Origin of the sequence: Thalassococcus halodurans (assembly GCF_900108225.1) — a bacterium.
GTDB classification, from domain to species: Bacteria; Pseudomonadota; Alphaproteobacteria; order Rhodobacterales; family Rhodobacteraceae; genus Thalassococcus; species Thalassococcus halodurans.
The window spans coordinates 56,113-112,537 of sequence record NZ_FNUZ01000003.1; the positions used below are offsets into that span (position 1 = coordinate 56,113).

Below are 56,425 nucleotides of genomic sequence, written 5' to 3' on the forward strand. Positions count from 1 at the left end.
TGATCGTTCACCACAGGATCGATCGGCATCAATTCGGCTGCGCGTTCAAGATGTTCGACGGCCTCTTCATACCGGCCAAGTTTGAAAAGAACCCAGCCAAGGCTGTCGACGATATAACCGCTGCCCGGCTCAGCCGCGACCGCCCGTTCAATCATATCCAAGGCTTCATCCAGCTTGGTCTGCTTTTCGACCAGCGAATACCCCAGATAGTTCAGAACCTGCGGCTGATCGGGGTTCAGGTCCAGCGCGGTGCGGAAGTCGGCCTCGGCCGCCTCCCAGTTGCCGGACCGTTCGTTGGAAATACCGCGCGCGTAGAACAAGAACCATTGCGACCGCTCTGGTTCGTCGAACAGGTCGATTGCTTTGGTGTAGGCCTCAATGGCGTCGTCGTATTCGTTCAGCGATCGCTTCAGATCGGCCAAGGTCGATTGGACAACGGGCAAATCGCCGTGGGTTTCCGCAAGGCTTTCCAACACCTCAACCGCCGCATCGGTGCGTCCAGCAGCGCGCAAGGCACCTGCCCGTCCCAGTTCCGCCGCATGGAACGCCGGATCATCGCGCTCAACATCACGGTAGGCATCGACGGCCAGTTCGTACTGGCCAAGACGTTCAAGCAATTCGGCCGTCATCAGCGCCGCCTCGAAATGGTCGCTGCGCAGGTGTTCGGCGATGCGTGCATAAAGAAGCGTGAAATCGTCAGACGCATCCTGTGCCAGTGCCTCGGCCAATGAGAAGAAGGATTCAGCCAACCCGTCCTTGGCAGAACGAACCACGTTGAACGGCAGGGTTTCGCCCGCCTCAAGCGCGGCTTTTACGCTGCGCAGCTCCGGGTCCATCTGGGCGTTAAAGGACTGATCCAGAAAATCGAGCGCTTCCTGATTACGCTCAAGCTGGCTCAGGATCGACAAACGCGCAATGACGGCGCGACGGGTGAATTGCAGACCGCCAGCCATGTCGGTCGCAAAGATCTTTTCAGCGCCCTCATAATCACCTACAGATGCCAGCGCCAAAGCCTTGTGATACACGGCAAATGGTTCAAGCCCTTGGGTTTCGCCGACCTTTTCAAAGGCGACCAGCGCGGCGCTCATGTCGCCTTGGCCCAACTGGGACCACGCGGTGATCAATCCGTCAACCAAGGGGCCAACGCCACGGTTCTGCGCAATCATATCGATTGCACCGGCGTAATCATCCTTGCCAAGGCGTTCGGCCATAACAGCCATCTGCGCGACCTGGCTGGATTGACCGCTTTCCAGAATGCGATTGCCCAGGACTGCCGCCCGTTCGACATTGCCCAGTGACAGGTACGACAGCGCGCCGCGATCCATAAATTCAAGGTTTTCGGGATCGAACATCAGGGCACGGTCAAAATAGCGGGCCGCCTGCTCAAAATCGCCGGTCATTCCCGCCTGACGCGCTGCCAGATAATCACCGGCAACCCCCTGCGCCGCCGACATCGACGGAAGGAAGAGTGCAATTGCCGTTGCCGCGGCTTTAAGCCAGCCTGATTGAGTCATTGTCGCCCTTTCGGCCTCTGTGAGGTGCTTTGCCTTAAACCTAGTCCTCTGCACAGCCACGCGCAATGAGGGGCCCACAATAATGGGCCCCTCATCATAAATCTTACGTTATCACGAAAAGACTTTCACAGCCTTCCAGCGACCAGCCAAAGTCGCTTTGTCCGCTGCATCACTCACGCAGCAGAGGAAAATCTACTTAAGAGGTAGTAATAAACCTTACATGCGCAAAATCGCTGTGTTATTCGTGTAATGGTAGAGTTTGCAGATTGACGATGCGTGAAATAGACACATCAGTAAACCTGCCAAGGAAGTTCGTTTTTTACCTTACCTTGGTGGCTATTGTTACGGTGATTGGCCCATTTGGCACGTACCACGCCCTTTCCCTCTGGGACAGGTTCGCGTTCTGGCTGGTGGACTTTTCCGCTGTGGCCGTCTTCGCCCATATCGGTGTTTATACTGCGTTTTCCGTAAATCTTTTCAATAAGCTATCGGGCACGACACGATTGTGCATCGGAGGCGTTTTGGGCGCAATCCCGTCTACTGCGGCTGTCATGTTCATCTACAAGGTTTTCGCACCCGAAGCAGCCGCGACGCTGATTTACCCCAAGGTGTATCTAGAGATCGCAGTGATTTCCGCACCCATGTTGTTAACTGAATTTGTCGTCATTCCCGCTGTCGTTCAAAAAACAAAAGGCGCCGAGGAAGAGGTTGCCGAACCAGTCGATGAAACGCCGCCAATGGAACCGGCAGCGCCCCTCGCCAAGCAACCAGAGCTGCCATCCGCGCTGAAAGACCGCTTGCCGCCAGAGATGCACAGCGCGCGCATTTGCTCAATTTCCATGCAGGATCACTATGCCCACATCACAACAGATCGCGGAAATGCGATGCTCCTCATGCGGATGGGGGATCTTGTCGATCTGCTGAATGGGGTAGACGGCATTCAAATCCACCGCTCACACTGGGTGGCGACTGCAGAAATCGAAAAGATTGAGAAGAACGGGCGCAAGCATCATGTGCATTTGCGGGATGGACGGGTTTTGCCGGTCTCGTCCAACCGGTTGGATCAAGCGCGCGCCCAAATCGAGCGCGCGCAAGAAACTGTCTGATTACATGTTCGGATAGTTCGGACCTTCGCCACCCTGCGGTGTCGTCCAGTTGATGTTCTGGCTGGGGTCTTTGATGTCACATGTTTTGCAGTGCACGCAGTTCTGGAAGTTGACGACAAAGCGTGTCTCTTTGCCTTCCTCTTCGACGAACTCGTACACACCAGCGGGGCAATAGCGCGCCGACGGGCCTGCGTATTTCGGCAGGTTAACCTTCACCGGAATGGTCGGGTCTTTCAGCTGCAGGTGCGGAGGCTGCTGTTCTTCGTGGTTCGTGAACGAGAAGCTGACGTTGGTCAGGCGGTCAAAGCTCAGCTTGCCATCGGGCTTGGGATAATCGATGGGCGCGAAATCCTTGGCCTCGCCTGTGGCGTCCGCATCGGTTTTGCCGTGGCCGATTGTGCCCAGCAGCGAGAAGCCGAATGTGTTGGTCCACATGTCCAGACCGCCCACCATCAGCGATGCGACCAGACCGTACTTGGACCACAGCGGTTTCACGTTGCGGACCTTCTTCAGGTCTTTACCAATCGCGCCTTCGCGGACTTCAACCTCATAGTCGTTCAGCTCATCGCCGGAACGATCCGCCTTGATCGCGGCAAAGGCAGCTTCTGCTGCGGCCTTACCGGACAGCATCGCATTGTGGTTGCCCTTAATGCGTGGGACGTTGACCATGCCGACGGAACAACCCAGCAGCGCCACACCAGGCGCCACCATCTTCGGCATGGACTGATAACCACCCTCAGAGATCGCACGCGCGCCATAAGCCACGCGCTTACCGCCCTCAAGCAGCTCGGCGACCATCGGATGGTGCTTGAAGCGCTGGAATTCCATGTAGGGGAAGAGGTGCGGGTTTTCGTAGTTCAGGTGAACCACGAAACCGACGTAAACCTGATTGTTTTCCAGATGGTAGATGAAGGAGCCACCACCTGCGTTCGAACCCAGCGGCCACCCCATCGTGTGGGTGACAGTGCCCTGCTTGTGCTTGGCGGGATCGACTTCCCAAATCTCTTTCATGCCGATGCCGAATTTCTGCGGCTCTTTACCAGCGGAAAGCTTGTACTTCTCGATCACTTCCTTGGCGAGCGACCCACGAACGCCTTCGGACAGGAACACGTACTTGCCGTGCAACTCCATGCCCGGCTCATAGCCGTCGCCCGGTGTGCCATCGGGGTTCTTGCCGAATTCGCCGGCAACCACGCCTTTGACTTCACCGTTGTCGCCGTAAACCAGCTCGGAACAGGCCATGCCCGGGAAAATCTCGACGCCCAGTTCTTCGGCTTGTTCGGCCATCCAGCGGCAGACGTTGCCCATCGAAACGATGTAGTTGCCGTGGTTGTTCATCAGCGGCGGCATGGGGAAGTTCGGCACGCGGATCTGGCCTGCTTCACCCAGCATATAGAAGTTGTCTTCTTTGACCGGCGTATTCAGCGGTGCGCCTTTGTCTTTCCAATCAGGGATCAGCGCATCCAGACCGCAGGGGTCAAGAACGGCACCCGACAGGATGTGTGCGCCAACTTCGGAGCCTTTTTCAAGGACAACGACATTCAGCTCAGCATCCAACTGTTTCAACCGGATCGCAGCAGACAGGCCCGCCGGGCCCGCACCTACGATTACAACGTCATATTCCATCGCTTCGCGCTGAATATCGGTCATGACACTCCCTCTGCCCACAGAAACGGGCACTCTTGTGAAATATTCTTGCGCCACGAGGTAACGACCGACACCGCCAAGGTCAATTGTGACACGGCGTCTCGGGACCAAATGATGTGATGATAGCGCGAACGCCCGCCAATTTTTCTAGCAGCACTTGCCAAGTGCTTTGCACTGCAACACTGTTGCATCGCCCGACACCCCGTGATTAGGACACGGCATAACCAGTGACAGCGTTGCGATCCGTCGTGATGCAACCTCCGGGAAAGAAAATGGAAAAACTACCGATGACCCGCGCGGGGGCCACCGCGCTAGAAGTTGAATTGAAAAAGCTCAAGTCCGAAGAGCGTCCCGCCATTATTCAGGCGATCGCAGAGGCACGCGAATTGGGCGACCTGAAAGAAAACGCCGAATACCATTCCGCGCGTGAAAAGCAGGGTTTTATTGAAGGCCGCATCAAGGAGATCGAGGGCGTTCTGGGCTTGGCCGAGGTCATCGACCCGACCAAACTGAGCGGTTCGATCAAATTCGGCGCGACCGTCACGTTGGTTGACGAAGACACCGACGAAGAAAAAACTTGGCAGATCGTTGGCGAACACGAAGCCAACATCGAAAAAGGCCTTTTGAACATCAAATCCCCCATCGCCCGTGCCCTGATCGGCAAGGAAGAGGGCGATAGCGTCGAAGTGCGCACACCGGGTGGTGAGAAAAGCTACGAAGTGCTCAAGATTGAATACATCTGATCAAAGGTGCAGCTGATATGGCTGACAGTAGTCAGAAAAAATCCGGTTTGGGCCTAAGCGACCATCAATCCGCCGAAGCAACGCGCGCGGTTGATCGGGCGGCTTTGGGCATTGGCATTGTGTGGCTTTTGCTGTCCGCAGGCTATTTCCTGTTCTTCAGTCAGGACGGGCTGGATGGCGTGCGCTTTCTGCTGATCCTGATGGTAGTATTTATGCCGGTCGCCATGATCTGGGTTGCCGCCATGGCCATGCGCGCTGCCCGCATCATGGAGGCCGAAAGCGCCCGTTTGCAGGCCGCTGTGGATGCGCTGCGCAAGGCTTATGTGACCCAGTCCAAAGCATCGTCGCCGAACGAACAGCTGCCCGCTGTGTCGATCGCGAAAAAGCTGGATGAAATCGCTGCGGCCCAACGCAAAACTGAAACGGCCTTAGCGACCTTCACCACGGTGCGCCATCAGAACCCAGCGCCGCTGGCATCTGATCCGTCTGATCCGAACGGTGGCGATCAGCCTGCGCTGGCGCTTGGCACACCGGCCGAGGCGATTGGCCAGCCACTAAGCACCGCTCAGTTGATACGCGCGCTAAACTTCCCCGAGACGGCGGATGATTCCGAAGGGTTCGCCGCCCTGCGCCGCGCGTTGAAGGATCGCCCGACAGCCCAGCTGGTTCAGGCCAGCCAGGATGTGCTCACGCTGCTCAGCCAAGACGGCATCTATATGGACGATCTGCGCCCCGATCTGGCCCGCCCCGAACTGTGGCGTCGTTTTGCCCAAGGTGAACGGGGACGCGTGATTGCAGCGCTTGGCGGTGTGCGCGACCGGTCTTCGCTGGCACTGACCAACGCACGTATGAAGAAAGACCCGATCTTCCGCGATGCGACACACCACTTCTTGCGCCTCTACGACAAGGCGCTGGCGCAGTTCGAAAAGACTGCAACCGACGAAGAACTGGCCGATTACACCATGACCCGCACATCGCGCGCGTTCATGTTGTTGGGCCGCGTTGCGGGCACCTTCGATTAAAGCCCGAAACTTCCATAGGGGATGAAGCGGACCAGATCGCCCTCGGCGATGTCCGCCGCTTCGTCCCCGAGCTCTACCAGCCCTTCCGCCCAGCTAAGCCCCGACACACGCCCCGATCCCTCAGAGGCAAAGACTTCGGCCTTGCCGTTGCGCAGGCGGGCCCGCAGGTATTCACGCCGCCCGGGTTTCTTGCGCTTGGTGAAGGCCGCAGGCACGTCGAACCCTTCGGGCGTCACCCAACCTGCCCCTGACAACGCCGACATCGCCGGACGCGCAAAGATCAGCGAACAGACAAAGGCCGCCACAGGATTGCCCGGCAGGCCAAAGACGGGAACACCGTTCCACATGCCCAGCGCCAAGGGACGACCGGGTTTCAACGCGATCCGCCATTCCTGCATCGCACCTGCTTCACGTAGCAGAGCCGACATGTGGTCCTCGTCCCCAGCCGAGGCACCGCCGGACGTCAGGATCACGTCTGCCTTGGTCGCAGCATCGTCCAGAATTGCGCGCAAGGCGTCGCGGTCATCGGGCGCGCGGCCCATGTCGACGGCTTCGTACCCCCAAGCCTCGGCCAAGGAACACAGCATCGGGCGGTTGGCGTCGTAAATCTGCCCTGCGCCCGCCTGTGCCCCTGCCTCGACCAGTTCATCACCGGTGGACAAGACAGCCACCCGAAGCCGTTCAAAGACAGGAACCGTGCCATGCCCCACGGACGCAGCCAGCGCTAATTCGGGCGGACGCAATTTTGTGCCTGCGGGGATCGCCACTTGGCCAACAGCCATATCCTCGCCTGCCTTCCGCGTGTTGGCCCCGCGTCGCAAACCACCCCGAAACGCGACCTGCGCGCCGTCGGCGGTGCAGTCCTCATCCAGCACGACAGTGTCCACACCGTCAGGCAGATCAGCCCCCGTCAGAACGCGGATCGCATGGCCTTCAGGGACCTTACCATCGTAGGGCACCCCTGCTGCAGAACGGCCTTGAACCAGGGGCAGAACGTTGTCGCCATCGGCCATCGCGGCGTGGGCAAAGCCGTAACCATCCACCGCCGTATTCGGATGCGGCGGATTTGCGCGTTTGGCCAGTAGATCAGCGGCCAGAACACGGCCACGCGCATCAGTCAGCGCGACATCCTGCTGCCCCACCACCGTATGCAACCGATCACGCAGCATCGCCAAGGCGTCGTCTACAGGCGTCCAGTCGACACCCGCGGGCAAGGCGAAACAATCGTTCCGCAGGGGCGGTGGCCGCAGACCTGCGGCGGCGTTCAATTCGTCTTCAAAGCCCAAGCCCAGTATCCAACCTTCTTCCGGTGCGTTGACGTCCAACATCTCAGCCAAGCGCGCGGGGGGCAACGCAGAAAGCGCACGCGCCAGTAACCTGACCTGATGCGCATCGCGAATACCGCCCAAAGCTTCGGCAGATTTCACAGAAGAATTAATCAGCCCCGGCCAGATTTCGACAAATGCCACAGGCGCGTCCAGTTTTTGAAACGGCCAGACAGCGACCTGCATTTCGCTCCGCAACCGGTTGAGCACTGCCAGACCCGTGAACACCTGACCGCCAACGGCCCCAGCGCCGCCCATTTGCCAACAGGTAAAGGCTCCTTTTGCCATGGCATCACAGGCACGATGTTCGGACATTCCGTGACCTGTGCGCGTGTCTTTGCGTGGCAGATGGGTAAAGTCCTGCTTCAACGCATTGAACCAGAATGGCCCAACGCCGGAAAACTGGGCATTGATCCGGTCGGCCAACGCAAAACGGTTGTTACCCTTAGGCGTATCATCAAGGTTCCGTTCGACCCAATCCCATACGGCAAAAGGATCGTCCTGCCCTGTCAAAGCCCGCGCAAAGCCAGCGGGATAGCCGAAGGGAAAATCAAAGCCGATCAACAGGCGCTGGCCAAGCGCCTGAGCGTCGTCAATCAACGCCCGCAGACGATCCTCTGCCACAACACGATTGCGTAAGTATTCTGGCTCGGCCCCGTGTTCGCACAGCCAGATCGCGTCCTTGCGCGGCTTGGGCCCTGTGTCATTGCCGCCCGACCAATCGACCACCACAAAGCGGTCGAAGCGGATCACAGGCCGACTTCCCCGAGGATAAAGTCCGCGATGGCCTTTGTGTCGTTTAGATCAAACACCGGTCTGTCCAGTTCCAGCGGCGTGTCCGAGGCGACCGCGCGGATGGTCGGATCATCGGGCGCAATCAGCGGATTGCCCGGTTCCTGACGATGCGCTTCGACCTTAGGGTGACGATCGCGTTTATACCCTTCGATCAGCACAAGATCGACGGGCGACAGGCGTTTCAGCAGATCATCAAGGCTCGGCTCATCCTGATCGCGCAGTTCCTGCATCAGGGCGACGCGGTTGCGCGATGACAAAAGCACCTCACGTGCGCCCGCTTCGCGGTGGCGATAGCTGTCGCGACCTGGATGATCGACGTCAAAGCTGTGATGGGCGTGCTTTACCGTGCTGACGGAAAATCCGCGCGCTGTGATTTCGGTCACCAGCCGTTCCATCAGCCCTGTTTTGCCCGCGTTCTTCCAGCCCGTGACCCCGTAGATTTTCATGAAACAAGCGCCTCGGCTTTGGCCAGATCCTCTGGCGTATTTACGTTGAAAAACGGATCGCCCGCGTCTGTCGGAAACAGCGCCTCGCATCCGTCGTGTTGTTCGGTCCAGATCACCACCTTGGCCCCGCCCCCTTCCAGAAACTTGCGCAGGTTATCGCGCAGGGCAACCGGCCAAAGGCCGAAGGTGGGGTGCCGGATTAGGCCGGACTTGGATTTCGATTTTGTCTTCGCTTCACCCTTAGTAGCGGCCAGCGCCAAGGGGTGCGCCATTCCGTCGGCGGCCAGCAACAATTGCGGCACCAGATCACAAGGAAAAAACGGCGTGTCGGCGGCAACGGTGACAATGGTTTCCGCGCCCTGCTCTGCCGCCCAATCCAGACCGGCCAGAACGCCCGCTAAGGGGCCTGCGTAGCCGTCAATGCTATCGGCAATCACGGGCAGGCCGTAGTCCGCAAACCGCGCGGCATCGCCGTTGGCGTTCAGCACGCAACCGGCGACCTGCGGTTCCAGCCGGTCGATCACATGGGACAGCAGGGTTTTGCCCCCGACAGTCAGCAGTCCCTTATCGCCACCGCCCATGCGCGTGGCCTGACCACCCGCCAGAATAACGCCCAAAGGTTGCTTCATGCCGCGCCTTTCCGACCGGATTTCTTGGCCTCGTCCGGCACCGCGTCAGGATCGATGTCCCATTCCAGCCGATCCGCGCCGCTTAGACAGACAAAGCGTTTGCCGCGCATCCGTCCGATACAGGTTAAACCAACCTGACGGGCGATATCGACACCCCAAGCCGTGAACCCTGAGCGTGACGCCAGCACAGGAATGCCCATCAACGCGGTCTTGATCACCATTTCCGAGGTCAGTCGCCCCGTGGTGTAAAGGATTTTGTCGTCCGCCGAGATACCGTTCAGGAACATCCAACCGGCGATCTTATCCACCGCGTTATGACGCCCCACATCCTCCATATAAACCAGAGGCTGATCCCCTTGGCACAGAACCGTGCCGTGGATTGCACCAGCCTCTAGATACAGCGACGGGGTCGTGTTGATCTTGTGCGCAAGACCGTAAAGCCACGAGGTATTAACAGACGTCTGCGGCAGTTGGACCTGATCCAACCCTTCCATCATGTCACCAAAGACGGTGCCTACAGCGCAGCCCGAAGTGCGGGTCTTTTTCTTGACCTTTTCTTCATAGGTCGTGGCCGACGCCGTGCGCACAACGACTGTCTCAAGCTCTTCGTCGTAGTCGATGCCAGTAATCTCTTCGTCGTCTTTCAGCATCCCCTGATTGCGCAGGAAACCGACCGCCAGAAAGTCGGGATAATCCCCGATGGTCATGGCGGTCACAACCTCTTGGCTATTCAGATAGATTGTCAGCGGACGCTCCTCGACCACGGAAATCTGCGTCTCAGCGCCTGTGTGGTCAATGCCGGTGACTGCGCGGGTCAACCCGTTTCCTGAGGGATCCGGTGCAATCACGTAGTTGGCTTTTTCGTGAAGCTCTGCCAATTGCATCTTCCTTTTCACGGGTCTACGGCTGTTTTGATCAGATTAGGACAGAGTGATGGTGGCCACGAGCACAAAGTCAAGTTTCTGGCGCGGTTTTCGAACTGGCGTGCCGTTTCTTATGGTGATTATCCCCTTCGGTCTGCTGTTCGGGATCGTCGCCACAGACGCAGGCATGAGCAGTTTTGAAGCGCTTGCATTTTCCGTCGTTGTTATCGCTGGCGCCGCCCAGTTCACCGCTGTTCAGTTGTTGCAGGATCAGGCCCCGATGGTTGTTGTTCTGGCTTCGGCCATTGCGGTGAACCTGCGGATGGCGATGTACTCTGCGTCGATGACCCCGCACCTTGGCCGCCTGCCGCTTTGGAAACGTGCGATGACGGCGTATTTCCTTGTGGATCAGGTCTATGCCAGCGCAATCCTTGAATACGAGGAACGCCCGCAGCTAACACTGGCCGAAAAATTCGCCTTCTTCATGGGGGTCGTGACACCGATTTGCCTGCCTTGGTATGTGGCGACAGTGGCGGGCACGATTGTCGGCAACGCGATCCCGCCTGAATTGGGTCTGGATTTTGCTGTGCCCATCACCTTCCTTGCGATGATCGGTCCGATGCTGCGCACCCGTGCACACGTCTGGGCCGCCATCGCCGCCGTGGCAGGGGCACTGGCCTTTGTTTGGTTGCCCTTCAATCTGGGCCTGATGGTTGGCGCCATTGCAGGCATGATTACAGGCGCCTACGCCGAAACCCGCGCAGAGGAGGCCAAAGCATGATCCCTGAATGGAAAATCTGGCTGACGATCATCGGTCTCGGCGCAGCAAGCTTTGGCCTGCGCTTTGTGTTCCTTGGTCTGATCGGCGACCGCGCCATGCCTGAATGGGTGCTGCGCCATCTGCGCTATACGGCGGTTGCTGTGTTGCCAGCCCTGATCGCGCCACTGGTGCTATGGCCCAGCGCCACGGGCGGCACGTTTGATCCGCTGCGCTTTACTGCGGCGATGGCGACACTGGTGGTGGGCTACAAGACGCGCAACGTCGTCGCCTCGATCCTTGCCGGTGCCGCAATCCTGATTTCGGGGAATTACTTGTTGCCCTGATGCGCTTCGCCGCTTGGGCTGGTGGCGCGCGCGTCTTCGGGTTTGAAGGCGGCGATCGCCTCGGCCTTATCATCCGAATCGTTTTCGAACAGTTTGCGTTCGGTCACGCCGGGAACCTGAGACATCTGTTTCTGCAGATTGCCCGGGAAGAACGTCGGTTTGATCTGTTCGAATCCGGGAAGCTTGCTGAGCAGGCTGGACGTCGCATTGGTGCAGAACGCACTGGCAACGGTGCCGCGATCCTGCGCCAGTCGCAGCGCCATTTCCGCGACCTCGGGCGATACCTCGATCCGCTGGATCACCACGTGATAGGTTTCCCGCGCATGCGCCCGTTCGTAGAAATCGGCGACCTGCGGAGTGATGCCGTAAAGAACGTCACCACGTTCCGCGATAGCGGGATGTTTGACCGACCCAGCCGGGTCGAACACCACGCGCTGGGACGCGTTGATCATAATGCTGCTGTGTGCGCCGCTGCCCGAGCGGTTTGACACCATTGTGTACAGCGTCAGCGCGGGCGGCCCATCATGGCGATAGGCGAATTGCTGTGTCGTCTCGATAGACACATCGTCCGGACTGTGCGCTGCACAGCCAGACAGTCCAAGGGCCACAACAAGACAAATCGATGCTTTCGAAAGCGTCATGAGGCCCTCGGATATTCCGTAAAGTCAGGGGTGCTTATGCGCCGACAAGCGCCAGAATGACCACAGCCACCAGAATCGCAATACACGTTTTGATCGTGAAGCTGACGAAACCAGCAAATGTTTCTTCCTGAACAGTGATGTCCATTTCGCCGTGCTTGTGCTCTGCCATCGTTTCATTCCCTTCCAGAGTCGCGTTTCCCGTCTGCTACCGCATTTAAAACGGGCTGTCACGATGTCCATTAGGCGCATTCTGCCGCAAGGTGGCCGAAATGCGCAATTATCGGGCTTTAAATACCCAAGCGCCGTCATCCCGATCACTGCGAGTCGCGCGATCTTCGTGCCAGAGGTGAAGGCAGTGGGACATCGCCTCAACCAGCGCGAGACCGTATTCACCACTGCCGATGTTACGTTTGAACAGCGGCATAAAGCATTCGCCCGCTGCCTTGGGCGTGTCCAGATGGGCCTCAAGACGGTTCAGCGCGCTGTGATGGTTGTCGATCAACTGGCGCATGCGCATCGGCAGGCCCGTAAACGGTAGCTTATGACCGCCCAGAACCAGATGATCGGCGCGAGCATATGTCGCCAGACGTTCGCAGGCTTCGATCCAGTCGCTAACGGGGTCGGCCTCGGGTTCTGTCGCGTAGACACCGATGTTGGAACTGATCGACGGCAGCATCTGGTCGCCTGCCAGAATCAGATTGTCATCACGGCTCCAGAAGGTGGCATGTTCGGGCGCATGTCCATTGCCGATCCGCACGTCCCAGTCGCGCCCACCGATGCGAATGACATCGCCTTCTTGCACCCGCTTGAACCCCAAGGGCATCGGGTGAACCACATCGGCAAAGTTAAAAGGTCGTTCCGCAGCACGCTGGTCATAGACCTCTTGCGACATGCCGCAGCGGCGCCAGAATTCCAGCGTTTCGGGCGTTGGCGTGGATTGCGCGTCCAGCGTCAGCATACGCGCAAACAACCAACTGGTGCGCGTTGCCCAAACCTTGGCCCCACGTGTCTGGAACCAACCGGCCATACCCACGTGGTCAGGGTGGTGATGCGTCAGGATCACCCGCGAAACCGGCTTGCCCGCCAAGGGACCCGCCAACAGCTTTTCCCAAATCGCGATGGAGCGTTTGGAGTAGATACCTGCGTCAATCAGTGTCCAGCTATCGCCATCATCCAGCGCATAGATGTTGACGTGATCCAGCTTCATCGGCAGCGGCAGGCGAAGCCACAAGACCCCTTCTGCGATCTCCGTTGCCTCGCCCTCGGCGGGCGGTTCCGCCCAGGGGTAACGTATGCCCTCTGCCGCGCCGTCCATTACGCGGCCAGATCGTCGGGCGACAACGCGTAGAGGTCTTCGGCCCCACACCGCGCGTGCGCCAGAACACCTGTGTGCTCGGGCAACAGACGGGTGATGTAGAACCGCGCCAGACGCGCACGGGCGCTGTCGGGTTCCTGCATCGCCGCCTGAAGGTGATAGTAGCCACCCAGCACACGGGCAAACCCGCGCAAGAAGGGAACAGAGCCTGCAAAGCGTTCGTTCAGGTTGCCCTGCGCGACCATCCATTCGACCGTTTCACGCAGCGTTTCGCTGGCCTGCCAGACCGGTTCGGCCAGTTCGGGCATCTTTTCCCGCGCCTGTTCGGCAAAGCCTTCAATTTCGTCCAGCAGCGCAAAGATCGCGTCGCCACCGTCCATCATCTTCCGCGCCACAAGGTCCATCGCCTGAATGCCGTTGGTGCCCTCGTAGATCGGGGTCACGCGCACATCGCGCAGGAACTGCGCCGCGCCGGTTTCTTCGACGAATCCCATGCCACCGTGAATTTGAACGCCCGTATTGGCCACTTCACAGCCCACGTCAGTACCAAAGGCCTTAGCCACCGGTGTCAGCAGCGCCGCGCGGGCCGACCATTCCGGCTTGCCCGTGGCTGACGCCATGTCGATGGCAACGGCACAGGCCAAAGCAATGGCGCGGGCTGCAAAGATATCTGCCTTCATCGATGCCAGCATACGGCGCACATCCGCGTGGTCGATAATAGCGCCTGTGCCGTTTTCAATCGGGCTGGCACCCTGTGTCCGGTCCATCGCATAGGCCAGCGCGTGCTGATAGGACGCCTCGGCGATACCGATGCCCTGTGCACCCACACCCAGACGGGCGTTGTTCATCATGGTGAACATCGCTTTCATACCGCCGTTTTCCGACCCGACCAGCCAGCCGGTCGCCTCGTCATACTGCATCACAGCGGTGGGCGAACCATGCAGGCCCATCTTGTGCTCAAGGCTTACACAGCGCAGCGAGTTCGCGACGCCGGGCTTGCCGTTTTCATCAGGGATAAACTTGGGCACCATGAACAGGCTGATGCCTTTGGTTCCGGGCGCACCGTCGGGCAGACGGGCCAGCACCAGATGGCAGATGTTTTCCGCCACATCATGATCACCCCACGTGATGTAAATCTTCTGGCCGCTGATCTTATAGGTGCCGTCACCGTTCGGTTCGGCCTTGGAGCGCAGCGCACCAACGTCGGAACCGGCCTGCGGTTCGGTCAGGTTCATCGTGCCTGTCCATTCACCGGAAATCAGCTTGGGCAGATAGAGTTCCTTGATCTCGTCGCTTGCGTGATGCTCCAGCGCCTCGATCTGGCCTTGGGTCAGCAGCGGGCACAGTTGCAGCGCAAGGTTCGCGCCCGACATCATGTCGTTCACCGCCGTCGCCACCGCTTGGGGAAGACCCATCCCGCCGAATTCGGGGCTGGCCGAAACCGACACCCAGCCACCTTCGGCAATCGCCTTATACGCTTCGCCAAAACCCGGCGACGCGCGCACGACACCGTTTTCCAGAACCGCCGGCGTCAGGTCGCCCTGACGGTTCGTCGGCGCCACCACTTCGTCACACAGTTTACCGGCCTCTGCGATGATCGCCTCGATTACATCCGCTGTCGCATCTTCGAAACGCTCGGTTGCGGTGACGTCGTTCAGACCGACAATCTGATTAAAGAGAAAGGTAAAGTCGGAAACAGGGGCGCGATAGGGCATGAAGCCTCCATTGGAAATTCTTGGCAAGCACGTCCAGCAGGTCTATGCAGACGGCCATCGTTAGAGACAGGTTTACCCCCTCTAACTGCCTGTTCAACAAAAACGCGGCGTCATAGGTGCGCATCTTCCCATGAAACCAACTCAGACACGACGCATCACATCGGAGCATACCGCTGATGCGGTTTCGATCTGGCGCGACGGCGGGCTTGTCGCATTCCCGACCGAGACTGTCTACGGTTTGGGCGCAGATGCGACAAATGACCATGCAGTGGCCCGTATTTACGAAGCCAAGGGTCGCCCGAGTTTCAACCCGCTGATCGTGCATTTCGCTGAACTGGATGATGTGAAGGCACAAGTCATCTGGTCCGATCAGGCCGAGGTTCTGTCCAAGGCATTCTGGCCCGGTCCGCTGACCATGGTTCTGCCTTTGGCCGACGGGTCAAAGATGTCGAAACTCGTCTCGGCCGGTCTGCCCAGCTTGGCAGTGCGCATGCCTGCCCACCCAGTGGCCCGCGCGTTGCTGCGTGACTTCGGCGGTGGCATCGCTGCCCCTTCGGCCAACCGGTCAGGCCAGATCAGCCCGACGCGCAGCGATCATGTGCTGGCCACCTTGGATGGCCGGATCGAGGCCGTGGTCGAGGGCGGGGCCTGTGACGAAGGGCTGGAATCGACCATCATCGGCCTGACAGACACGCCAACAATTCTGCGCCCCGGCACCATCACGCGCGCCCAGATCGAACAGGTCTTGGGCCAGCCCGTCGCCATCCGCGAAGAAGCAGGCGCCATCAGCGCCCCCGGCCAACTGGCCTCGCACTATGCCCCCAACGCCCGCATGCGCCTGAACGCCACAGACTGGCATGACGGCGAAACGCGGCTGGGCTTTGGCGACGTGGATTGCGATCTGAACTTGTCGTCCACTGGCGATCTGACCGAAGCGGCTGCCAGTCTGTTTGCCCACCTGCATGATCTGGATGCAAAAGGCGCCAAGGTCATCGCCGTGTCGCCCATTCCGGACAAAGGCCTTGGCCGCGCCATCAACGACCGCCTAGGCCGCGCTGCGGCACCACGCCCCGATGATCAGGTTTGAACCGTGATGGCTTTGCCGGATATGCTTGGCCCGTCTGTGACAAGTGGAAAGGGTCCCAAGTGACACAAAGGGCGCGCGCACCATGGCTGTGACGTTGAAAGACGTGGCGCGCTACGCGGGCGTGTCGACCTCGGCTGTGTCCCGAACGTTTACCCCCGGCGCGTCGGTGTCCCCGAAAATGCGCGAAAAGGTCGAAAAGGCCGCCGCTGAATTGGGCTACAGCCCGAACGCCTTGGCCTCATCCCTGACCACTGGGCGCACCAAGCTGATCGGTCTGGTGTCCAACAACTTCCGCAACCCGATCTTCCTGCAAATCTTCGACCTCTTCACACGCGGTCTTCAGGAACAGGGCCTGCGCCCCTTGCTGGTGAACTTGTCCGACGAAACCGACCCCGCCAATTCGGTCAGGATGCTGCGGCAGTATTCGGTGGATGGCGTTGTTGTCGCCTCGTCCACCCTGCCGCCTGAATTTGCCGAAGCCTTCCATGACGCAGGCATGCCCGTTGTCCACGCCTTTGGCCGCGCTGCGACAAATCCCAAGGTCGATATCGTCGGCATCGACAACGTCGCCTGCGGACGGATCGCGGCACAGACGTTGATCGATCGTGGCTACCGCAAGATCGGCTTTCTGGGCGGGCCGGATACAGCGACCTCGACCCAGGACCGCCTGAAGGGGTTTCAAGAGGTGTTGAGTGGTCGTGATGACATCGACCTGACCGTGTCCTTTGCCGCCGCCTATTCCTTTGACGCCGGTCGGACCGAGATGCAGCGCCTGCTGTCCGCCCCCCGCGCCGAGGCCTATTTCTGCGGCGACGATGTCCTGTCAATCGGCGCCATGTCCGCCATCGCCGATCGCGGCCTGCGCTGTCCCGACGACATCGGAATCATCGGCCTGAACGACATGGAAATCGCAGGCTGGAACAACATTGATCTGACCACGATCCATCAACCGATCCGCGACATCGTCGATGCCGCCATCGCGGTCATGGACGAACTGCTGAACACCCCCACCAAAGCCCCCGCCGCGCGGATATTTGAGTGCAACGTGGTGGAGCGGGGGACTTTGAGAAAATTGTAAGCTAGATAGCATTTTCGAGCAGGTGTTGACCCATCGCGACACCAAAACAGTCAGCGATTGTCAAACTCTGTGTCGCGCCGCCGAACAAGTCTGAGGGCTGCGAACGACTTAAGGCAGTTTATCAACCAAAATCGCGTTCAGCGTCGATCCCGAACGGCGCAAGATGGCAAGCTTTTGGAACTCGTCCGAATTCCAGAACGCTTTTGCGTGGTCACGGTCGGGAAATTCGATGACGAAGGCCGCATCTGGAAGCAGATCGTCCCCTTCCAAGCCTTCCGGATCCCCTCCGCGTACTAGAAACTGCCCCTTATGATCAGCAACGACGTGCGGGATTTTGTCGAAATATTCACTCATCCAGTCTCTGCTGTGGATTTGCATTCGACCTATTACAAACGCTGCCATATGCCTGCCTTCCCTAGCCTTGAAACCAATCTGAATACAAAGCTTAAAAGTTGGACGCGCTTTCGGCAAATCCACATTGAGGCACCTGCCCATCAGCGACATCGTCGATGCCGCCATGGCGGCCATGGGCGAACTGTTGAACAGCCCCAGCAGCCCCCGCCGCGCCGTGCAGCAATTAACGGTTCAGGATTTGACAGTGGTTTCTTTTTGCATAGGCACCAAAGGCTTCGGCTAGTTCTTTGGCTTTATCATTAGATGCGACCGCGAACTCGAGAAAAGGAAGAGGAATGATTTCTCCTGTTAACAGCGTATCTGCAGATGGACCTCCCGGTGCAAATGTCGTGGTAGAGCGGAAGCTGATTGGTGAAGGAAGTTCCTCGACCGCTGTCGCGAATTCATAGAAATCGGGCGCATCTTCATGGGCAACAAGCTGTTGCTCTCCGCTGTCCGTGCTGACCACCTCGGCCATAACTCGGTAAAAAAGGGAACCGTTTTCGGCTTCTAGGATTTTTCTGATATTTTCTGAATCAAGCGGAGACTGTTCCGCGCGTAAGCCCGACAAGTCATTTATTTTTGCGACCTGTTCCAGCGTCCGCTCTCTCAGGGGCAATCTGTTTACGCGCAGAATGATTGCTTGGGCGGTTGGACGAATTCCGAACTCTTTCAAATCGTAATTTCTCAAGTCGACCTTGGTGATGATGCGCGTCAAAGAAATCGGGGCATCGATCTCTCCCTCAACCTCGCGCGATATAGACAGGTTGCAACCATCAAGCTGAACAAGTCCTTCCTGCTTCAACTCATCGATCAACTCGCTATTCACGCGATGATCCGCTGAAAATTGCCAAAGAAAGTATATCGCCGGCAGGACAAGGGCACTGAAAATGCCAATCAAAATATTTTTCAAATCATCTCTCCAAGTCTCGATATTTTTAGCCCTAAAACTTGGAAAAATGGCAAGACATTTCTTCACGGGCACGGATGCCCGCAAAGGCAAATGGGATGAACACGAACGTCAAGGACGTGGGAATAGATTCATAGAGAGACGGCAAGGCCTTTTCAGCGTGCGGACGCCCGATTTTAAGCACAGCCTGGCTACACATTCCTTTACCGGAACATCGGCGGCCTTGCGTCGACCCAGGCTCCGTTTTCTTTGGCAGATCGTACCGCTGCATGCACCGCCGCCATGGATCGCAGACCGGCCTCGGCGGTGGGCAGGCCATCGCGGGTTTCCCCAGCAATCGCATCGGCTAGATCGCAGTAGATGTTGGCCACGGCCAAGGGAAAGCCCTCGGGATGGGCGATCGCCACGCGTGACAGGCGTTGGGCGTCGGGGTGCAGGCCGCCTTCGCCCTTTTCGATGATCTGTGTGCGGCCGCCGACGGGGGTGTAGATCAGCTGGTTCGGTTGTTCAGACGCCCAGCGCAGGCCGCCTGTTTCGCCGAATATCTGGATGTCGAACCCGTGCTGACGGCCGATGGCCACCGAAGACGTCCAAAGCCGACCGACAGCGTCACCGCCTCGTCCCCGACGATTAAGCTAGCCATGTGCCACGCAAAAGTCGAAGCTATTCTGAACGACACCCACGTAACTACGCGGACAATGCACGACGAAAGCGTTGCACTGTCGTACCAAGGTGGCAGTCGCAACCATCCCGACACTTTTGACAAGTCTGCTGTGCCTGCGCTGGACGTTTATAGGGAGCCGTTCGATGACAGCGATTGATCTGGTGCGCGATGACGCAGGTATTGCCTTGTGGCCCAGATCGGCAAACGGGATAGACAGCGTGGCTTTGAGTACACTAACAGCCGCCGAGATTGCCCGCACTTTCGGGCCTCTATCCCGATTTGGTCAGGCCGATACACCCGCCTCGGTAACGCTGAATTAGGCGTTCCGCTCAGTCCGCAAAAAGGTGCCAAACACCCCAAGCCGACCTGGGAAGGTGCCAAGGGCATTCACACTCGCATGCATCGTTGGTGCTGGGAAGGCTTGGTTTAGCGGCTTTGACGGTTTGAACAATCAGGTCAACAACGGACAAAAGCCAAGACACAGCGCCCGTTGTTGATAACAGATTTACTGCCCGTCGACACTGATGGTCACGCGACGCCAACTGCGGTCGCTACGCCCTGCGGGAACGCCCGCCGCTCGTGCTTGTTGGGACCCGAGGCCCACATGCTGAACCCGTACATTTGACCCTGCTACGCCCCGAACCATCCCCGCAACCAGCGCTGCGCGTCGGTGCGACAGTGATCGGTTGGTCGCCTCATTGCCTGTGGGGTCTGCGTGACCGGTCACACGGACCAAGCGGCTACCACCTGAAATCAGGGTGCGCAGGTTCGGCCCCATGCCCCCCCACCATGCTTGCACCTGCGCCTCAACCTCGCGGTTCGAAGAAGCGCTGCCGCTGTTAAAGAAGATATGTTTGCCATTGGAAGGATCACGCGGCGCAGGGCTGTTCCCGCCCCCACCACCGTGAGCAGGCTCAGCTTTCGGGGCCTGCGTTGTCGGGTACTTCGCGGTGCATACCGCAGTTACAGGCCCGCTGACATAGCTGACCGGTCCTGCTGACACGAGCCCACCACGGAATCCAGACACCCTGACGCGTCCATTGGTATAGACACGGATTTTGCCTTCGAACTGCTCTTGCACGCGCCCCATCAGATCCGCCGGATTCCAAAGACCCGTGAACCGGAATTCAGCGTAACCCGGCATGCTGTTGGACAGGCGTACTTCAATAGGAACTGCACGAGCCGTCATCCGGTGGTTCAGCCAACCGATCGAAGGCGCTCCAGCTAGAATTGTGGCCCGCGTCACCGAAAAGCAGTTGTTGTAGACCTGCACACGAAAAGGATACGTCGCATGGTCCCGACCACCGGTTTCATATTTGCAGCGCAAATCGAACTTATAGATGTTTGTCCGATCCGGTGCGTCCGGAGGATTGTAATCCGCGCGGATCGCCAGAGGCGTGCAGTCGAAATCAAGGCCATTAAACGTTTGCCGGGCCATTTTGCTTAGGCGTGCCACGCGCAGACCAAAATCCAGCGCGTCGTTTGCAGTCTGGATGCCGGACTGCGCGGTCTGATGCGCCTGCTGCACAGTCTGAAGGGTGTTGCGCATAGGCAGCGTCGGATCGACCAGAAGATCACCAGCCTTTGACCCGACGCTTGTTGCACCCGCGCTCAGGAAATCGCCGACAAACGGCAACGCGCGTGCTGCCGCAGCCACCTTGCCCCAGATTTCGGGATCTGCCCGCAGGGCCGTGACCTCGTATTGGTCGCCATAGCTTTCGGCGGCCTCGGCCCCCGCGTTCAGGCCGATAATGTCAATATTCGGATCATTTTCCGTGAACAGATCACGCGCGAACAGAATGTCGCCGTCCTGCAGCGTTTCCGCGCTGGGCACGAAGGCGACAAATGACTGGGCAAGCGGCCCCTTTCCTTCTACGGCCGCAGCCAGAAATTGAGGAACACCGCCACCCGTTGCTTCGTTAATGGACGTCAGCGTTTCAAGGATTTCATGCGGGCTGGCACCTTCGGCGTTATGGCAGGAACAGCTTTCGGAAGGGGATTGGAAATAGTCTTTCATGTCTGTCACTCCTTTGAAAATTCAGTGTCGCCGCCCGCAATCAAGCGAGAGGAAAGCAAACCGGCACCCAGCCTCGGCAAATCAGCTTGACGCGGTCGCTGCCATGGGCGGGCAAGGTTGAACAAATGCGCCCGAAGATCATGAATCCCCAACCCTCTTGGCAGATCAGACAGCATTGCCGCCGCGATCCCGCAAACATGAGGTGCTGCTTGGCTGGCCCCCGACATCTTCACAGTTCGGGGTCTTGGGCTACTGCTCCAGCGTGGTGTGGATTTGGCCGCCTGAATACGAAAGCCCGGCGCCGCAAGATCAGGCTTTTGTCGGCCGTCCCGCGTGGGGCCGGAAGACGCAAAAGGCGCGGGCCGTGCCGTCGGGCTATCCTCTGCCGCCGCACCGACGGCGATTGGCAGAAACCCATTGCAGATCGATCCGATCGTGTGGCGGGGATCAGCCGAGCTATTCGGCAGGCGGGACTGGTTTCGGCGCGAACCGCTATCGCGTTCGATCCACGCATGCCAGCGTCCATCCTCGATGATCTGACCCTTCAGTTCGATCTTCCACGTTCCGGAAGGTGCCTCAGGCCCAAGGAAAGCCTCGATGTGGTGATCAGGTGTATTCGGGTCATATGCGCGGTGATAAAGCCGTGCGACTTCGCTTCCGTCTTTTTGGTACAACCCGCGCGCATCACCAAGTTTGACAGCGACAGCCTTGTTGGCCCCCGGCGGTGTGATTTGCACTTCGAATGTGTCGCGATCCGAATACCAAATCTCGATTTCATTCGGTGTGCGGTCGCCGGGGTTGGTCTGCCATTCGATGACATGCGTTCCGCCCGGTTGCAGCCGGCCCGATGTATGTGCCCGCGCCAAATAGTAGTTACCCGCCGATTGCACCAACAACCGGTCAGGTGCTGCTTCCAGAAACCGATCAAAGGCCTGCTCGACAAGGGTCAGACCTGTATGAGGCCCGCCATGCCGACCGATCGACATGTTGATTACAAAGGGCTGATCCCCTGCAGCTTCTGCAATGAAGTCAATTGCTTCAAGCAGCCGCACACTATCGCCCAGGTTGGCAAGCCCCGACAGGGGGCCGGACGCGAGATGCACAAAAACCAGATCAGCTTCCGGCGCCACGCCACCCCCGCCGGGCCGCGTCGTTCCGGCGGCAATGTCTGCGACATGCGTGCCATGGGCACCAGCGCCCCGATCGCTTTTTCCCGGGTGATAGCCCAGCGCGGTATAGGGCCGTGATGTGTTCAGGGCTGCGTTGATATCTGCGCGCGTGTGGACCTTTCCGTAGCCGAAACGTGGAGATGGCCCTTTGGCGCCTTGGTCCCACAGCGCGCGGATGCGCGAGCGGCCATTCTGATCACGGAAGGCCGGATGACCAAAATCAAAGCCCCAATCAATGACCCCGACAACCACGCCTTTTCCACGATTCCCCAACGGGACGCGTGGGCGCACGCCGTCATCAAACAACTGCGAAAGGCTTTCGGGCGACATTTCAGGCCCGTCGAACTGCAAGGCACGCGGTGCCTTCAGCGACCGTGTCGACGGATGCGCCCAGACGCGTTCGATATCACTGCGGCGGATACGGACCGTCGCAATTTCCGCAAACCGCGAAATTTCGCAGACACCTTCTGGTAGCTCGTTGGTCCCCGGTGCAAGGCGGACAATCGCCTCGATAATCTCGTCAGGGTCGCCATCGGCCAAAAGTTCACGCAGCGCCGGATCCATCGCCTTAGCCCTTCCTACTATTGCGGGGGGAACGCGGTTTTCTCGGCGTCGGGATCGCGTCCAGTTCAGCGCTCACTTCTTCGAAAAAGGCCTTTTGCCGGTCGATGTGTTCTTTCTCAATCGCGCGGTACTTGGCCTGGATCTTCGCTTTGAGTTCGGGCCGGGCCGCCAGCTTTTCTTGGAAATTCGCCTGAAACTCGGCAAATTTTTCGTCGCCGCCCCGATCCAGTAGAAGCTCCATAAATAAATCTGTCAGCGCGTCGGGCCCTTCGTCTGGAACCTTGGCAAAGGTGGTCATCAACCGTTCCTCGAATTCCGCCCTTTCAGCTTCGGTCGCATCGGGGCCTGCAAACTGGTTGGCTAGGGCTGTGAAGGCGCGATCTTGGGTGACGAATTCAGATTTAAGCTTTGCGTGGCTTTCGCGGACCGTATCCAGTTCGCCTGTCAAACCGGCCATTTTCGTCTCGGCATCAACAAGCTTTTTTTGAAGGCTGGTCACTTCCTTGGAGACTTTGCTGGCAGTGCGCTCTTCTTCTGAGACACGTTTTTCCAGATCTCGAATATTCCCGCTCTTGTTCTCAAGTTCAGAACGTAAATCCTCAACATCCCGAACCAGTTTTTCTTTATCCAGCCGAAGTTGATCGGCGTCACGTCTTGCGGCGGTTAGCCATTGATCGGCATCATTCAGCTTCGCCTGCAAAAGCGCCTTCTGTTCAACGGATGCATCGCGTTCCGCTGTCATATCAGACAGCGCGACTTCCTTTTGAACCACGTTCGCTTCAGCCGTTGTGGCTCTGGTTTCGGCCTCTGTCACTTTAACCTCTGCAGCCGCAGTTCTGGCCTCAGCGGTCGAAGCTTTGCCCTCAGCCTCAGTCGCTTTGGCCTCTGAGGCAGTTAAGGTCTCGATTTGAGCCTCGGCATCTTCAAGCAGCTTGATCGACATGACCGTGCGAGCCCCAGCGCCAAGTGCCGGATCCAATGCAAGGTAAGGCAGTGCCTTGTCCGAGCCCAGTTTCTGCGCTGCGAGGGCAAAGAATATCTTTCCATTGATCATGGGTCCGAGCCTTCTTGATAGGGATGGGATAGAAAAACGGGGCGAATGGTCGGGAGGCACCATCCGCCCCGGTTCTGCGATCACGAATTTTTTGCGATCGCTGATTTCAGCTCGTCCAGAGTTTTCACTCCGGACAGTACCGAAGCGGGCAAGTCGAGAGATTTCACGAACATCGTTGCGGCGTGCCGCTTCTGCTTGTCAGACAGATCGTTGTTCGCCGCCTCTTTCACCGACGCCGCCGCTGCTGCTACCGCCTTTACCGCGCTATCGGCTTCCGTTTCGATTGAATTGATCGGCATCAGCTGGTCGCCCGCAACTGTTACAGGCGACACCAGTTTATCCATCACCGACTCGACCGTGGTTTCACCTTTCAGGGCCGACAGCATCTGTGTGTAGCCATCACCTTCGGTTGTCGTCGATTTGGTTGGGACCAATGCCCTTTCAGCCACCGCGTTGATCAAAGGACGGATCGTTGCGATTTCAGTCTCTAAGGACGTAGCCCGCGCTTCCGCGACCACTTTGGCCTCTGTCGCCTTCGTAGAAGCCGTCTTGGCCGATGTCGCTTCGACAGCCGATTTGGTTGCCTCTTCGACGATATTGGCGCTGGCAATCCCACTGATCAGCGGATTCTTGTTCCCACCGACAATCATCAGGGTGGCGGCTTTGCGCACTTCGTCAGGCGTGTCGCTGGTCAGCTTGCTGAGCGCGAGGATGTTAGCAATTCCAAGCATAGCTTTTTTCCTTTCTCTCAGGGTTACTTGTTCAGGGCCAGCAGCATAAGCGCGGTGTTGTCACCGCCGCCCATGTCACCAAGCGCACCGGACAGCAGAAGCGGCAGCATCATGTCCTGCTTCTCGTATTTCACGCCGGTCACCTTGGCTTCGCCTGCGCCCGGATCGGCCTCGAACGAAATCGACTCGATCTTGGGAGGGGACGACAGGAGCGACAGAAGCTGCGACGTCTGGGCCGAGCTTTCCAGCTTTTTGACCCGCTTCGACACCTTGTCGACCGTGCCAGAGACACCGCTGATCTGCTTGGACAGCGTGTCAAAGTTCTTCTTGCGCTCTTTAAGAGCTGATTTGAACTTGGACTCTGTGTCGCTAATCAGTTTGTTGACGTCCTTGGCCTTGGCAAAGCTGGTGCCGAACTGGACCTTCATTTGCTGACCGTTGCGGGATTTCAGGACAGTCGAATTCGACCCCTTCATTTTGCGCAGACGACGGGACCGCGTGCGCTTGTAGCGGGCACGACCCAAGCGACGGCGGCGACGGCGGCGGCTGCGTTCCATCAGATCGCTTTCGCCAAACCCTTCGTCGTCATAATCGTCTTCTTCTGCCCAATTATCGCTTGCATCGAAGAAGACTTCGTCTTCGTCGTCATCATCGTTTTCGTAATAGTCGACAACGTTTTCATCATCCCAGTCTTCATCGTCATCGTAGTTATCTTCATCATCATCCCAGTCACTTTCAGCGGCGGGATTGCCCCGAAGGGCGAGCAACTTGATCAGGTCTTGCTGATTCAGGTTTTCAAATGCGTCCATCATCTCATTTTCTCCTTTGAATTGGATCGCTTCAGGATTGTGGGCCGTCCGCCGGTTTGGCGGGCGATCCAGGATTGGCGATTGGGGCGGGGCGGAAACCGGGACGCAAACGGCGGGGTGCAATGCGTTCTCGCCGGTCTAGGACAGGCTGAACAAAATGCTCAAAGCAGTCTTCGTCAGGAAGGAAAAAGCCCGGCGTCCCCGCCCCTGTGCATTGACGGCAATCTGGATCGCCGCCCCAACATTCGGGGCAAGCGCCCAAAGCACAGGCCAGCATTTCCGCGTGTTCCGCCATCGACGACACCTGCCGCGCGAGCGAGCGGATCAAAGCCGTGGCTCGCTGCTCAAACCCGGGTGCCCGCAGCGGGGCTTGCACTTCGGGTTTCGCACCTTCCGCCAAGACGCGCTTCATCTCTTGCACCTTTTGAATAAGGCTCAAAGCATCGTTGTGGCTGCTGCCAACTTCTGGCGACGGCCCGGAGCTTTCTAATGCCTTGAGGGCTTCGATCAGTGTCGTAACGGAGGATGTGGAGGGGTCGCTCATTGCGGAAATCCTTTTGCTGGTCTGCAATCTCGGTCGAAGGTCAGAGTTGGTCTGCCCATGCGATGAAGGAATCCATGTCGACTCCGTCCATGCCTTCCCCCAGACCGAAGCTTTCAAAGCTTTCCGTCTCGTGGCCTTCCATCTGCGCCAGTTGGTACATCGCCTCAGCGACTTCATTCGCAGACAACGCCTGCCCCGCAGCGTTCATGATCTGACCTCCAAGGCCCATCGCTGCACGGCCAACGGCCTGTTGTACGCCGGGTTGACGGATGTACTGGTTAAAGCGGTTCACACCTTGGGTCGCTGCACGGGATACAATCGGACCTACTGCGCGACCGACGCGACGTGCACGACGACGAACGCGTTTGCCGTAGCCGCGGGCATTCATGCGAACGCGGCCGCCACGGGAAATATGGGACAGTCCGCGCGATGCCAGACCACCGACAGCGCCACCGATCTGACCGCCGATGCGGGCGCCAGCAGGGCCACCAAAGATGCCACCCGCCACAGTACCCACTGTGCGCAAGGCAGGACGGGCCACTTTCGACGCCAACCCAGCAACGCCGCGGGCCGCGTTCTTGACGGATTGCCAGAAGCCTTCGATGTCGGCTTCGCTCATACCTTCGAAGATTGACTCGAGTTCATACTCGATCTCGGAATCGGACAGGCTTTCAAAGCTGGGTTCAGCAAGACGCAGCGCCTCGTATGCGCCAATTCCATGCTCGGCCAGTTCAGCCCAGCCAATATCGTTCTCCATGCCTTCAGGGACAAAGAGCTCGCCGACTTCGGCGTATTCGCTAAATGTTTCGGGATTTGCGTGATGTGTCACCGGGGATCTCCATTTGTTCGGTTAACGTGCAATTGGAGATTGGCGCAGCGTGGATACCGAACGATCACAAGGGATCACAGAGCGGTCACAAGCCTTGTTTTTATGCGTCTGTAAGCTGATCCGTCAGCGAACGAAGTTCCTGTAGGGTGTCGTTCAAAACACCCTGCAAAGTTGCGATTCGTTTTGAAATTGCCCGAATGTCGTCCTGCACGGCCGTGAAGCTTGAACTTTGGTGTTGGCGCTCGATTTGTGCCAGCAAAGCCTGCGTTTCAGGGGCTGGATCTACGCCCAACTCCTCGGTCAGCTTGATTTCAAGCTCCTTGTAAAGCTTGACGGCCTGCGCGCGGTTTCCCGCTTCAAGCTGAACGGCGATCAACGCCTGCCAGCCGCGCTCTTCAAAAGGATCAATCAGCAAAAGACGTTCCGCCGCCTGTCTCAGGCGCACATTATCCTCAACGCGCTCCAACCCTTCGACCAATGCAGTTAGCAATCGCGCCTGCCGCGCTTCGACCACACGACGTACATCTTCCAGCCAAGACCCCTGCGCTTCTGGCAGGAAAAAGCCCTGACAGGTTTCAGCCAACTGCCACTGATCGGCCAAATCAAGACTTTCGGGATCATCCAGTTTTAGCAGGTTCACAACATCAACCCACGGCCCTGTGTCATCCGGAAGCATCAGATTATCCGTGTCAGACACGATCCAGTTTTCGGGCTCGCCACCGGCGTCGCGGATTGCACCGCGCAGCCTCCATAGAGATGTGTTCAGGGCTTTTCGTGCAGAAAAATCATCGCGCCCCCAAATACGATCCAGAATTTTATCCCGAGCCACAGGGCGACCTTGGTCAATCGCCAGAGCGGCCAAAAGCTCTTTCTCGCGACGGCTTGCAAATTGGATGGGTTGGGAAGCTTCAGACACAGCATAGCACGTGCCCAGCAGACGCAATTCTGCGGACATGGATGACTCCTGACTTTGTCAATTATAAGCGGTTTCGGGCAGCTCGAAACGCGAGCCTGAACAAATTTAGGATGCGCCGTCGAGTAGGTGGACAAAAACCAAACTGGTCACCGCAATGCGACCACGCTGCGCATGAGCAACGCTATCGGACGATCGCTTGATCCATAGTGTAAGTGTGGTCGTCATCGTCCTACCCCCGGCTTCAGAATACAACTGGAAAGATACATTCTAAGTTCGTGATGAGGTGAGTGAAAATATCGTGAATTCCAGATGTGAATAAATTCACGCTACGACTGATCGATCGATTAAGCGCTCTGAGAGGATGACGCCTTGTGCGCCCCTAGACACAATTTTCGTCCCGACGACGTCATCGAAATCTTTGAGCGCGAAGAGATCGAAAGCAAACTGGACTGATATAGTTGATGGAAAAAAGGATCGCCTCAGGGCGGACCTTTTGCTTTTTAGGGACCTAATTAGGCAACCAGTTTAATCGGAATGGTCAGAATGGTTCACACGCTCCATAATTACAATCGCGCAGCGAATGTCCGCTCTGAGCCCAGAGTGCAAGATGCTGCGGAGCGTCCGAATGTCGGGTTTGACGCGAAGGCATGGAATAGGCATGCATGGGACGTTGGCGAAAAGCTGCATTTTGCATCGTACTGTCGCGTCGGTTGTGTGAAGGCGACTTGCGCCTCCATCCGATCGTCGGATCGCTTGTGGACAAAGAAACGCTCGAAAAGTTGGGCGCGCAAAAGCGGAGAATTTTGATGCCATGGATGCTGAAATCGGAGCTTGATGACATGTCTGCCCGGCATCACTGGGAACTAATTTCCGCGAATGGTGAATCGATCATGTTTCCCGCGTTGTCAAACTGGCGGCTGGCGGTCACACCGGATGATCTGCCGCTTCACCTCAAGCTCACGGCCGATGGCCCGGATAATCTTTATGACATGATGCAGGGGCCGGGTAGCTCGTGGCTGGTGAGTGCGCGTCTCAAGACATTGTTTGAATCGATCGACGATCAAAGCGGATCTTACTTCCCTGTGGTTTTGCACTTGGGGCATGAGACGATGGAAGACTCACATTTCTGGCATCGGATGACAGACGTCGTCTCGGGTGGCATCGATGTCGGGCAATCCGACGTCAAACCCGTCAAGGTCGCCGGCCAAGTTGCGTTCTACAGCACACCGCACACGCCCAACATTGTCTGGAATGCTGAGGCGGTCGCAGGGCGACACGTTTGGACGGATGAATTTTTGAGAGAACGACTTTTTGTATCAGACCGCGCGTTGGAGGAGATGGTCGGCGCTGAAATGACCGGTTTCAAGAAAGTGGCGTCTCTTTTTGCATAAGAGGCTTTGTTAACCGTGATGACTTTAGACGACCTAGTGGCGAAATAGTTCACCAGCGCCTGAGCGGCCATTCGAGCGGCATTCAGAGAAGGTCCGCTTCGTCCCGAATAGCGGATATCCAACCACGCCCCAAACAAAAAGGGAGGACCGTCGTCCTCCCTTCTGTCTATCTGGAAGATAGTCTGTTCAGATCAGGCGCCGATGGGCTTGCCTGTGAAAAGCTGTTGCCCCACACGGACGATCATGCGGCCGTCAGGCAGCGTTTTTTCAAGGATACCCTGCACGGATACGCAGCTTCCGAGTACAATAGTTTTGATCATGTGATGTCCTCCCCAGAACAGCACTCAAGATAAACGAACGTGCGGCCTTCGCAAGAGTTTCTATCTAAAGATGATCATCCGAAACTTAAGCCAATAGACTAAGTTTTGCTTACAGCCAGTCGCGCAAAATCGGGATCAGGGGCACGTCTGCGGCGGGCATCGGGTACTGGTTCAGATCGCGCGCCGCGACCCATTTCAGCGCCTGTCCCTCGCGGCTTTGCGGCACGCCGTCCCACTTGCGGCAGGCAAACAGCGGCATCAGCAGATGGAAGTTGTCGTAGCTGTGGCTGGCGAAGGTCAAAGGCGCCAGACAGCTGGCCCAAGTGTCGATGCCCAGTTCTTCCTGAAGCTCGCGGATCAGGGCGACTTCGGGCGTTTCGCCCTCTTCGACCTTGCCGCCGGGAAATTCCCACAGACCGGCCATGGATTTGCCTTCGGGCCGTTGGGCCAGCAACACACGGCCGTCCACATCGATCAGGGCAACAGCCGACACCAGTACAGTTTTCATCAAAGGCAACTCCGGAAGTGAGGGCGGGGCCCTAACCCCGCCCTAAGTCTTTTACGAACGGTAATCCGCGTTGATCGAGATATAGCCATGGGTCAGGTCACAGGTCCAAACCGTGGCTTTGCCCTCGCCCAGACCGATATCCACGTTCAACGTGATCTCGGGCTGCTTCATCTGCGCAGCGCCCTGTTCTTCGCGGTAGTCTGGCGAAACCCAGCCCTTTTCCGCGACCAACACGTCGCCAAAACGGATGCTGAGCAGATCACGATCCGCAGCCGCACCGGATTTGCCGATGGCCATCACAACGCGACCCCAGTTCGGGTCTTCACCGGCGATTGCTGTTTTCACCAACGGCGAGTTCGCAATCGCCAGCGCGTGGGTGCGCGCGTCTTGATCATTGGCAGCCCCCGTGACGTTGACGGTCACGAACTTGGTCGCGCCTTCACCGTCACGCACCACCTGATGCGCAAGGTCCATGAACACCGCTTCCAGCGCTGTTGCAAAGGCTTCGGTATCCGCCGTCACCTCAACCCCCGACGCCCCAGTCGCGCCGCACAGCAGCGTGTCAGAGGTCGACGTGTCGCTGTCGACCGTGATGCAGTTAAAGCTGCGGTCGTTGATCCGGCTGACCAGCGTTTGCAGGTCTGCGCGGCTGATCTTGGCGTCTGTAAAGATGTAGACCAGCATCGTCGCCATATCCGGCGCGATCATGCCCGACCCTTTGGCGATGCCCGCGATTTTAACCGTGCCACCGGGCAGATCGACAACCTGAGACGCGCCTTTTGGGAAGGTGTCGGTGGTCATGATCGCCATGGCCGCATCTTCGATGCCGTCCACGCTCAGCTTGCCCGCCAGTTCTTCGACCTTGGCGGTGATCCGGTCGTGCGGCAGCCGTTCGCCGATCACACCGGTCGAGCTGGTGAACACACGGTCTGCGGACAGGCCCGTAACCTCGGCCACCTTTTCACAGATCGCCGCGACCGAGCCTTCGCCCGCGCGGCCCGTAAAGGCGTTCGAGTTGCCCGAGTTCACGATGATCGCCGCGCCCGCATCGCTGTCGCCGCCGATTTTGGCCTGACAGTCCAGCACGTTGGCAGACCGCGTGGCGGAACGGGTGAACACACCCGTCATCACGCTACCGGGATCAAGAAGCGCCAACATGACGTCCTTGCGTCCCGCATACCGCACGCCTGCCTCGGTCGAGGCAAAGCGGACACCGGCAATGGCTGGCAGGTCCGGAAATTTTTCCGGCGCCAGAGGTGACCGTGTGGTGATCTTGGCCAATTATTCCTCCAAAAGCTCAAGATTGGACAAAACAGAGGTATCAACGTCGTTGGTGTCAGTCTTTGTGACATCAGCAGCGTCGACGTATTCTTTGATCATGGCCTGCACGCCTTCCTGTTCGATCTGACCCGCGATCTGTTCACGAACCTCTTCCAGCGCAGGGGCACCCTTTTCGCGGGTTTCGTTCAGCTTGATCACGTGCCAGCCGAACTGTGTCAGGACAGGGGCGGACACAGCGCCGACCTCAAGCTCCATGACGGCCTGTTCGAAGGGCGCAACCATCTGGCCTTCGCCGAACCAGCCCAGCGCGCCACCGGACGGGCCGGACGGGCCTGTGGATTTTTCCTTGGCCAGCGCTTCGAAATCCGCGCCGCCTTCCAGTTCGGCAACCAATGCGGCGGCTTCTTCTTCGGTTTCCACAAGGATATGGTTCGCGTTGTATTCCAGCTTGGGCTCGACCGAGCCAAATAGCTCGGCGTATTTCGCCTCGATGGCTTCGTCTGTCACCACATCCTGCGAAACCACGGCCAGACGCTCGGACGCGACCAGCGCGCGACGTTCGTTTTCCAGTGCCAGCTTAACGCGGTTGGTTTCTACTGCTTCGGGCTGTTGGGCCAGAACCTCTTGCTGGATCAACTGATCCAGAATGCCGTCCCACAGAACCGTGTCGGGCATTTGCTGATACTGTTCGGGTAGACCGGCACGCACCATCAGCATGTGACCCAGTTTGATTTCAACGCCGTTTACCGTCGCAACGACTGTGTCGGCGGTAACTTCGTCTTGGGCGTGCGCCGCAACCGGCAGGGCCAGCATCATTGCCAGACCTGAAACTCGGCACATACGGGACAGGCTATCGGTAAAGTGAAGCATTTAAACGACCTTCTTCTAATGCCGCACAGTGGCGGCGTTGACACTGGGTTGAGCGGCCCTTACATCGCCAAGGTGGCTGTTTCAGGCCGGTCTTTTCCCCAGTGTCTTATGGGCTGTGTGCAAGACGGGCAAGCAAATGCCGCACACTTTGATGTCAGACACGAAAGTGAGACCATGCTAGGAAAACTCGCGCGCAAGGTGTTCGGAACACCGAACGACCGTAAAATCAAGGCGACGCGCCCTCTGGTCGAGCAGATCAATGCGCTGGAGCCGGACTTCCAGAAGCTTGACGACGCTGGCCTGATCGCAAAGACCGAAGAATTCAAGCAACGTCTTGCCGATGGCGCATCCTTGGATGATCTGCTGCCCGAAGCGTTTGCAAACTGCCGCGAAGCCGCGCACCGCGCCCTGGGCCTGCGCGCCCACGATGTCCAGCTGATGGGCGGCATCTTCCTGCATCAGGGCAACATCTCGGAAATGAAGACCGGTGAAGGTAAAACCCTTGTGGCGACCTTCCCTGCCTATCTGAACGCGCTGACAGGCCGTGGCGTCCACGTCGTGACCGTGAACGACTATCTGGCCAAGCGTGACGCCGAATGGATGAGCAAGGTCTACGGCGCCTTGGGTCTGACAACGGGTGTTGTCTACCCGCGTCAGGACGAAGCCGAAAAGCGCGAAGCCTACGCCGCCGACATCACTTATGCGACGAACAACGAACTGGGCTTTGACTATCTGCGAGACAACATGAAGTCGGAACTCAAGCAGATGTCCCAGCGCGACCACTATTTCGCGATTGTGGACGAGGTCGACTCTATCCTGATCGACGAAGCCCGTACCCCGCTGATTATCTCGGGTCCGGCGCAGGACCGTTCCGAACTGTACATGAACGTTGACCGCGTCATTCCCGAACTGACCGACGATCACTTTGAGCTGGATGAAAAAACCCGCAACGTGACCTACACGGATGAGGGCAACGAATTCCTTGAATCCCGCCTTCAGGCCCTTGGTCTGCTGGAAGAGGGTCAGACCCTCTATGATCCGGAATCGACCACGCTGGTCCACCACATCAATCAGGGCCTGCGCGCGCACAAGCTTTACACCAAGGACAAAGACTACATCGTGCGCGATGGCGAAGTTGTGCTGATCGACGAATTCACAGGGCGTATGATGCCGGGTCGTCGTTTGTCCGAAGGTCTGCATCAGGCGATTGAAGCCAAGGAAGGCGTGAACATCCAGCCGGAAAACGTCACGCTGGCCTCGGTTACGTTCCAGAACTACTTCCGCCTGTACGACAAACTGGGCGGCATGACTGGTACGGCCCTGACAGAAGCCGAAGAATTCATGGAAATCTACGGTCTCGGCGTTGTCGAAGTTCCGACAAACCGCCCCATCGCCCGTATCGACGAGGACGACAAAGTCTATCGCACGGCCAAGGAGAAATACGCGGCCATCGTCGAAGAAATCAAACTGGCCCACGAAAAGGGTCAGCCGGTTCTGGTCGGCACCACGTCGATCGAGAAATCGGAAATGCTGTCGGCCCTGCTGAAAGAGGCCGGCCTGCCGCACAACGTTCTGAACGCCCGCCAGCACGAGCAAGAGGCGCAGATCGTCGCCGACGCCGGTAAGCTGGGCGCCGTGACTATCGCCACCAACATGGCGGGTCGTGGTACAGACATCAAACTGGGCGGCAACGTGGAATTCCAGATCATGGAAGCCATCGCTGCCGATCCCGAAGCTGACCCCGATGCCATCCGCAACCGCATCGAGGCCGAACACAAGGACTCGGAAAAGGCCGTGATGGAGGCCGGTGGCCTGTTCGTTCTGGCAACCGAGCGCCACGAAAGCCGCCGTATCGACAACCAGCTGCGCGGTCGTTCCGGCCGTCAGGGTGACCCGGGCCGGTCTTCGTTCTTCCTGTCGCTGGACGACGACCTGATGCGCATCTTCGGCTCGGAACGTCTGGACAAGGTTCTGTCCACGCTCGGCATGAAAGAAGGCGAAGCGATCATTCACCCCTGGGTGAACAAGTCGCTGGAACGCGCTCAGGCCAAGGTCGAAGGCCGCAACTTTGACATCCGTAAGCAGCTTCTGAAATTCGACGACGTGATGAACGATCAGCGTAAGGTGATCTTCTCGCAGCGCCGCGAAATCATGGAAGCCGAGGATCTGTCCGAAATCACGCAGGACATGCGCCATCAGGTCATCGACGATCTGGTTGACGCCTACGCGCCGCCGAAATCCTATTCCGACCAGTGGGACACAGAAGGCCTTTATGCGGCTGTGATCGAAAAGCTGGGCATCGACCTGCCGATCATGGCCTGGGGCGAAGAGGACGGCGTCGATCAAGACGTGATCCGCGAACGCCTGGAAGAAAAGACAGACGAACAAATGGCCGAAAAGACCAAGGCGTTCGGCGAAGACACCATGCGCCAGATCGAAAAGCAGATGTTGCTTCAAACGATCGACGGCAAATGGCGCGAACACCTTCTGACGCTGGAACACCTGCGTTCGGTTGTAGGCTTCCGCGGCTACGCGCAGCGCGATCCGCTGAACGAGTACAAGAACGAATCCTTCCAGCTGTTCGAATCCATGCTCGACAGCCTGCGCGAAGAGGTCACCCAGAAACTGGGTCAGGTCCGTCCGATGACCGAAGAAGAGCGCAACGCCATGATGCAGCAGATGCTGCAACAGCAGGCACAGGCCCAAGCTGCGGCTCGCGCCGCTCAAGCGGCAACCGCAGCCCCCGCGCCCGACGCCGGCCAACCCGCAGCCGAACGCACGCCGCTAGTCGCAGGCTTTGACGAAACCGATCCCAACACATGGGGCAACCCGGGCCGGAACGACCCCTGCCCATGCGGATCGGGCGAAAAGTTCAAACATTGCCACGGCCGTCTGGCCTGATCGGTATCAGATAAAAAACGCCCCCTTCGCGGGGCGTTTTTTGTTTGAGGCATCCGTTAAGGATTTGGGACGTGCTTTGACCGCCTTGGCATCATCGCAGTCAATCCGACTCTAAAAACCGGAATCAAAACGGGCGAATTGCGGGCGATTGTTCACAGGATTGCCCTAATGCGGTCTGGGGCGCGCCTTATGCTGGCCCCTTTTATTACCGAAATTACTCCGCAAGGATAGTTTTGCGGAGGCTGTTATGGCCCAGAAAAAGTCTATTGTTCTTGGTGGTGCAACACTGTGCGTCGCATTGGCGACCGGCTATGTGATGCAATTCGGTTTTGAACTGCCATCGCAATCCAAAAGCGGCTCGCCCGCAACGGTACAGGTCAGCGCGATCACCGACACTTCTGCGAAAGCGGATGAACCGGTCGCTGCCGCCGAAATGAACGCCCTGCCCAGCCTGCCGCTGGATGCACTGACCAACGCGCAGTTGCCCGACACAACTGTCGAAATGGCCGCTGTTCAGGATGATGTAGCCCCCCTGCCGGGTCCGGTCCTGGAACAACCCCAGATCAGCCCCGATTGCGCCATCGACATGACCGCCACAGCCGCCGCCGGTGCAATGGTTGACGTGTCCATCAAAGCGCCCTGCAACGCCTCGGAACGCTTTACGCTGCACCACAACGGCATGATGGTGACCGAAGTCACCCAGCCTGACGGCACAGCAACCCTGTCCATCCCTGCGCTGTCTGAAACAGCTGTGTTCATCGCGGCCTTCACCAACGGCGAAGGCGGTCTGGCACAAGCAGATGTGCCCTCGCTGCCGTTCTATGACCGCGTGGTCGTACAGTGGCGCGGTCAGGCAGGCCTGCAACTTCACGCCCGTGAATTCGGCGCGAACTATTTCGATCAGGGTCACATCTGGCACGACGCCAAAGGTGACATCGCAGAGGCCGCACAAGGCAAAGGCGGCTTCCTGACGCGCATCGGCAACGAAGACACGCCCGATGCCTTGGTCGCCGAAATCTACAGCTTCCCCGCAGGCACCACCGCCCGCAACGGCGACATCGCCCTGTCGGTCGAAGCCGAGGTCACAGTCCAGAACTGCAACACCGATGTCGAAGCCCAAACGCTGGACATGCGCGCCGGTGGCGACCTCAAGGTGCAGGATCTGACACTGGCCATTCCCGAGTGCGGCTCAGTTGGTGATTTTCTTGTGTTGAAAAACCTCATAGAAGACCTGAAGATCGCATCCAACTAAGACCGGTGGGACGGACGTTTCTATGCGTTATGTACGTGCGGCGATCAGCGCCGCACTTTTTCTATTCTTCACGGTGAACGCCGTCGCCGCCCAAGACGTGACCCTTCGGTCGCGTGACGGGGCGATTGAACTAAGCGGCACGATGCTGGGCTTTGACGGCGAATTTTATCGCCTGCGCACCCAGTACGGCGAACTGACGGTCGATGGCTCTGGCGTGCTCTGTGAAGGCCCCGGATGCCCGTCTCTGACCGACTTTGTCGCTGAACTGTCGGTCTCCGGCTCTGCCACCCTTGGCGCGGTGCTGATGCCCGCCCTGCTGGAGGGGTTCGCGCGCAACAACGGCATGACGACCGAGCGCGAGAAACTGGAAGACACCCAGTTCCTGTACACCCTGAAAAACGTCGACACCGGCAAACCCGTAGGCCGTTTCACGTTCCGTGTGACCAACACCGACGAAGGCTTTGCCGATCTTCTGGGCGATGACGCGGACATCGTGATGGCCCTACGTGAGATCCGCGACGAAGAACTGGCCCGTGCGCGCGAGGCTGGCCTTGGCGATCTGGAAGAACCCAACCGCAGCCGCGTTCTGGCGCTGGATGCGATGGTGCCGATCGTGGCGCCGGAAAACCCTGTTGGCTCGATCTCGCTCGCGGACCTGTCGGGCATCCTGACCGGTCGGATCGACAACTGGTCAACACTTGGCGGCCCCGATGCGCCCATTGCGCTGCACCTGCGTGACGCGCTGTCCGGCCTGTCGCAAAGCATCGAAGACCGGTTCCTGCCCGCCAACGCCGATCTGCCCGAAGGCACCCTGCGCCACGGGACCAACAGCACCTTGGCCGAGGCCGTTGTGCGCGACCCCTTCGGCATCGGCATCGCCAGCTTTTCGGAAACCGGCAGCGCCAAAACGCTCACGCTCAAGGGCGGATGCGGCTTTGAATTGCGCGCCACACGCCGCACCATCAAGACCGAGGATTATCCGCTGACCGCGCCGATGTTCCTGTATCTGCCCGCGCGCCGTTTGCCTGCCTTGGCCCGCGATTTTCTGGCCTATACGCGCAGCGACGCCGCCCAGATCGTCATCCGCCGCGCCGGTTTTGTCGATCAGGCGACCGAGGATATTCCGCTGGACCTACAAGGCGAACGCTTTGCCAATGCGATCAACGTGGCCGCGGGTGAAGAGGGCCTGGCGACGCTGAAACGCATGGTCAACACGCTGTCGCCCTATGCCCGCCTGTCCACATCGTTCCGGTTCGAACCCGGCTCATCCCGTCTGGATGCGCAATCGCGGTCTAACGTACGCCGCTTTGCCCGCGACATCGAAGAAGGCGTGTACGATGCACATGACATCCTGTTTGTGGGCTTTTCCGACGGTGATGGACCGGCTGGACCCAATCTGAACATTGCCCGCAAACGTGCCGAGGCCGTACGCGACGCGATCAAGGATGCCGCCGAAGCCGCCGATTTCGACATGCTTACGATGGGCGTTGATGCCTTTGGCGAAGCGATGCCCATGGCCTGTGACAACACCGATTGGGGCCGTCAGGCCAACCGTCGGGTCGAGGTCTGGCTGCGTTAAAGCAGGCCTTCGCTGCGAAAGCTGATTTCCGTGTTGTGCCCGATGACCAGATGATCGTGCAGCGTGATCCCCAACGGGTCCAGCGCCCGCTCAATCTGGGCCGTCATGTCGATATCGCTGCTTGATGGTGTCGGATCGCCCGACGGATGGTTGTGAACAAGGATCAACGCCGAGGCGTTCAGTTCCAGCGCACGTTTGGCGACCTCGCGCGGATAAACAGGGACATGATCCACCGTGCCACGCGCCTGCGCCTCATCCGCGATCAGGATGTTCTTGCGATCCAGATAGAGGATGCGGAACTCTTCGATCCGGTTGTGCGCCATGGCGGTGTGACAATAGTCGACCAAGGCTTGCCAGCTGCTGATCACCTCTTTCTGCATAACCTTGGCGCGGGCCAGCCGCTGTGCAGCGGCCTCGACGATCTTGAAACTACAGATCACGGATTGCCCGACGCCCGACATTTCGGACAGCCTGTCAGGTTCGGCTGATATCACCCCGTTAAAATCCCCGAACCGGTCCAACAGTTCACGCGCCAGCGGCTTTACATCCCGCCGCGGGATCGCGCTGAACAGCACCAACTCCAGCAGTTCGTAATCCGGCACAGCGGCAGACCCGCCCGCCATGAACCGTTCTTTCAAACGCTGCCTGTGATCGCGGATGTAGGATGGCAGTTTGCCATTTACCAAAACCGGCGCATCCTCGCCCGTGTCGAACAAGGACGGCTGAACATCAGAAAAGGCGCGCGAACTGGACATGGTCCAAATTCTGCGCGCCCTTGGTTACCAAGCGGTAAACAAAGAAATACGCCGGCGCGGGAGGGGCTACACCGGCGTATTTCGGGAGTATACTTAGTTAATTCAGTTGCTTGCGTACTGCAGGCCAACAGGCTCGGCGGCAACTGTTACGCCAGCTTCTGTGCGGGCGAATGTATATGTGTGCGTCAGCGTACCCGGCAGACCAAAGGACACATCGTCACCTTCGGCCAGCGTCATGATCAGACGCGCAGGTGCGGCATCGGCCATTTGCGGCAGGAAGGTTGCAACAACCTCGTAGCCTGCTTCGGCTTCTGTCCAGTAGACGGACATATCAACGCCGGACTGGTGCAGAGTTGCGCCTGCCATCTCTTTTTCAAGAACGATTTCGTTTGCCAGTACGGGGGCGGCGGTCAGGGCCAAAGCGGCCGCAGCAATCAGAGTTTTCATGGATCATAACCTTTGAATGGGGAGGGACGGACCAAGGCCACGCCATATTTTCTGCATCCCATCCTATGCGGCGAAAAAATGCTGCACCACAGCAAATACCCCATATCCGCTATGCTTTTCTGCTGGGTGGGCTAACCCCACCCCAAAGGGTAAATCTCAATAAGCAATTGAAAATAAAAGGTTATAATGGAATTTTTCTGCGTACAATTGCATGCTGCACGCGCAGCATTCCGCAGCATACCGTATACCAATGCATTCACGAAAAAAGCGCCGGAATATATCCGGCGCTTTGGAAGAGCTTATTCAGCCGCGTCGCGTTTGGGCAGAACCCAGTCGGGGCGCGGGAAATGGCAGGTATAGCCGTTGGGGATACGTTCCAGATAATCCTGATGCTCTGGCTCGGCCTCCCAGAAATCGCTTACGGGCTCGACCTCGGTCACAACCTTGCCCGGCCAGATGCCAGAGGCATCCACATCCGCGATCGTATCCAGCGCAATCTGTTTCTGTTCGTCGTTCACATAATAGATCGCCGACCGGTACGACATGCCCACGTCATTGCCCTGACGGTTGGGCGTGGTCGGGTCGTGGATCTGGAAAAAGAACTCCAGAAGCTTGCGGTAGCTGGTCTTGGCGGGGTCAAAGATGATCTCGATCCCTTCGGCATGGGTGCCGTGGTTGCGATAGGTCGCGTTGGGCACGTCACCACCGGTATAGCCGACGCGCGTCTTCTGAACTCCGGGCAGCTTGCGGATCAGATCCTGCATGCCCCAGAAACAGCCCCCGGCCAGTACAGCACGTTCAGTCATCAGATATCCTCCACTTGATCGACATATTGGCCATATCCTTCGGCCTCCATGTCTTCTTTCGCGACAAAACGCAGCGACGCCGAGTTGATGCAGTAGCGAAGACCACCGCGATCTGTCGGCCCGTCAGGAAAGACATGACCCAGATGGCTGTCGCCGTGTTTGCTGCGCACTTCGGTGCGGATCATGCCGTGGGACATGTCGCGCAATTCAACGATGTTATCAGGTTCAATCGGCTTCACGAAACTGGGCCAGCCGCAGCCGGATTCATATTTCGCCGCCGATGCGAACAGCGGTTCGCCCGACACGATATCCACATAGATACCGGTCTTTTTATTGCTCAGGTATTCCCCCGTCCCCGGACGTTCCGTGCCGTTTTCCTGCGTCACGAAATACTGTTCGGGCGTCAGCGTGGCGATCACGTCGGGGTTCTTTTCATACTTGGTCATGGCAGCCTATCAGTTCATCCTCGTGTCCCAATAGATGGGGCTTTACGCCCAAAATCAAAGGGAAGATTACAGCGCCTCAGCTTTCCGTGAGGCAACCCACCGCCCAACGCGCGGCATCAGCGACGACATGTTCGGGATCATCGACCAGCGATTGCGCCACGGGCAGCAGCGCGGGGTCGTTCGAGTTGCCGATAGCGTAAAGCACATTGCGCACGAACCGCCCCCGCCCGATCCGCTTGATGGGCGAGCCCGAGAAATGCGCACGGAACCCTGCATCATCCAGCACAGCCAGATCCGCCAGCGCAGGCGCGACCAGTTCGGGGCGGGCGTGATACTTGGCTTCCCGTGCCTCGGCCGCGAATTTGTTCCACGGGCAGGCCGCCAGACAATCGTCACAGCCGTAAACGCGGTTGCCCAGCAACGGGCGCAGCGCTTCGTCCACGGGCTCTTTGTGTTCGATGGTCAGATAGGAAATGCAGCGCCGTGCATCCAACTGATAGGGCGCAGGAAAGGCATCGGTCGGGCAGATATCCAGACACGCATGGCACGACCCGCAATGATCCACCTCGGGCGCGTCAGCGGGCAGGTCCAGCGTGGTAAACACAGACCCCAGAAAGAACCACGATCCCATCTGACGGCTGACCAGATTGGTGTGCTTGCCCTGCCAGCCCAAACCCGCCGCCTGCCCCAGCGGCTTTTCCGGCACGGGGGCGGTGTCGACAAACACCTTCACTTCGCCCCCTGCCTCGGCAATCAACCAACGGGCAAGGCGCTTCAGCTTTTTCTTCAGGACGTCATGGTAATCGCGGTTCTGCGCATAGACGGAAATGCCCGCGCGGTCGGGCATGTTCAAAACGTCCAGCGGATCGTGATCGGGGGTATAGGATTCACCCAGCATGATCACCGATTTCGCATCGGGCCAGAGCACCTGAGGCGCCCCGCGCCAATGCACGCGCTCTTCCATCCAAGACATGGTGCCATGGCGATCTTCGCTCAGGAAAACGCCCAGCCGCTCGGGCACCTGAGGCACGTCCCAAGGGCGGCACACGCGCGCAAGCTCGAACCCGATATCACGGGCCTCCGCCACAAGTTTTTCCTTAAGATCGGTCACTGACACCCCGATTTCCGAACCGCTAAACGCGGTATATCAGAAATCCAGATCAGCGTAATGCGCAGGCGGCGGGAAGCCGGGCACCTGATCGGCCAGAATCGACCGGAACGCAGGACGCGATTTGATCTTGGCGTACCAGTCCTTAACCGTGTCCGACCGGTTCCAATCCACGTCCGAGATATAATCCAGCGACGACAGATGCGCGGCAGCCGCAAAATCGGCCAGTGTCATCACATCGCCGGCCAACCAGCGGCGGTGATCCAGAAGCCACGCCATGTAATCAAGGTGGTACTTCACAGCCCGCGCGCCTGCCTTGACGTTGGTGGAATCCGGAAAGCCCTTTTTCATGACCTTCTTGTTCACACGTTCGTACAGCAGCTTGGACGTGACTTCGTTGTGGAACTTGTCGTCGAACCAGTTCACCAGACGGCGCACTTCGTAGCGACCTTCTGCACTGCGCGGCAACAACGCGGGTTCGGGGTGTTTTTCTTCGATGTACTCACAAATCGGCGTGGATTCCGCCATTGTTTTCCCGTCGAATTTCAGGATCGGAACCTTGGCCGCCGGGTTGCGGCGTAGGAAGTCGGGGCTTTCTTCCCAGTACTTCTCTTCGACCAGCTCAACCTCGATTTTCTTTTCCGCAAGCACCAGACGCACCTTGCGACAGAACGGGGAAAGAGGAACGTGATAAAGCTTGGCCATAGCAGATTGACTGTAATCCATTTCGGTCAGATTTGATCCTCGTATACGCCTTACAATGTCAGTTGCAACTGCTCAAAAGTGGGTAGGCGAAGTTATGACTTTATTCAAAACAGGCAGCGCGGCCATCGCGCCGGATGGTTTCCGCTCCGTCCAGAATGGAGGCAGCGCGCTTGCGTGTAAAGGACGACGGGCTGGCCGCTGAACGGTCCTTCGGATTGGGCAAAATGGCCGCCAGACGCGCTGCTTGGGTGGGCGTCAGGTCTTTGGCGGATGTGTTGAAATAGCGGCGAGCTGCGGCTTGGACCCCAAAGACGCCTTCGTCGAATTCGGCGACGTTCAGGTATACTTCCAGTATACGCCGCTTGGGCCAGACCGCTTCCATCACCGGTGTGATCAATGCCTCAAGCGCTTTGCGCACGTAGGTTCGGCCATGCCAGAGGAAGGTGTTTTTGACCACTTGTTGGCTGATCGTCGACGCCCCGCGCGCGCCGCCGTCTTCGATGGCGTCACGGATCGCGTTCATGTCAAAGCCCCAGTGGTTGCAGAAATTCGCATCCTCGGCGGCAACGACAGACCGGAACATCACAGGTGCAATGTCATCGGCATCTGTCCAGATCCGGTCCACATCGCCAAGGCGGCTGGATTCCTGCCAGATGTAGATCGTCGTGGGCGGGGCCACGAAACGGTAGAGCACGATCAATAGCAGAAACAGAACAGTCGGGTAGAACACCAAACGGAACAGCCACCGCCGCAGCCACTTGATCGGGGACACGCGCGTTTTCTGTTTTGCGGTCTTTTTGCTGACCGGTTTGGATGCCTTGCGGGTTCTTGCCATGGGCGAAGATATACGTGGGCAAACGCGCCACGGAAAGTATGCGGTTTTACGAATGACGGGAACTGAGGCGGCAGGGACGCGGAGCCGCGCCTAGTCCATGCCCTGAACGGTATATTCCCGCGCAATCCCCTTGGTCGCCCGCCCCCACGCACTCTGCACCACGCGGGTCTGATGACACCGGAAGGCCTCTGGGTCGGTGAATTCTTCGTGCACAGTCCAGATCAGCGGGTCGGGGCTTTGGCTGACCTCGAACGTCAGACACCCCTCTTCAGCCCGCGTCAGAGCGATATGCTCCTCAATATGCGCTTGGACGATGGCAAGCTCATCGTTGTTTGCGCAGCGCAGGAAGCCGTTTAGTGTGATCATGGTTTTGAGCTTTAGGATGGTTTGGGTTTCAGTCCAACCACTATAAAGCGGCCCATTTCCGCCAAGCGGCTGAAGTCAGCATTGAGCCCATGTTGACCGACGCTGTATCACGGTCTCGCCTCAGATTTGCGAACGGAACTCTGTTTGCACTGTTGGCCCAATAAGCTTACGATCTAAGCCACTGGCAACTGTCAAACATCACCTCACACATGATCATTCACTACGACAAGTTTGAAACTTGGGATAGGCCTTTCGGCGACCTTGTAGTTCGTCTATTGGGCGAGGAAGCCGTGAATAATCTCGCATCATCGAATTTCGAATATATAGAAGATGCGGGCGACTTTGTGGTCAACCAATCGGACATTGAAACCGTTTCAACCGAAATTCAGGGCTGGCTTTGGGCACATGAATTTTGCGTATTCCATGGGACTAGATTGCTGCCGGAAGAAATTCTCTCTGTGCAACAGAATGGGCTGCTTCCCTTGGTGGCCACTGACCGGGAACGACGCCTCAGAAAAATTCTCGCACGCCATCCAAGATGGTATTCTGTAGAGAATAGACTTCTTGAAGTGATTGAAGACGTTGGACCAAATGAGAAGCAAGGCAGAAGGCAAGGACAGGTCCATTTTAGCCTTTCTAGATCAGGACTCGTGAATAGTTTCGACCACTATTTGACCCACGGGTCTGAGTTCGATCAGCACGTTGCGCATCGGTTATTTGGTGACCAATCAGGCCTTGAACCGCTCCACTCGGAGACCGTTCCTGTTCTTGTTCATGTCTCCTTCAGCGGCGAACAACTCATTCAAGGAGCTCATCCGCACTTCAGCTATTCCGACGTCGTGGGCATGGGTGAAGTCCCTGGGCTAGCGCGAACTTTCCTTGACGCTTGGGCATACAAGGCAGCAAACCCAAGCTTTAACATCGAAACACTGCGCACTGACTGCTGTGTGATGGAGCGCTTCGCAACACCACGCGATCGAATCCTCCATATCGAAAAGCTCGGCGATATGGCCGCACATTAAGTTTCCCGCGGAAAACCATATTGGTTGTCTGCTTTGGACCTTTAGAAGTCTTCGCTGGCGAGCCAACGAACGGCACCAAAGTCCTGCACAGCGGAAATCGAACCTGAACCACTCAACGCTTTTTCTCAATTTGGCCAAGACACCCGAAGAAATACCCCCCAAATAAAAAGCCCCGCCGGAGCGGGGCTTTGTTTTTATTCGGCGGGGACGGCTTTGTCTTCGATCCCCAGCGGATGCGGGATTTTGTCCAGCATCTCGGTCGGGCAGACCTGAATGAACTTCGCCAGTTCCTCTTCCCAGTGCTGCAGGATGCCAGCGGCCAGACGGCTGCCTGTTTCCGCGTAGTGACGCTCGACCAGATCCTTCAGCTCGGTCTGCCATGCTTCGACAGCGACCGGACATGTGACGATGGATTCGGTGTTCATCATTTCCACCGACTTGCCATCCGGATCATAGAGATACGCCATACCACCGGTCATACCGGCACCGAAGTTCGCACCGATCGGGCCGAGGATCACCGCTGTACCGCCGGTCATGTATTCACAACCGTTCGAGCCACAGCCTTCGACCACCACTTTGGCGCCCGAGTTACGCACGGCGAAACGTTCGCCCGCGCGGCCTTCGGCAAAGAGGTAACCGTCGGTCGCACCGTAGAGAACGGTGTTACCGATGATGGTGTTCTTCGCAGCTTCCAGCGGCGAGTTCATCGGCGGACGCACCACAACGGTGCCGCCCGACAGACCCTTACCAACATAGTCGTTGGCGTCGCCGTAGACTTCGATCTTCAGACCCGGAGCCGCGAAGGCACCCAGCGACTGACCGGCAGAACCTGTCAGCTTGACGGTCAGGTGATCCGGCTGCAGCGAGTTGCGCATACCGAACTTGCGGACGATGTGGCTCGAGGTGCGTGTGCCCACGGTACGGTGTGTGTTCATCACCGCGTAGGACAGTTGCATCTTTTCGCCTTCCTCAAGGAAGCGCGCCGCATCGCGGATGATTTCCGCATCCAGCGTGTCATCCACAGGGTTGCGCGGACGGTTCAGATCATAGACCGTTTCGTCCGAGCCATCGACGCGGATAAGAAGCGGGTTCAGGTCCAGATCGTCGAGGTGGTCGGAACCACGCGATACCTGGCTGAGCAGGTCCGCACGACCGATCACTTCGTCCAGCGAACGAGCGCCGATAGACGCGAGGATTTCGCGCACTTCCTGAGCGTAGAAGGTGATCAGGTTCACGACCTTGTCCGCGTTGCCTGTGAACTTGGCCCGCAGGCTTTCGTCCTGAGTACAGACACCAACGGGGCAGGTGTTCGACTGACACTGGCGTACCATGATACAGCCCATCGCGATCAGGGCGGCGGTGCCGATGCCGTATTCTTCGGCACCCAGCATTGCTGCCATGACGATGTCACGACCTGTGCGCAGACCACCATCGGTCCGCAGAGTGACGCGGGACCGCAGGTTGTTCATCGACAGAACCTGATGCGCCTCTGTCAGACCCATTTCCCACGGCAGACCTGCGTATTTGATCGAGGTCGCAGGCGATGCGCCTGTGCCGCCGTTGTGGCCGGACACAAGGATCACGTCCGCCTTCGCCTTGGCAACGCCAGCGGCGATGGTGCCAACGCCCGAGGACGCCACCAGTTTCACGGTGACCTTACAACGCGGGTTGATCTGCTTGAGATCGTAGATCAGCTGCGCAAGGTCCTCGATCGAGTAGATGTCGTGGTGCGGCGGCGGCGAAATCAGGGTCACGCCGGGTGTGGAGTGACGCAGACGTGCGATCAGCTTGGTCACTTTCATGCCGGGCAGCTGACCACCTTCACCGGGCTTCGCGCCCTGTGCGACCTTGATCTCAAGCTCTTCACACTGGTTCAGGTATTCGGCTGTGACACCGAAGCGGCCCGATGCGACCTGTTTGATCTTGGCCGACGGGTTGTCACCGTTCGGTTCCGGCAGGAAGTGTGCCGGATCTTCACCACCCTCGCCCGAGTCGGACTTGGCGCCGATGCGGTTCATCGCAACGTTCAGGGTCTTGTGCGCTTCCGGCGACAGGGCGCCCAGCGACATACCCGGAGTGACAAAGCGCTTGCGGATCGACGTGATGCTTTCCACTTCGTTCAGCGGCACAGGTTCGCCCAGCGGCTTGATGGCCAGCAGGTCACGCAGATGGATCGGCGGATTCGCCTGCATCGCCTTGGAATAGGTTTTCCATGTCTCGAAAGACGCGCTGTTACAGGCGGCCTGCATCAGGTGCATTGTCTGCGCACCCCATGCGTGGGTTTCGCCGGATTTACGGGCTTTGTAGAAGCCACCGATCGGAAGAACGTTCTGACCGGACAGGAAGCCCAGCTGGTGGATCTCTTCTGCCTTTTTCTGGATACCGGAGACACCGATACCGGAGATACGCGACACCATGCCGGGGAAGTATTCGGCACACATCGCGCGGGACAGACCCACAGCTTCGAAGTTCAGACCACCGCGATAGGACGAGATGACCGAGATACCCATCTTGGACATGATTTTCAGCAGGCCCATGTCGATGGCGTCACGGTAACGCGCAACCGCCTCGGTCAGCGGGCCATCCAGCAGGCCGCGGTTGATGCGGTCTGCAAGGCTGTCTTCTGCCAGATAGGGGTTCACAACAGTCGCACCGGCACCGATCAGAACCGCAAAGTAATGCGGGTCCACACATTCCGCAGAACGGACGTTCAGCGAACAGAAGGTGCGCAGGCCCTTGCGGGTCAGGTGGCTGTGAACCGCCGAGGTCGCAAGGATCATCGGCATGCCGATTTTCGCAGCAGACGCGTGGTGGTCGGTCAGGGTCAGGTGACCCGCGCCGGAACGCACGGCATCTTCTGCCTCGTTGCGGATACGTGCCAGCGCTTCGCGCAGCGCGGACTGACCCGCGCCCACAGCGAACGTACAGTCGATTTCCACGCTTTCCGCGTTGAAGTGCTTTTGCAGTTCAGCGAACTGGGCGTTGCCGACAAACGGGCTTTCCAGAACCAGAATTTCGGTCTGCGCGCTGGATTCATCCAGAACGTTTTTCAGGTTACCGAAGCGGGTCTTCAGCGACATGACGCGGAATTCGCGCAAGCTGTCGATCGGCGGGTTGGTCACCTGGCTGAAGTTCTGACGGAAGAAGTGCGACAGCGGGCGGTATTTCTTGGACAGAACCGCCGACGGTGTGTCGTCACCCATGGATGCCAGTGCTTCTTTGCCATCCTCGGCCATCGGCACAAGGATCTGCTCCAGCTCTTCTACGGAATAGCCGGCTGCCAGCTGACGCTTGCGCAGTTCGTCACCGTCAAACATCGGCTTTTCGTCGACCTTTGCCAGCACGTCGTCCAGATCGTTGATCTTGCCGACCCAGTCGCCGAACGGCTGCGAGGCCGCCAGTTTATTCTTGATGGCAACGTCGTGGTACATTTTGCCTTCGGCCATATCGACCGCCAGCAACTGACCCGGGCCAAGCGCGCCTTTTTCACGCACGGTGGCTTCGTCGACGGGGACCATGCCCGCCTCGGAACCGGCGATCAGCAGGCCGTCGCCTGTCACAACGTAACGCATCGGACGCAGACCGTTGCGGTCCAGACCCGCGCAGACCCAGCGACCGTCAGTCATGGCCAGAGCGGCAGGGCCGTCCCACGGTTCCATGACCGAGTTGCAGTAGGAATACATGTCACGCCACGCCTGCGGCAGTTCCTCGGCCTGCTTGGACCAGGATTCAGGCACCAGCATGGTTTTCGCCATGGGCGCGTTGCGGCCTGCGCGCACCAGAACTTCGAACACAGCATCCAGAGCGGCCGAGTCGGACGCACCGTTTGCGATGATCGGTTTGATGTCGCCAGCCATGTCGCCGAATGTCGAAGAGGCCATACGGATTTCGTGGCTCTTCATCCAGTTGACGTTGCCTTTCAGCGTGTTGATCTCACCGTTGTGGGCCAACATGCGGAACGGCTGGGCCAGCCACCACTGCGGGAAGGTGTTTGTGGAATAACGCTGGTGATAGATCGCGAAGGCGGACTCGAAACGTTCATCCTGAAGGTCGGGATAGAACTCGGCCACGTCCTGCGCCAGCATCATGCCTTTGTAGATGATCGAACGGCAGGACAGCGATGCAATGTACAGCTGGCCAACGCCCGCCGCAGCCGCCGCTTTTTCGATGCGGCGACGGATAACATACAGTTCACGCTCGAATGTTTCTTCGTCCACGCCTTTCGCGTTCGAGATCAGGATCTGCTCGATCTCGGGGCGTGTCGCGTTCGCTTTGTCACCAAGGCAATCGACGTTCACCGGAACGTGGCGCCAGCCGTAGATGTAGTAACCCATGCGCAGAACTTCTGTTTCCACGATGGTCCGGCAGGTTTCCTGCGCACCAAAGTCTGTGCGGGGCAGGAAGACCTGACCAACCGCCATCAACTGGTTCATGCGCGGTGTGTGACCTGTGCGTTCGATCTGGTCGTAGAAGAACGACACGGGGATCTGAACGTGGATACCTGCGCCGTCACCGGTTTTGCCGTCAGCATCAACAGCACCGCGGTGCCAGATCGCTTTCAGCGCGGTGATACCGGCTTCGACAACCTTGCGCGACGGTTTGCCGTCAACAGAGACAACAAGACCAACGCCGCAGGACGAATGTTCTTCTTCTTCGCTATAAAGACCGTTTTCGGCCATCCATTTGCGCTTTGCCTCTTCGGCGCGCACCCAGTCAGCATCATATTTGGTCATGGCTTCGTCCTCCATGTGGACCGTCGGAAGTGACGGCCGAATTTCAATTCGTAGCTTTAGCTGGCCGCTTTGGTCTTGGTTCTAGACGCAGTGGCCTTTTTCGGTGTCGTGGTCGTGGCCTTCTTGGCCGCGCCCGTTGATGTCTTTGTCGCCGTTTTGACTTTGATAGTCGTGGCCTTTGGCGCTGCCGGTGTTTCAACCACCCTCGGGGACGGGCCCAATATCGGGTGGTTTTCGGTCGTTCGACGATAGGCGCCCATCGGTTCCAACAACTGGCGCACGCGGCGCGTCCGGTTATTCAGACACAGCGAGACGACCTGATCCAAAATACCCTCACGCTTCAGCCGCTGGGGCACCGCGTGGGTCGTGTCGGGCAGGATCGTGTGAACCAACCCCGCACGGATCGGAAACCGATCACGTTGGAACTTGTCGCGATTATGGTTGCCGTGGATCACGTGGTACGCGGTTTCGTTGACCCAGTGATCATCGACAGACCGGATGCGGAAATCCGAAATCGGATCGACCCAGTTGCGCCAGCGGTGTTCATTGCCTGCAATATCAGGATGTACCGAATGCTGCGGGGCGAGCGACACAACAGTGTCGACCTCCATAAAGTCTGCCAGAACGATGGCCGCGAACCCGCCCATGGAATGGCCCAGCGTGCAGATCGACGTGATGCCGCAGCTGTCCACGATCTTGGCGGTGTCTTCCAGAATGCGTTCGATAATGCCCGCACCGTTCAACCAAGTCCGGTTCGGATCGACCACAAACAGCACGTGGTTCTGGCCGTTTTCGGTCGCAGAGCGCGCAAATTCGTAGGGCGGGATATCTTCGCTATCCTTACCCACACCGGACAGGCAGATCACAAGGCGCGAATTGCTGCCTTTGTGCTGATAGGTCAGCAGATCAGCATCGGTGCGCAGGGGCGTGATTTCAAAACGGTCTGCCATGATCACGCCTCACCCAGTGCAGGGAATTTGGCGACGCAATCAGCCCGCGTCAGAACCTTGCGGTCATTTGCGGCGTAGGCGTAGCTGTCAGGCTTGTGATCAATATAGATCTCGGCCCGCATTTCGAAACCGTTCGGATCGTCGAACAGACCCAACGGGATTGCATAGGTGCCACCCCATTCAGAGCTGTCATCAGACATCGAAAACCACAGGCCCGAACCGCATTCCGAACACCATGCGCGTTCGGCCCACTCCGAGCTTTGGCGCTTGGCAATCTTGTCCTGACCGGTCCAGTCGATCTGGTCTTTAGCAACATCGACTTCGATCAGCGCAGAACCAGTCCAACGGCGGCACATCTCGCAATGGCAAACGTCAACAGTGGACGGCACGGTCCGCGCGCTGAATCGCACGGCTCCGCATAGGCATCCTCCTGTCCGTTCCATTGACATGGGTGTTCCTTCGTTGGCTGGCGCTGCGGCGGATTACTCCGCCGCGATTGCCGCTGACTTTTCGATATCTGCCAGAACAGCCGCAGCACAGTCGCGACCGTCACGGATCGCCCAAACCACCAGCGATGCACCGCGCACGATGTCGCCTACGGCATAGACGCCCTCAAGGCTGGTACGACCGGATGTGAATTCGGCCTTAACGGTGCCCCAACGGGTGACTTCCAGCTCGGGCTGACCCCAGAGCGTTTGCAGCTCTTCAGGTTCGAAACCCAGCGCCTTGATCACCAGATCGGCGGGCTCGTCATATTCCGCACCTTCAATCGGCTCGGGGCTTTGACGGCCTGTCGCATCGGGCTGACCCAGACGCATGCGCTGAACGATCACGGATTCAACCGTGTCACCCTTGAAGCCCTTCGGCGCTGTCAGCCATTCGAACTGTACGCCTTCCTCTTCCGCGTTCTCTACTTCACGGACAGAACCCGGCATGTTCGCACGGTCACGGCGGTACAGACACTTAACGCTTGTCGCACCCTGACGGATCGAGGTCCGTACACAGTCCATCGCGGTGTCACCACCGCCGATGACAACTACGCGCTTGCCCTTGGCGTTCAGCTCACCGCTTTCGAATTCGGCAACGGTGTCACCAAAGTTCATCGCGCGGTTGGATGCTGTGAGGAAGTCGATCGCCTTTACGATGCCCTTGGCACCGGCGCCCGGCCCACCAAGATCGCGGCTTTTGTAAACGCCTGTCGCGATGATGACCGCGTTGTGCGCCTTGCGGATGTCGTCAAACGACATGTCTTCGCCAACGTTCACGCCCAACTTGAAGGTAACGCCACCTTTTTCCAGCTGCTCGATACGGCGCATGACCACGTCTTTTTCCAGCTTGAAGCCGGGGATACCGTAGGTCAGCAGGCCGCCCGCGCGGTCGTAACGGTCATAGACAGTCACCTGCAAACCCGCACGACGCAGCACGTCAGCGGCCGCCAGACCACCCGGGCCCGCACCGATGATGCCAACGCTTTCTTCACGCTCGGAAACAGGCGCGATGGTTTCAACCCAGCCCTCTTCCCACGCAGTGTCGGTGATGTATTTCTCGACCGAGCCGATGGTCACAGTGCCATGGCCGGATTGTTCGATGACGCAGTTGCCTTCACACAAACGGTCCTGCGGGCAGATACGGCCACAGATTTCCGGGAATGTGTTGGTGGCTTGCGACACCTGATAAGCTTCTTGCAGACGACCTTCGGCGGTCAGACGCAGCCAGTCGGGAATGTTGTTGTGCAGCGGGCAATGCGCCTGACAGTAAGGCACGCCACACTGGCTGCAACGCGACGATTGCTCTTTCGCTTTCGCGTCAGCAAACTCTGCATAGATTTCATTGAAATCCTCTTTGCGCTGTGCGGCACCGCGCTTTTCGGGCATATCCCGATCGATCTTTACGAATTTCAACATCGGCTGGTTTGCCATCAGGCCAACTCCCTGAATTGCGGACTAGACGCTCCCTATACTCAAGGGCGCTCTGAAAGAAAAGTCAGCACGACTTACCTAAATAAAGATTTTCTCGCAAGATATATTTGAATTTCTATTGCAGTGCAGCAAAATTAGGTCGCAAATCGGACCTATATTAGCGCTTTGCTAAAAAACAAAAGGTTTTATACAGCCGAACATGCCCATCGGAGCCTTTTGATGACCTATGCCCATTTGCTGATTCTCGCGTTGATTCAAGGCATAACCGAGTTTTTGCCCATCTCGTCGTCGGGCCATCTGATCCTGCTGCCGGGCCTGACCGGAATGGAAGATCAGGGCCTTGCGCTGGACGTCGCTGTCCACGTGGGCACACTTTTTGCGGTCATTCTGTACTTTTGGGGCGATGTGAAACAGGCCCTGATCGGCACGCCCCGCATGCTGATGGGTAAGCTCGATACAGACGGCGCGTTCCTCGCACTCTGCCTTTTGATCGCAACGATTCCCGTGATCATCGTGGGTCTGGCGCTCAAACTGTCGGGCCTGGACGAAGCGATGCGGTCGATCACCGTGATCGGCTGGACGATGCTGGTCTTCGGCCTTGTCCTTTATTGGGCAGACCGGACAGGCGCCGAAACCCGCGAAGCACAGGACTGGACCCTGCGCCACGCCCTGACCATGGGCCTGTGGCAGTGCCTCGCCCTGATCCCCGGCACATCGCGCTCCGGCATCACCATCACTGCCGCCCGCCAACTGGGCTACGAACGCAGCGACGCGGCGCGTCTGGCCATGCTGATGTCGATCCCAACCATCGCGGCCTCGGGCGTCCTGCTGGGCGCAGACGTCGTTGGTCAGGCAGACATGGCACTTCTACGCGACGCAGGCATTGCCGCGCTCATGGCCTTTGCGGCAGCACTGGCCGCGCTGACCCTGATGATGCGTCTGCTGCGCTCGGTCAGCTTCACGCCCTACGTCATCTACCGCGTTATCCTTGGCGCAATCCTGCTCTGGATCGGCTATTCCTGATCGCCATGCGCCACGCGTGAATCCTTTGGCGCATCATCGCGATCAAACATGCCGTAGTCCCGCAGGACGTGGCACACCTTCAGACGGTAATCGGCAAAAACCCCACCCCGCCCCTTGGCCTGCGCCCCACGATGCGCGGTCAATTGACGCCAACGGTCCACAGCGGCCTCGTCCTCAAAGAACGAAATCGACAACAGCTTACCCGGGTTGGTCAGGCTCTCGAACCGCTCGACGGAAATAAACCCCTCAACCTCATGCACCAACGGCCGCATCGCGGCCGCGATATCCAGATATTCATCCCGCTTTCCGTCCGCTGGCTGAACCTCGAAAATAATGGCGATCATGGTCATGTCCTCCCTGCCCCGGCGGCAGTTAGCCAGAAATCAACACAGCAAACCAGCCGCTTTCATCTGTCCCTAAATACTCCAGGGGTGCGGGGGCAGCGCCCCCGCTCCGGTCGCTTTGGCAAAGCCAAATCGAAACCTACCACATCCGCTCTTTCGCGTTTTTCTCATAGGTCGCGTCATACTCGCGCCCGCCAGCACGGCCTTTGGTCATTTCCGCAATCAAATCCCCCGCCGTCGGCACGCCTTCAATGGGTTCCTGCCCCCACAAACCTGACCGCATGATCGCCTTGGCGCATTGGAAATACACCTCACCGACGTCAATCACGATCACCGTCGCCGGATGCTTGCCGCGTTGTTCGAAGCTTTCCAACAACGCAGGGTCTTTCGAAACCACTGCCTGCCCGTTCACGCGCACAACGTTTTTCTCGCCTGTGATCATAAACATCAGCGAAATTCGCGGGTCCCGAACCAGATTGCGCAGCGTGTCCAGCCGGTTGTTCCCGCGCCAGTCCGGGATCAGGATTGTTTTCGGATCGGCAATCCGCGCCACAGGTCCGTCATCGCCTCGCGGGCTCGCGTCGGTACCCTCTTCAGCCACGGTGCTCACGATGCAGAACCGCGATGCTTCGATCCAGCGGGTGTAAAGCGGTGTCAGGCGATCCGCGACTTTGCTCAGCGACGCGGGCGCTGGCTCTCCGTACAGGCTGTGAAGGTCTTCAAGCGTTGTGATTGTCCACATCAAATCCCGCCTCGCGCATCAAATTGTCAGAGGCCGTTTCGACCCTGACTTCCAGTTCAGAAAGAAATTCGTTCTTCCTCATACCGGACTCGATCCGAGGCAGGAATTCAACCACTGCCGTACCGGGTTTCTTGTAAATACCGCGCCGCGACCAGAAAAGGCCCGCGTTCGTCGCCACAGGCACGCAGTCCTGACCAAGCTGGTCGTACAAAACCGCAGAGCCCACCTTATAGGGCATTTTCACGCCCGGGGCGGTGCGCGTGCCTTGGGAATAGATGATCAATTGTCCGGGGGCCGTCAGCCCCTTGGCCACGTCTGACACCATCTTACGGATTGCCTGACCACGCTTGCCACGGTTCACAGGAACACAGCCGATGCGATAGCCGTAGACCCCGATAAAGGGCACGAACATCAATTCGCGCTTCATGATGAACTTGCCCGACGGCACAGCGGCAAAGATCATCAGGATATCGAGGAAAGACTGGTGTTTAGCGGCGATCAGCACCTCATCCGTTGGCGGTGTGCCCCGCACTTCGGCTTTGACGCCGGTCATCCAGCCCAAGGACCAGATCGCATAGCGGGCGTAGGTCATGCACGCCACCCGCGCGCCCTTGGGCGACACCAGCGCCCAAGGAAAGAACGCGATCCCGATGACAGCCATCATCAGATAGACGTGGATTTCGTAGAACGCCGACCGCAGCCACTGAATTGCGTATTTCATCAGGCAAGATCCTCAAGCACCCGCTTGGCCGCGGATTTCGTTGCAAAGAAGGCCACAGCCGCTGCCAGTACAGGCACCACAAGTGGCCAGATCCAGTCGAACCCGCGAAAGCCCAACCCCGTCAAAACGCCGCCCGTATCGCCGGTGTCCGGCATTAGGGTGACCGCAATCATTCCCACAAGCGTTCCTGCCGCCGCACCGCCCAATGCGCGCAGCGTGAAACGTCGCACAAAGGCCGCCGCGATATAGGCATCGGTCGCGCCCACCAACCGCAAAACCGCAATGATCTGCGCATTCGCCGCCAGCGCCGCGTTGGCCGCCAGCGTCACCATGGCCGCCGTGGCCCCCATGATCAATACAAGCGCAATCCAACCCAACCAGCGCAGCCCGCCAGCCGCCGCCAACAGCGGCTTGCGCCAACGGGCGTGGTCATCCAGCACCGCGCCAGGCACTTCTGCGGACAAACGCAGGCGCAGACCACCTGCGTCGAACCCTTCATCCGTCTCGGACACAGCGATCAGCTGCGGCACGCGCAGTGTCTCGATCGGCAGGTCCGGTCCGAACCACGGCTCTAGCAGGGCACGCTGTTCGTCGTCGCTTAGAACTCGGGCCGATGCGACACCCGGTGTGGTGTCCAACACCGCCATGGCCGCGGCCACTTGGGCGTCCAGTTCTTCCGGCGCGGCCGAGATGCGCAATGTTGCGCCTTTGGCCAAGGCATCCGACCAGCGATCCGCCAGACGGTCCGCCGCCAGCGACAGCGCCAGCGCAAAGACCGCCAGAAACGCCATAGCCGCCGCGCTGAATAGTGTCAGGCGAACGGTGTAGCCCGTGGGCGGTACGATCCTGTCGTGCGCCGCGTCGCCGCGCAGAAGGCTGCGGATATCTTCCATCGAAACTCTCAAAGATCCGCCCCCGCCAATTGCAAACGACGGTTCGAAATCCGCAACACACGCGCCTGCACCTGCGATTTAGCCGCACGGATCAGACCCAGATCATGGGTCGCGATCATCACGGTTTTGCCCATGCGGTTCAGTTCGATCAACAGGCGTAGCAAACGTTGCGACATTTCCCAATCAACGTTGCCTGTGGGCTCGTCCGCCAGAATGACATCCGGCGACATGATCACCGCCCGTGCCAGCGCGGCGCGTTGACGTTCACCACCGGACAGTTCCGGTGGCAAGGCATGAGCGCGGTTCGTCAAACCGACCCAAGACATGAGTTCGCCGATATCGGCCATCGCCTCGGCCGTGTCCTGATCCGACACCTGCAGCGGCAAAGCCACGTTATCCAAAACCGACAGATGATCCAGAAACTGGCAATCCTGATGCACCACACCGATCTTGCGCCGCGCCATGGCCACGTCATCACGGCCCAGCATGGCAACGTCTTCGCCAAAAATCCGTAAGTGGCCAGCTGTCGGGATCAACGCGCCGTAGCACAATTTCAACAGCGTGGTTTTGCCTGATCCGGACGGACCGGTCAGAAAATGGAACGAGCCCGGCACAAGCTGCATCGAGATGTCGCTCAGCAGCTCTCCGCCGCCATAACTATAGGCTACGTTCTCAAACTCGATCACTTAAGCACCTGCTCTTTCGCCGCGCGATTTGCATCGGGCGTCCCGAATTCAGCACGTTGTGCCGCAGCAACGCGACATTTTCAATGTCACGCAAACCGAAATGGGACTTTTCCAGATGCATATGCATCCTTAAGGTAAGTGCAAATCAGGCAATAAGTGCCAGAAATGGCTGGGGACTATTATGCGGCTGAC

Annotated in this window: 55 protein-coding genes and 1 pseudogene (2 of these 56 running past the window's edge); 14 read left to right on the forward strand and 42 right to left on the reverse strand. The window is 58.4% G+C overall.

Annotated elements, in window-relative coordinates; genetic code table 11:
• On the reverse strand, positions 1-1,514 hold the 5' portion of the coding sequence (locus tag C4S59_RS10215; protein ID WP_103910411.1) for a tetratricopeptide repeat protein. The gene continues 205 nt to the left of window position 1, outside the view; the window shows 1,514 of its 1,719 coding nt (coding positions 1-1,514); its start codon is at positions 1,512-1,514; its stop codon lies off the left edge, out of view.
• A gap of 272 nt (positions 1,515-1,786) precedes the next feature.
• On the opposite strand from C4S59_RS10215, the gene C4S59_RS10220 reads away from it, so the two are divergent.
• Positions 1,787-2,620 carry a LytTR family DNA-binding domain-containing protein gene (locus C4S59_RS10220; protein WP_103910412.1) on the forward strand — a complete coding sequence of 278 codons (834 nt, stop codon included), beginning with the start codon at positions 1,787-1,789 and terminating at the stop codon, positions 2,618-2,620.
• On the opposite strand, the gene C4S59_RS10225 is transcribed toward C4S59_RS10220, so the two are convergent.
• Positions 2,621-4,270, reverse strand: a complete 1,650-nt coding sequence (locus C4S59_RS10225; RefSeq protein ID WP_103910413.1) for an electron transfer flavoprotein-ubiquinone oxidoreductase — start codon at positions 4,268-4,270, stop codon at positions 2,621-2,623.
• 269 nt (positions 4,271-4,539) lie between these two features.
• Between C4S59_RS10225 and greA the strand changes: the two genes are divergently transcribed.
• On the forward strand, positions 4,540-5,010 hold the full coding sequence (greA, locus tag C4S59_RS10230; RefSeq protein ID WP_103910414.1) for a transcription elongation factor GreA: 471 nt from the start codon (positions 4,540-4,542) through the stop codon (positions 5,008-5,010).
• 17 nt (positions 5,011-5,027) lie between these two features.
• Positions 5,028-6,032 (forward strand): hypothetical protein, encoded by a 1,005-nt coding sequence (locus C4S59_RS10235; RefSeq protein ID WP_103910415.1) that lies wholly within the window; start codon positions 5,028-5,030, stop codon positions 6,030-6,032.
• Here C4S59_RS10235 and C4S59_RS10240 read toward each other — a convergent pair.
• The 4 genes from C4S59_RS10240 to C4S59_RS10255 are packed head-to-tail and all read right to left on the reverse strand — an operon-like array spanning position 6,029 to position 10,111.
• Positions 6,029-8,110 carry a molybdopterin-binding protein gene (locus C4S59_RS10240; protein ID WP_200813209.1) on the reverse strand — a complete coding sequence of 694 codons (2,082 nt, stop codon included), beginning with the start codon at positions 8,108-8,110 and terminating at the stop codon, positions 6,029-6,031. The genes C4S59_RS10235 and C4S59_RS10240 overlap by 4 nt on opposite strands.
• Entirely contained in the window at positions 8,107-8,598 is a 492-nt protein-coding gene (gene mobB, locus C4S59_RS10245; RefSeq protein ID WP_103910416.1) for a molybdopterin-guanine dinucleotide biosynthesis protein B, read from the reverse strand. The genes C4S59_RS10240 and mobB overlap by 4 nt, the downstream gene beginning before the upstream one ends.
• Positions 8,595-9,227, reverse strand: a complete 633-nt coding sequence (mobA, locus tag C4S59_RS10250) for a molybdenum cofactor guanylyltransferase MobA (RefSeq protein WP_103910417.1) — start codon at positions 9,225-9,227, stop codon at positions 8,595-8,597. Before mobA ends, mobB begins: the two co-directional genes overlap by 4 nt.
• Entirely contained in the window at positions 9,224-10,111 is an 888-nt protein-coding gene (locus C4S59_RS10255) for a formate dehydrogenase accessory sulfurtransferase FdhD (RefSeq protein WP_103910418.1), read from the reverse strand. The genes mobA and C4S59_RS10255 overlap by 4 nt, the downstream gene beginning before the upstream one ends.
• A gap of 49 nt (positions 10,112-10,160) precedes the next feature.
• Here C4S59_RS10255 and C4S59_RS10260 point away from each other — a divergent pair, with 49 nt between their 5' ends.
• On the forward strand, positions 10,161-10,871 hold the full coding sequence (locus C4S59_RS10260; protein WP_103910419.1) for an AzlC family ABC transporter permease: 711 nt from the start codon (positions 10,161-10,163) through the stop codon (positions 10,869-10,871).
• Entirely contained in the window at positions 10,868-11,194 is a 327-nt protein-coding gene (locus C4S59_RS10265; RefSeq protein WP_103910420.1) for an AzlD domain-containing protein, read from the forward strand. Before C4S59_RS10260 ends, C4S59_RS10265 begins: the two co-directional genes overlap by 4 nt.
• On the opposite strand, the gene C4S59_RS10270 is transcribed toward C4S59_RS10265, so the two are convergent.
• The 4 genes from C4S59_RS10270 to C4S59_RS10285 all read right to left on the reverse strand — a co-directional run bounded on the left by C4S59_RS10270 (position 11,179) and on the right by C4S59_RS10285 (position 14,865).
• A complete protein-coding gene (locus C4S59_RS10270) occupies positions 11,179-11,835 on the reverse strand; it encodes a hypothetical protein (RefSeq protein ID WP_103910421.1) in 657 nt (218 codons plus the stop codon). The genes C4S59_RS10265 and C4S59_RS10270 overlap by 16 nt on opposite strands.
• 34 nt (positions 11,836-11,869) lie before the next feature.
• Entirely contained in the window at positions 11,870-12,004 is a 135-nt protein-coding gene (locus C4S59_RS10275; protein ID WP_103910422.1) for an aa3-type cytochrome c oxidase subunit IV, read from the reverse strand.
• Between the two features lie 108 nt (positions 12,005-12,112).
• Positions 12,113-13,150 carry an MBL fold metallo-hydrolase gene (locus tag C4S59_RS10280; protein ID WP_103910423.1) on the reverse strand — a complete coding sequence of 346 codons (1,038 nt, stop codon included), beginning with the start codon at positions 13,148-13,150 and terminating at the stop codon, positions 12,113-12,115.
• A complete protein-coding gene (locus tag C4S59_RS10285) occupies positions 13,150-14,865 on the reverse strand; it encodes an acyl-CoA dehydrogenase (RefSeq protein WP_103910424.1) in 1,716 nt (571 codons plus the stop codon). Before C4S59_RS10285 ends, C4S59_RS10280 begins: the two co-directional genes overlap by 1 nt.
• Before the next feature lie 130 nt (positions 14,866-14,995).
• Between C4S59_RS10285 and C4S59_RS10290 the strand changes: the two genes are divergently transcribed.
• Together C4S59_RS10290 and C4S59_RS10295 are read left to right on the forward strand one after the other, a co-directional pair.
• Positions 14,996-15,952: an L-threonylcarbamoyladenylate synthase gene (locus C4S59_RS10290; protein ID WP_103910425.1), complete on the forward strand. Its 957-nt coding sequence runs from the start codon at positions 14,996-14,998 to the stop codon at positions 15,950-15,952.
• Positions 15,953-16,034: 82 nt separating this feature from the next.
• Entirely contained in the window at positions 16,035-17,030 is a 996-nt protein-coding gene (locus C4S59_RS10295; protein WP_103910426.1) for a LacI family DNA-binding transcriptional regulator, read from the forward strand.
• 108 nt (positions 17,031-17,138) lie between these two features.
• On the opposite strand, the gene C4S59_RS10300 is transcribed toward C4S59_RS10295, so the two are convergent.
• The 11 genes and pseudogenes from C4S59_RS10300 to C4S59_RS10350 form a co-directional block, all read right to left on the reverse strand.
• Complete coding sequence (locus tag C4S59_RS10300; RefSeq protein WP_103910427.1) at positions 17,139-17,558, reverse strand: DUF1330 domain-containing protein; 420 nt, start codon at positions 17,556-17,558, stop codon at positions 17,139-17,141.
• Between the two features lie 49 nt (positions 17,559-17,607).
• On the reverse strand, positions 17,608-18,336 hold the full coding sequence (locus tag C4S59_RS10305; protein ID WP_103910428.1) for a hypothetical protein: 729 nt from the start codon (positions 18,334-18,336) through the stop codon (positions 17,608-17,610).
• 200 nt (positions 18,337-18,536) lie between these two features.
• Positions 18,537-18,947: pseudogene (locus C4S59_RS10310) on the reverse strand (Gfo/Idh/MocA family oxidoreductase); the annotation flags it as partial.
• Positions 18,948-19,502: 555 nt separating this feature from the next.
• Positions 19,503-21,014: an OmpA family protein gene (locus C4S59_RS10315; RefSeq protein WP_103910429.1), complete on the reverse strand. Its 1,512-nt coding sequence runs from the start codon at positions 21,012-21,014 to the stop codon at positions 19,503-19,505.
• Positions 21,015-21,019: 5 nt separating this feature from the next.
• Positions 21,020-22,747: a S8 family serine peptidase gene (locus tag C4S59_RS10320; protein WP_103910430.1), complete on the reverse strand. Its 1,728-nt coding sequence runs from the start codon at positions 22,745-22,747 to the stop codon at positions 21,020-21,022.
• 4 nt (positions 22,748-22,751) lie between these two features.
• Entirely contained in the window at positions 22,752-23,801 is a 1,050-nt protein-coding gene (locus tag C4S59_RS10325) for a coiled-coil domain-containing protein (protein ID WP_103910431.1), read from the reverse strand.
• An 80-nt stretch (positions 23,802-23,881) separates the two neighbouring features.
• Complete coding sequence (locus tag C4S59_RS10330; protein ID WP_103910432.1) at positions 23,882-24,532, reverse strand: hypothetical protein; 651 nt, start codon at positions 24,530-24,532, stop codon at positions 23,882-23,884.
• Between the two features lie 23 nt (positions 24,533-24,555).
• Entirely contained in the window at positions 24,556-25,344 is a 789-nt protein-coding gene (locus C4S59_RS10335; protein ID WP_103910433.1) for a hypothetical protein, read from the reverse strand.
• A 28-nt stretch (positions 25,345-25,372) separates the two neighbouring features.
• The gene (locus C4S59_RS10340; protein WP_103910434.1) at positions 25,373-25,885 is read right to left on the reverse strand and encodes a hypothetical protein; all 513 of its coding nucleotides are present in this window, start codon (positions 25,883-25,885) and stop codon (positions 25,373-25,375) included.
• A 40-nt stretch (positions 25,886-25,925) separates the two neighbouring features.
• Positions 25,926-26,714 carry a hypothetical protein gene (locus C4S59_RS10345; protein WP_103910435.1) on the reverse strand — a complete coding sequence of 263 codons (789 nt, stop codon included), beginning with the start codon at positions 26,712-26,714 and terminating at the stop codon, positions 25,926-25,928.
• Between the two features lie 100 nt (positions 26,715-26,814).
• Positions 26,815-27,669, reverse strand: coding sequence for an AfsR/SARP family transcriptional regulator (locus C4S59_RS10350; RefSeq protein ID WP_103910436.1), 855 nt, complete (start codon positions 27,667-27,669; stop codon positions 26,815-26,817).
• 623 nt (positions 27,670-28,292) lie between these two features.
• Between C4S59_RS10350 and C4S59_RS10355 the strand changes: the two genes are divergently transcribed.
• Positions 28,293-29,021 (forward strand): imm11 family protein, encoded by a 729-nt coding sequence (locus C4S59_RS10355; protein WP_103910437.1) that lies wholly within the window; start codon positions 28,293-28,295, stop codon positions 29,019-29,021.
• A gap of 191 nt (positions 29,022-29,212) precedes the next feature.
• Here C4S59_RS10355 and C4S59_RS19860 read toward each other — a convergent pair whose 3' ends face one another.
• The 4 genes from C4S59_RS19860 to C4S59_RS10370 all read right to left on the reverse strand — a co-directional run bounded on the left by C4S59_RS19860 (position 29,213) and on the right by C4S59_RS10370 (position 32,000).
• Positions 29,213-29,341: a hypothetical protein gene (locus tag C4S59_RS19860; protein WP_268810626.1), complete on the reverse strand. Its 129-nt coding sequence runs from the start codon at positions 29,339-29,341 to the stop codon at positions 29,213-29,215.
• A 109-nt stretch (positions 29,342-29,450) separates the two neighbouring features.
• The gene (mutT, locus tag C4S59_RS10360; protein ID WP_103910438.1) at positions 29,451-29,849 is read right to left on the reverse strand and encodes an 8-oxo-dGTP diphosphatase MutT; all 399 of its coding nucleotides are present in this window, start codon (positions 29,847-29,849) and stop codon (positions 29,451-29,453) included.
• A gap of 51 nt (positions 29,850-29,900) precedes the next feature.
• Positions 29,901-31,130 carry a bifunctional glutamate N-acetyltransferase/amino-acid acetyltransferase ArgJ gene (gene argJ, locus C4S59_RS10365; protein ID WP_103910439.1) on the reverse strand — a complete coding sequence of 410 codons (1,230 nt, stop codon included), beginning with the start codon at positions 31,128-31,130 and terminating at the stop codon, positions 29,901-29,903.
• Positions 31,131-32,000: a peptidylprolyl isomerase gene (locus C4S59_RS10370; protein WP_103910440.1), complete on the reverse strand. Its 870-nt coding sequence runs from the start codon at positions 31,998-32,000 to the stop codon at positions 31,131-31,133. It lies immediately after the preceding gene.
• 174 nt (positions 32,001-32,174) lie between these two features.
• Here C4S59_RS10370 and secA point away from each other — a divergent pair, with 174 nt between their 5' ends.
• The 3 genes from secA to C4S59_RS10385 all read left to right on the forward strand — a co-directional run bounded on the left by secA (position 32,175) and on the right by C4S59_RS10385 (position 37,732).
• Positions 32,175-34,901, forward strand: coding sequence for a preprotein translocase subunit SecA (gene secA, locus C4S59_RS10375; RefSeq protein WP_103910828.1), 2,727 nt, complete (start codon positions 32,175-32,177; stop codon positions 34,899-34,901).
• A gap of 247 nt (positions 34,902-35,148) precedes the next feature.
• Positions 35,149-36,153 carry a translocase gene (locus tag C4S59_RS10380; RefSeq protein ID WP_103910441.1) on the forward strand — a complete coding sequence of 335 codons (1,005 nt, stop codon included), beginning with the start codon at positions 35,149-35,151 and terminating at the stop codon, positions 36,151-36,153.
• 22 nt (positions 36,154-36,175) lie between these two features.
• Entirely contained in the window at positions 36,176-37,732 is a 1,557-nt protein-coding gene (locus C4S59_RS10385) for a substrate-binding domain-containing protein (RefSeq protein WP_103910442.1), read from the forward strand.
• Here the strand turns inward: C4S59_RS10385 and radC are convergent.
• The 8 genes from radC to C4S59_RS10425 form a co-directional block, all read right to left on the reverse strand.
• Positions 37,729-38,487, reverse strand: coding sequence for a RadC family protein (gene radC / locus C4S59_RS10390; RefSeq protein WP_103910443.1), 759 nt, complete (start codon positions 38,485-38,487; stop codon positions 37,729-37,731). The two genes, C4S59_RS10385 and radC, sit on opposite strands and share 4 nt — an antisense overlap.
• Positions 38,488-38,589: 102 nt before the next feature.
• On the reverse strand, positions 38,590-38,934 hold the full coding sequence (locus C4S59_RS10395) for a hypothetical protein (protein WP_103910444.1): 345 nt from the start codon (positions 38,932-38,934) through the stop codon (positions 38,590-38,592).
• Between the two features lie 299 nt (positions 38,935-39,233).
• On the reverse strand, positions 39,234-39,740 hold the full coding sequence (msrA, locus tag C4S59_RS10400) for a peptide-methionine (S)-S-oxide reductase MsrA (protein WP_103910445.1): 507 nt from the start codon (positions 39,738-39,740) through the stop codon (positions 39,234-39,236).
• Positions 39,740-40,186, reverse strand: a complete 447-nt coding sequence (msrB, locus tag C4S59_RS10405) for a peptide-methionine (R)-S-oxide reductase MsrB (RefSeq protein WP_103910446.1) — start codon at positions 40,184-40,186, stop codon at positions 39,740-39,742. Before msrB ends, msrA begins: the two co-directional genes overlap by 1 nt.
• 76 nt (positions 40,187-40,262) lie before the next feature.
• Positions 40,263-41,297: a tRNA epoxyqueuosine(34) reductase QueG gene (gene queG, locus C4S59_RS10410; RefSeq protein WP_103910829.1), complete on the reverse strand. Its 1,035-nt coding sequence runs from the start codon at positions 41,295-41,297 to the stop codon at positions 40,263-40,265.
• 36 nt (positions 41,298-41,333) lie between these two features.
• Positions 41,334-41,999: an FtsZ-binding protein FzlA gene (gene fzlA / locus C4S59_RS10415; RefSeq protein ID WP_103910830.1), complete on the reverse strand. Its 666-nt coding sequence runs from the start codon at positions 41,997-41,999 to the stop codon at positions 41,334-41,336.
• 100 nt (positions 42,000-42,099) lie between these two features.
• Positions 42,100-42,834 (reverse strand): monofunctional biosynthetic peptidoglycan transglycosylase, encoded by a 735-nt coding sequence (gene mtgA, locus C4S59_RS10420; RefSeq protein WP_103910447.1) that lies wholly within the window; start codon positions 42,832-42,834, stop codon positions 42,100-42,102.
• A 90-nt stretch (positions 42,835-42,924) separates the two neighbouring features.
• Positions 42,925-43,200 (reverse strand): putative quinol monooxygenase, encoded by a 276-nt coding sequence (locus C4S59_RS10425; RefSeq protein WP_103910448.1) that lies wholly within the window; start codon positions 43,198-43,200, stop codon positions 42,925-42,927.
• A 209-nt stretch (positions 43,201-43,409) separates the two neighbouring features.
• On the opposite strand from C4S59_RS10425, the gene C4S59_RS10430 reads away from it, so the two are divergent.
• Complete coding sequence (locus C4S59_RS10430) at positions 43,410-44,222, forward strand: hypothetical protein (protein WP_103910449.1); 813 nt, start codon at positions 43,410-43,412, stop codon at positions 44,220-44,222.
• Between the two features lie 194 nt (positions 44,223-44,416).
• Here C4S59_RS10430 and gltB read toward each other — a convergent pair whose 3' ends face one another.
• From gltB to C4S59_RS10450, 4 genes are read right to left on the reverse strand one after another with little or no spacing between them, the layout of a single operon-like run.
• Positions 44,417-48,955, reverse strand: a complete 4,539-nt coding sequence (gltB, locus tag C4S59_RS10435) for a glutamate synthase large subunit (RefSeq protein ID WP_103910450.1) — start codon at positions 48,953-48,955, stop codon at positions 44,417-44,419.
• Positions 48,956-49,011: 56 nt separating this feature from the next.
• Complete coding sequence (locus C4S59_RS10440; protein ID WP_103910451.1) at positions 49,012-49,905, reverse strand: alpha/beta hydrolase family protein; 894 nt, start codon at positions 49,903-49,905, stop codon at positions 49,012-49,014.
• 2 nt (positions 49,906-49,907) lie between these two features.
• Positions 49,908-50,354, reverse strand: coding sequence for a GFA family protein (locus tag C4S59_RS10445; protein WP_103910452.1), 447 nt, complete (start codon positions 50,352-50,354; stop codon positions 49,908-49,910).
• A 33-nt stretch (positions 50,355-50,387) separates the two neighbouring features.
• Positions 50,388-51,824 (reverse strand): NAD(P)-dependent oxidoreductase, encoded by a 1,437-nt coding sequence (locus tag C4S59_RS10450; RefSeq protein WP_103910453.1) that lies wholly within the window; start codon positions 51,822-51,824, stop codon positions 50,388-50,390.
• A gap of 219 nt (positions 51,825-52,043) precedes the next feature.
• Between C4S59_RS10450 and C4S59_RS10455 the strand changes: the two genes are divergently transcribed.
• On the forward strand, positions 52,044-52,847 hold the full coding sequence (locus tag C4S59_RS10455) for an undecaprenyl-diphosphate phosphatase (protein ID WP_103910454.1): 804 nt from the start codon (positions 52,044-52,046) through the stop codon (positions 52,845-52,847).
• Here the strand turns inward: C4S59_RS10455 and C4S59_RS10460 are convergent.
• From C4S59_RS10460 to C4S59_RS10480, 5 genes are all read right to left on the reverse strand, one after another.
• Positions 52,838-53,191 carry an antibiotic biosynthesis monooxygenase family protein gene (locus C4S59_RS10460; RefSeq protein ID WP_103910455.1) on the reverse strand — a complete coding sequence of 118 codons (354 nt, stop codon included), beginning with the start codon at positions 53,189-53,191 and terminating at the stop codon, positions 52,838-52,840. The two genes, C4S59_RS10455 and C4S59_RS10460, sit on opposite strands and share 10 nt — an antisense overlap.
• 139 nt (positions 53,192-53,330) lie before the next feature.
• Positions 53,331-53,933: a pyridoxamine 5'-phosphate oxidase family protein gene (locus tag C4S59_RS10465; RefSeq protein ID WP_103910456.1), complete on the reverse strand. Its 603-nt coding sequence runs from the start codon at positions 53,931-53,933 to the stop codon at positions 53,331-53,333.
• A complete protein-coding gene (locus C4S59_RS10470; protein WP_103910457.1) occupies positions 53,911-54,654 on the reverse strand; it encodes a lysophospholipid acyltransferase family protein in 744 nt (247 codons plus the stop codon). Before C4S59_RS10470 ends, C4S59_RS10465 begins: the two co-directional genes overlap by 23 nt.
• Positions 54,654-55,547, reverse strand: coding sequence for a cell division protein FtsX (locus C4S59_RS10475; RefSeq protein WP_103910458.1), 894 nt, complete (start codon positions 55,545-55,547; stop codon positions 54,654-54,656). Before C4S59_RS10475 ends, C4S59_RS10470 begins: the two co-directional genes overlap by 1 nt.
• An 8-nt stretch (positions 55,548-55,555) precedes the next feature.
• Positions 55,556-56,233: a cell division ATP-binding protein FtsE gene (locus C4S59_RS10480; protein ID WP_103910459.1), complete on the reverse strand. Its 678-nt coding sequence runs from the start codon at positions 56,231-56,233 to the stop codon at positions 55,556-55,558.
• 181 nt (positions 56,234-56,414) lie between these two features.
• Between C4S59_RS10480 and C4S59_RS10485 the strand changes: the two genes are divergently transcribed.
• Positions 56,415-56,425, forward strand: partial view of a zinc-ribbon domain-containing protein gene (locus C4S59_RS10485; protein WP_103910460.1) — the 5' end (the start) only. 862 nt of this gene lie beyond the right edge of the window; 11 of the gene's 873 nt are visible here — the first part of the coding sequence; the start codon lies at positions 56,415-56,417; its stop codon lies beyond the right edge, outside the window.

Excerpts from the sequence above, each read along its gene's own strand:
- mutT (WP_103910438.1), bottom strand. The coding sequence starts at position 29,849 with ATGAAAACTGTACTGGTGTCGGCTGTTGCCCTGATCGATGTGGACGGC.
- C4S59_RS10255 (WP_103910418.1), bottom strand. The coding sequence starts at position 10,111 with ATGCAATTGGCAGAGCTTCACGAAAAAGCCAACTACGTGATTGCACCG.
- C4S59_RS10330 (WP_103910432.1), bottom strand. The coding sequence starts at position 24,532 with ATGCTTGGAATTGCTAACATCCTCGCGCTCAGCAAGCTGACCAGCGAC.
- C4S59_RS10395 (WP_103910444.1), bottom strand. The coding sequence starts at position 38,934 with ATGAAAACTCTGATTGCTGCGGCCGCTTTGGCCCTGACCGCCGCCCCC.
- mobA (WP_103910417.1), bottom strand. The coding sequence starts at position 9,227 with ATGAAGCAACCTTTGGGCGTTATTCTGGCGGGTGGTCAGGCCACGCGC.
- C4S59_RS10325 (WP_103910431.1), bottom strand. The coding sequence starts at position 23,801 with ATGATCAATGGAAAGATATTCTTTGCCCTCGCAGCGCAGAAACTGGGC.
- greA (WP_103910414.1), top strand. The coding sequence starts at position 4,540 with ATGGAAAAACTACCGATGACCCGCGCGGGGGCCACCGCGCTAGAAGTT.
- msrB (WP_103910446.1), bottom strand. The coding sequence starts at position 40,186 with ATGACCAAGTATGAAAAGAACCCCGACGTGATCGCCACGCTGACGCCC.
- C4S59_RS10470 (WP_103910457.1), bottom strand. The coding sequence starts at position 54,654 with ATGAAATACGCAATTCAGTGGCTGCGGTCGGCGTTCTACGAAATCCAC.
- C4S59_RS10275 (WP_103910422.1), bottom strand. The coding sequence starts at position 12,004 with ATGGCAGAGCACAAGCACGGCGAAATGGACATCACTGTTCAGGAAGAA.
- mtgA (WP_103910447.1), bottom strand. The coding sequence starts at position 42,834 with ATGGCAAGAACCCGCAAGGCATCCAAACCGGTCAGCAAAAAGACCGCA.
- C4S59_RS10235 (WP_103910415.1), top strand. The coding sequence starts at position 5,028 with ATGGCTGACAGTAGTCAGAAAAAATCCGGTTTGGGCCTAAGCGACCAT.
- C4S59_RS10440 (WP_103910451.1), bottom strand. The coding sequence starts at position 49,905 with ATGGCAGACCGTTTTGAAATCACGCCCCTGCGCACCGATGCTGATCTG.
- C4S59_RS10475 (WP_103910458.1), bottom strand. The coding sequence starts at position 55,547 with ATGGAAGATATCCGCAGCCTTCTGCGCGGCGACGCGGCGCACGACAGG.
- C4S59_RS10340 (WP_103910434.1), bottom strand. The coding sequence starts at position 25,885 with ATGAGCGACCCCTCCACATCCTCCGTTACGACACTGATCGAAGCCCTC.
- C4S59_RS10350 (WP_103910436.1), bottom strand. The coding sequence starts at position 27,669 with ATGTCCGCAGAATTGCGTCTGCTGGGCACGTGCTATGCTGTGTCTGAA.
- mobB (WP_103910416.1), bottom strand. The coding sequence starts at position 8,598 with ATGAAAATCTACGGGGTCACGGGCTGGAAGAACGCGGGCAAAACAGGG.
- gltB (WP_103910450.1), bottom strand. The coding sequence starts at position 48,955 with ATGACCAAATATGATGCTGACTGGGTGCGCGCCGAAGAGGCAAAGCGC.
- C4S59_RS10300 (WP_103910427.1), bottom strand. The coding sequence starts at position 17,558 with ATGGCCGCCATGGCGGCATCGACGATGTCGCTGATGGGCAGGTGCCTC.
- C4S59_RS10455 (WP_103910454.1), top strand. The coding sequence starts at position 52,044 with ATGACCTATGCCCATTTGCTGATTCTCGCGTTGATTCAAGGCATAACC.
- C4S59_RS10385 (WP_103910442.1), top strand. The coding sequence starts at position 36,176 with ATGCGTTATGTACGTGCGGCGATCAGCGCCGCACTTTTTCTATTCTTC.
- C4S59_RS10290 (WP_103910425.1), top strand. The coding sequence starts at position 14,996 with ATGAAACCAACTCAGACACGACGCATCACATCGGAGCATACCGCTGAT.
- C4S59_RS10355 (WP_103910437.1), top strand. The coding sequence starts at position 28,293 with ATGGGACGTTGGCGAAAAGCTGCATTTTGCATCGTACTGTCGCGTCGG.
- C4S59_RS10260 (WP_103910419.1), top strand. The coding sequence starts at position 10,161 with ATGGTGGCCACGAGCACAAAGTCAAGTTTCTGGCGCGGTTTTCGAACT.
- C4S59_RS10425 (WP_103910448.1), bottom strand. The coding sequence starts at position 43,200 with ATGATCACACTAAACGGCTTCCTGCGCTGCGCAAACAACGATGAGCTT.
- C4S59_RS19860 (WP_268810626.1), bottom strand. The coding sequence starts at position 29,341 with ATGATCAAAACTATTGTACTCGGAAGCTGCGTATCCGTGCAGGGTATC.
- C4S59_RS10270 (WP_103910421.1), bottom strand. The coding sequence starts at position 11,835 with ATGACGCTTTCGAAAGCATCGATTTGTCTTGTTGTGGCCCTTGGACTG.
- C4S59_RS10380 (WP_103910441.1), top strand. The coding sequence starts at position 35,149 with ATGGCCCAGAAAAAGTCTATTGTTCTTGGTGGTGCAACACTGTGCGTC.
- C4S59_RS10460 (WP_103910455.1), bottom strand. The coding sequence starts at position 53,191 with ATGATCGCCATTATTTTCGAGGTTCAGCCAGCGGACGGAAAGCGGGAT.
- C4S59_RS10220 (WP_103910412.1), top strand. The coding sequence starts at position 1,787 with ATGCGTGAAATAGACACATCAGTAAACCTGCCAAGGAAGTTCGTTTTT.
- C4S59_RS10335 (WP_103910433.1), bottom strand. The coding sequence starts at position 25,344 with ATGATGGACGCATTTGAAAACCTGAATCAGCAAGACCTGATCAAGTTG.
- C4S59_RS10430 (WP_103910449.1), top strand. The coding sequence starts at position 43,410 with ATGATCATTCACTACGACAAGTTTGAAACTTGGGATAGGCCTTTCGGC.
- fzlA (WP_103910830.1), bottom strand. The coding sequence starts at position 41,999 with ATGGCCAAGCTTTATCACGTTCCTCTTTCCCCGTTCTGTCGCAAGGTG.
- C4S59_RS10450 (WP_103910453.1), bottom strand. The coding sequence starts at position 51,824 with ATGGCAAACCAGCCGATGTTGAAATTCGTAAAGATCGATCGGGATATG.
- C4S59_RS10295 (WP_103910426.1), top strand. The coding sequence starts at position 16,035 with ATGGCTGTGACGTTGAAAGACGTGGCGCGCTACGCGGGCGTGTCGACC.
- C4S59_RS10465 (WP_103910456.1), bottom strand. The coding sequence starts at position 53,933 with ATGTGGACAATCACAACGCTTGAAGACCTTCACAGCCTGTACGGAGAG.
- C4S59_RS10280 (WP_103910423.1), bottom strand. The coding sequence starts at position 13,150 with ATGGACGGCGCGGCAGAGGGCATACGTTACCCCTGGGCGGAACCGCCC.
- C4S59_RS10370 (WP_103910440.1), bottom strand. The coding sequence starts at position 32,000 with ATGCTTCACTTTACCGATAGCCTGTCCCGTATGTGCCGAGTTTCAGGT.
- radC (WP_103910443.1), bottom strand. The coding sequence starts at position 38,487 with ATGTCCAGTTCGCGCGCCTTTTCTGATGTTCAGCCGTCCTTGTTCGAC.
- msrA (WP_103910445.1), bottom strand. The coding sequence starts at position 39,740 with ATGACTGAACGTGCTGTACTGGCCGGGGGCTGTTTCTGGGGCATGCAG.
- C4S59_RS10285 (WP_103910424.1), bottom strand. The coding sequence starts at position 14,865 with ATGCCCTATCGCGCCCCTGTTTCCGACTTTACCTTTCTCTTTAATCAG.
- C4S59_RS10315 (WP_103910429.1), bottom strand. The coding sequence starts at position 21,014 with ATGAAAGACTATTTCCAATCCCCTTCCGAAAGCTGTTCCTGCCATAAC.
- C4S59_RS10265 (WP_103910420.1), top strand. The coding sequence starts at position 10,868 with ATGATCCCTGAATGGAAAATCTGGCTGACGATCATCGGTCTCGGCGCA.
- C4S59_RS10320 (WP_103910430.1), bottom strand. The coding sequence starts at position 22,747 with ATGGATCCGGCGCTGCGTGAACTTTTGGCCGATGGCGACCCTGACGAG.
- C4S59_RS10445 (WP_103910452.1), bottom strand. The coding sequence starts at position 50,354 with ATGTCAATGGAACGGACAGGAGGATGCCTATGCGGAGCCGTGCGATTC.
- C4S59_RS10225 (WP_103910413.1), bottom strand. The coding sequence starts at position 4,270 with ATGACCGATATTCAGCGCGAAGCGATGGAATATGACGTTGTAATCGTA.
- secA (WP_103910828.1), top strand. The coding sequence starts at position 32,175 with ATGCTAGGAAAACTCGCGCGCAAGGTGTTCGGAACACCGAACGACCGT.